Here is a 57,671-nt window from a genome sequence, read left to right as displayed (position 1 = left end):
CCGCCGCGGCGCCGGGTTTTTCGCCGCTGGCCGGCAGCGTCCTGTCCGTCACACTCGGCTGGCGTGCCATCTTCATCCTGGTGGGGCTGGCCGCCGTGGTACTGGCCTTTTTCTACGTGCGCGACCTCGGAGAAACCCATCCCGCCGATCGCCGGGCGCCGCACTCGGCCAAGAGCGTGGTGCTCGCCTATGGCAGATTGGCGCTGGATAAGCGCTTCATCCTCCCAGCCCTTTCAATGAGCCTGCTGATGAGCGGCCTGTTCGCCTCCTTCGCGGCGGCGCCCGCCATCCTGATGCAAGGTATCGGCCTGACCTCGTTGCAGACCGGCCTGTATTTTGCCGCGACGGTATTCGTCGTGTTCGCAGCCGGCATGGCGGCCCCGCGCCTGGCGCATCGTTATGGCGCGCGGATCATCACGCTCGCGGGCATTGCCTGCGCCATGATCGGCGGCGGCCTGCTTCTGGTGGGTCCAGCCGCACCTGGTCTTGGGTGGTATGCCCTCTCGATGATCACCTTCCTGTGGGGCATGGGCCTGGCCAATCCGCTCGGCACGGCAATCACCATGGGCCCTTTCGGCAAAGAAGCCGGGATGGCCTCCGCGCTGCTGGGGTTTCTCTCCATGGGTGCGGCTGCGCTGACCACCTGGCTGGCCTCCGTCTTGAGCTTCGCGCCGGTCACGACGCTGGGTGGGATTCAGACGACGGCCTGCCTGGTGGCGCTGGTGTTGTTTCTCTTGCGGGGGTAGAAGAATGAATCGTCCTAAACCCTGGACGTCGCAATGAACCGTGTGATGACCGCCACCACCTCGGCGCCCCGTTCAAGATAGGGCACATGCCCGCAGTCCTCGATGAACTCGCCGCGTGCATCGGGGAGTTGCTGGAGCAGGTTATCCAGGGTCGCCGGCAGGAACACCACAGGCCGAACCCCAGCAGACCACCATTTCAATGGCATGACAGTTATCCCTTCTGAAATTGAATGGGCCGCAGGACAGAACTTATAAATACCCAGCTGCGCTATCTCGCAGTTGTGCGCGCACGAGCTTCTTGTTAAAAGCACGCGCGGTTACATACGCGCAGGGATAGCTCTTCGCCTCGTCGACATTCAAAAGTGAATGAAAGATTAATATTCCCTCAGCAGTTGACAGCCCCAGGGCTCGCTGATAATTTCGCCGCACTGCCCATTATTCCCGCAGTGCTTAGCCAAGACTGGGATGTCTAAAAATGTACTATCACCTTTCTGCTATCAGTTCCTCCCACAGCTATCCCGACAGCTGTTCCCGGGCCATTCTGGCCATCTTCAAAAGCAATACCTGGCGTCGCTAATCTAGCGAAGACCGGAGCCTGTCTGCTGCCTGCCAGCAACGTCCTGATCTTTCCCCTCTGAAATCGAAGGCGCTCGCGCCTTGTGCCCTGCGCAACCATTGGCTGCAATCCATTGCAAGCTTTTTAGTGCGTGCGACATGAACAGCGTCCGCCCCGTCTATTCAGAATATCCGTCAACACGTATTTAAAGTGCCTGCGCGCTTTATATTCCCGTGGTGCTCTCTTAATCGAGCGCCTGAATCGTTACACCTTGAATATGGTATTAACCGTGAATAAAAATCTAATTGGCGTGAATGTTCTTCGCCGCGAAGAACGTCGACCTACGGATGCACTTCGCATATATGAAAATGCACTGGAACAACTGGGTCGTGAGTCTGTTTTCATTCTTGAATCACTGTCCGGCCCAAGCCGTGATCGCCGGGCGACGATCGTCGGGCTCGAACCGCTTTTCGAAGTGTGTATCAATGAGGGCCAGGCCCAACTGCGAGGCTGCGCCGCCCTGTGTGAACATTTGTCCGCCAGCCTGCGGCAAGCGGGCATGCAGGTCGACCAGGAACACAAGATCCATCTGCCCGACAGCGAGGCGGCGTGGAACCTTCTCCGGGCTATCCAGGCAACGTTCCAGCCTGCGTCCAATGCCCCTTCCAGCCTGGCCTTCTTCGGCTATTTCGCCTACGACTGCGTTCGCCTGATCGAGCGACTTCCCGATCTGGCCAAACAGACCTACGACTACCCGCTCATTGCCCTGTCGGTCTATCAGACCCTGGTTTATTTCCACAGCAATGGCATCGTCGAAACCCTGATCAACAACCACGATCTCTGGTCGCCCCGTACGTTGGAGGACTACCCCTTCCTGAGCACACCCCCGGCAGCCGAGGCGCTGGCTCCGCTACCCTACCCCGAGGCCTTCGAGGAAGAGCGCACGGTGACCCCGGAGCAATTCGTCGAGCGTGTCGAAGTGGCGATGGAGCACATCCGCGCCGGCGACGTCTACCAGATCCAGCTCGGCCATGAGATTCGCATCCGCTCGCAGGTTTCGCCGTTCGATGTGTACCAGAACCTGCGCCTGCGCAACCCTTCCCCCTACATGTACCTGGCCCACGTAGGCGGCATCGACCTGATCGGCGCCAGCCCCGAGCTGTTCGTCAGGATCAAGGACGACTTGATCGAGATGCGCCCGATCGCCGGCACCGTGGGCAAGAAGCCTGGCGTCGATCCGACTCAGTTGGTCCTGGAGCTGACCCGCTCCGAGAAGGAGCGCGCCGAACACCTGATGCTCATCGACCTGTGTCGCAACGATATCGGTCGCGTGTGCCAAGCCGGCTCCCTGGAGGTCGATGAGTTCATGCTGGTGGAAGAGTACTCGCACCTCTACCACATGGTGTCGAACGTTCGCGGCTTGCTGCGCCCGGGCCTGGATGCCTACGACGTGATCAAGGCCTCGTTCCCCGCGGGCACCATGTCCGGCGCACCCAAGGTCAGCGCGATGGAGCTGATCGAGGGGATGGAAAGCAACCGCCGGGGCATTTATGCCGGGGCCCTTGGCCTGGTCGGTTTCGATGGCAGCGTCAACACCGCATTGTGCATTCGCTCGACGGTCTTCGACGAGGGCACGTACCACTTGCGTGCATCCGCCGGAGTGGTAGCCGATTCGGTGCCAGCGCTTGAGTGGAAAGAGACGCTGTACAAGATGGGTTCCGTCTATCGGGCAGTGACCGGCCAGGAGATCGCACTGTGAAAGTATTCTTGATCGACGCCTATGACAGCTTCGTCTTCATCATCAGCCAGTACCTGGAACAACTGGGGCTGGAAACCCACGTCGAGCGTCACGACGTACCGGATCTCATCCAGCGCATTGAAGCGTTCTCGCCGGATTTCTGCGTGCTGGGCCCTGGGCCTGGGCATCCGGCGGATGTGGGCTACATCGAAGTGATCAAGCACTTTCAGGGGCGCCTGCCGCTGTTGGGTGTGTGCCTGGGTCACCAGGCCATCGGCCTGGCCTTCGGTGCCCAGGTTTGCCGGGCCCCACACGTGATGCACGGCAAGGTGAGCACGATCGAGAACGACGGCAGGGGCGTCTATGACCACACCCAGGCACATGCGATTCGGGCGACCCGTTACCACTCGTTGATGATCAGCGAGCAGCCGTTACCCGACTGCCTGGAGATCACGTCCAGATCCACGGACGACGGCTATGTCATGGGCGTACGCCATCGCCACCTGCCGGTGGAGGGCGTGCAGTTCCACCCTGAAAGCATCCTCACCGAAAACGGCCTGGACCTGTTCCGCAGTTTCATCCGGTGTCACGTGCACAAGTGATCCACCCGGAAGGGGCATGCGCCCCTTCTTTCCCCGTGCTGCGACTGCTTCATTCCTGCTACAACTAGAGCGATCCGTTTATGGACAAACACCACTCCCCCGCCTGCGTCAGCCACATCCCTACCTGTTCCGAACGCACGATCGACTTCCACCTGCTCAATGCCAGACGCAAGCTGGATTCGGTAAGCCGCCAGCAGGCCGTCGGTGCTGCGGTGGCCTGTGGGCTGGTCATGCCGACCGTTATCTCGCCGACTTACCGGTGCCAGAAATGAGCACAAAAGTGGTTTCTACGACAGTCCATCCTCAGGGATAACCTGATGGCATATTCAAGTCAGCAATGGCAAGCTCCCGACCTGCCGCGCAGGCCCGTGTACAGCCGCGCAGCACGTTCATTCCCGAAGCCTGCAGCCCTTGACCTCGGGTATCCTTCACCTGTTATTCAACTGAAACAAGGATGTCGGCATGAAAATCTCTCTTGGTCTCGTCGCCCTGGCCGGGTGTCTGTCCACCTTTACTGTTTCGGCCGCTGGCCCGAGCCATAGCGACTTGTTCAAGGCCCTGGCGCAGTGCCAGGCCAATGCGCAGCAGGTGGGCGAGTTCAACGACCTGGTTGACGCCGAGCAACTGACGCTCTCCAAGGATGAAGCGCACAGCCCGTGGGGCGGTGGCGCCTGGCAAGCCACCCCGGCGTTGACGGTGCACGGCGTGTCGTCGACCACTCTGGTGATGACCGACCGCTTCAGCTTCTTTCTCCAGGCCAAAAGCAGCAGCCCGAAGGCCGATGCAGAAAAGCTCGCCAGCACCCTGAAATTGAAAAAGACCCTGGATACCGACGGCTACGTTGACTATCAGCGCAGCCTCGGTAACGGCGCTAGCCTGCGAGTGGTCTCCACGGAAGACAAGGACAGCGATCTCTACGTGGGTTGCAGCTATGAGCAGGATGCTTCCTGAGATCCGGTGATACCCTCTCCCCCGGAAATACAGAAAGGCAGAATCATCAATGCCCGGACATTGGACCGCTCGGGTGTTTTACATCGCGTTTTTTTTGCCTGACCGAACCTGGACTGGCAAGGCGGCTTGGTTCAGACACTCCGGACGTACGCAGCAACCGGCTGATTTCCTGCGCGCTGACCGCCTTGCTGAAAAAATGCCCCTGAATTTCATCGCAGCCGTTTTCACGCAGGAAGGTTTGCTGCTCCTCGGTTTCGACACCTTCGGCAATGACCTTGAGGTTCAGCTTGTGCCCCAACGAAATCACGGCGGTGGCGATGGCTTTGTCGTTCTCGTTGTTGGGTAGATCACGCACGAAAGACTGGTCGATCTTGAGCCTCGCGATCGGGAAGCTTTTCAATGCGGCGAGGCTGGAATAGCCGGTGCCGAAGTCGTCGATCGAAAGGCTGATCCCCATGGCTTGCAGGGCCTTCATTTTGCTGATGGCTTGCTGAAGGTCTTGCATGATCAGGCTTTCGGTCAGCTCCAGCTCAAAGTACATCGGGTCCAGCCCGGTTTCCTGCAAGGCATGCATGATCCGGTCGATCAGGTCCCTTTCGATGAACTGGCGAGCCGAGATGTTCACCGACATGGTGATCGGCGGCCAGCCGGCATCCTGCCACGCCTTGTTCTGTCTGCAGGCGGTATGAATCACCCAGTCGCCGATGGGCACGATCAGCCCGGTCTCTTCGGCCTGGGGAATGAATTTGATGGGAGAGACCATGCCGAGTTCGGGATGCTGCCAGCGAATCAATGCCTCCACGCCGATGATCTGACCTGACCGTAAATCCACTTGTGGCTGGTACAACAGCAGGAACTCGTCATTGTTGAGTGCGCTTCGCAGCCCGTCTTGCATGGCGAGCTTGCCCTGGACCTTGTTATTCATCTCGCTCGTATAGAACTGGAAGCTGTTGCGCCCCAGCTCCTTGGCCCGGTACATGGCGGCGTCCGCATTGCTGAGCAACGTGTCGGTGTCGGTGCCATCGGTAGGGTACGTGGCCAACCCCATGCTGCAGGTGACGTGGAGCGTATGGCCGCTGAGTTGAATCGGCCGCAGGATGGCTTCCTGGATTTTGTGCAGGACGGGCGTCACGCCGTCCAGGTCCGAGGGCTGGTCGAACAGGATGATCACAAACTCGTCGCCGCCCAGTCGCACCACGGTGTCGGTACGCCGTACACACCCCAGCATGCGCTGGGCGACGGTTTTCAGCAGTTCGTCCCCGGCACTGTGCCCAAGGCTGTCATTCACCAGTTTGAATTTGTCCAGGTCGAGAAACACCACTGTCACCAGCCGGTTGTAGCGCTGGGCATAGAGCATCGCCTGCTTGAGGCGGTCTTCAAGCAGCGTACGATTCGGCAGCCCGGTCAGGGCGTCATGGTCGCCCATAAAGCGAATGCGCTTTTCGGTCTGTTGGCGTTCTATCGCAATGCCGGCGAGCGGTGTGGCCATGTCGATCAGTTTCGTCTCGGCCGCGCTGGGGCTGCGCACGGTGTTGGCATACAAGGCAAACGTACCCAAGACCTTTCGCTCATGGGACAGGATCGGTGTCGACCAGCAGGCGCGAAACCCATAGGGCGCAACGAGTGAACGGTACGCTTCCCATAGCGGATCCAGCTCGATGTCCGTGACGATGACCGGCTCTCGTCGATACGCCGAGGTACCACATGAACCGACGTTCGGACCGATCTCAATTCCGTCGATGAGCTGGCAATAGGCTTTCGGCAAACTGGGTGCAGCACCGTGCAGCAGATGCTTGCCCTCCTCATCCAGCAGCAGGATGGAGACCTTCATGCCCTCCAGTTGGGACTCGACCAGGTGCGCCAGGCTATCGAGCACTTCTGCAAGCTCGGTGCTCCTGGCGATCAGTTCCAGGACATGACCTTGTCCGGCACGGACGATGGCTTCTTGCTCCAATCGGTTGTTTTGCACGGCGAGCCGTTCTGTGGCGATACTTAATTGAACCGTTCTTTTCTCCAGCTGAAGCCGGTCTTCGAGAAATTGGTTCACCGCGCGCGCCATGTTGCCGATCTCGTCCTTCCCATGGTCGGCCATCATCAAATGCGTTTTGTCCGTGTGTTCCTGACGCAATTGCCGGCTTATTTCATTCAGGCGCACGAGCACATGACGGCCCATGAACACCCGGGTCACGAACCAGGCGAACACCAGGCTGGCGCCCAACATGATCAGCACCCATTGCTGGCTGCGATTCGAGGCCTCGACCAGGCGCTGCACGGCTTCGCGATAGTCTTCGGTGTAGGCGTTCGATTGCGTACGGGCCACCGAAACCAGGACCTCGGCCTCGTTCTTGAGTTGCTCATTGAAGCGCTGCAAGACGTTGTGTTGATTGATGAGCGTCTGGCGCAAGGAGAAGAGATCCGACGTCTGCACATCAACATCGGATAACGTGTCAGCGGTACGTGGCAGGCGCTCATATCGGGCCCGCAGCCGTTGCACGGCCTCACTGTCAACCGCCTGCGGCAGATCGAAAAGCAGCACCGCCAGCTCCAGGCTGGCCCGGGTCTGGGTCGCCGTCAATCGGGCGGTGCGATCCTCCAGGGCCTGCGCGAAGGTGACCTCGGTTTGCAGCAGGCTTTCTCGCAGCTGCGCAACGATGTTGGCGGTATTGCGGAACATCTGACTCGACTGATGCATGTCGAGTATCGCCACGCCACTGTTCGCGGCAGTCAGTTGCTGCACCCGTTGATCGAGGGCTTCAAGCTGTTCGACGGTTGCCGCATAGCTTGAACGCAGGATGTCCGGGGAACGGGTTGTCAGAAGCTGGTCAGTCTGGCGCTCGATCAACAAGGTGCGCTGCACCATGTCTTGCCCATTTTGCATGCGGACCAGTCGTTCATCCGTCAGCTGGCGAGTGGCGCTATTAGAGGTGCGCAACGCGTAGACCGCCGTGGCGGCGCCTGCCAGGATCAGCAGCGCCAACGTCAGGAACGCCAGAGTGAATTGTGCGCGCAGCGATTGTGGCAATAGCTGGCGTCCAAACCGGGAAGTCATATCCAACGTCAGGGATTCCATTGGTGGCGATAGATGTCTCGATAGCCATTGTCAGGATCGTACTGGAATTTTTTCCCGCCATCGAAGGCGATATTGTCGGCATTGACCAAGTGAATCGGCGCGACGAAGCCGCTCACTGGCTGACCTGCAAACAGCCGGTTCAATTCATCCATCACTTGCCAGCCATGCTGGTTGAGCGGCTCGGCCACAGTAACGGTCTGGTAGGTTTTTGCCTGTATGCGCAAGAAAGCCGAAGCGCTGCCGTCACCGGCAGACAGCAGGTTGATGCCGTCACTGGGTATGGCGGCGCTGGTCAGCGAGGCAATCGAGTAGTCGAAATAGATGTCGTTGATGGCCAGCGTGTGGGTCCAGCGTTTGCCATAGCGCTGAAGCAGCTCCTTGGTGATCGCCGGCATCTTCTCGCCACTTTCGGAAATCGCCACATCGCGCACCTCCAGCAACGTACATTCTCGACAGCCCCGAATGACGTCCTCCATGACCTTGGCTTTCGCCATGGCAATGCTGTACTTGGAGTCAGTCAGGATGACCACGCCGGCGCGTCCGCTTGACTGTGCCACTGCCGCCATGGCCGTGAGGCGCGCCACTTCAAGCGGGTCGGTCGTGACGTTCATCGCCACCGGTGTGCCATCAATCGGCCCCGGGCGTGCCCCAGCGTGCCAGCCAACCACCGGTACCTCCTTGTTGGCGAAGAGCAGCAGCTGCGCCTTGTTCTCAAGGGCATCGGAGCCACACAGGATAAGGCCGTCGGGCTTCGCTGCCAGGGCATCGGAAAAGGCCTTTGCGCGCCCGGCCGATGAGCCGGCGCCATCGTATATCTTCAGCGTCCAGCCCAACGCGCTGGCGGCCTCCCGGGCGCCCTGCGCGACACCGACAATGCCGCCGTTACGCAAATCTTCTGCGACAAGCGCGATGCTCTTGCCCCGCTGGGCTTGCGGGCCGGATACAGGGCCGCTCCAACGAACGGCACCGAGGGTGGCCTTGGAAACGATTTCCTGCGCTTGCATCACCGTGACCGTGGTGTTTTCGAGCCCCGCTGCGGTTGACAGGTCCTGGCTGTATGCAGAAGTTGCCATGAAAAGACAGGAAACCGTTATTGAAGCCATCCGGAGTAACGAGGATCTTGGAAACCCGGACCCAATCGAACAGGTTCGATCACCGCATGTGATGCCGTGTCTGGGGCCGGTGGCGCGATCAAAGTCAGGCATGACGTCCCTTTTTGCCAAGAATGCAGTGTTCCGAAAGGATAGTCGGTTCTGCTGCCATCAGGTTCTTTGTGGGTAAAGGGAATTTCCAGCGGGAGCGAGCCCGTTCCCACAGGTTTCGTTTCTTAACTGAGCGGCATTTTCCTTTATCCCACCCTTTTCCTTTTTAACGCCTGAATATCGGTGCCTGCAGGCTATCCCGAACGGCTCCTCAAAGCGTCCATTTCAGCCCGCATGACGCCAACTTATTGGCACAAAAAGCGATCAAATAAAAATAAATTAATACAGTGACAATTTCCCGACGCACGGTACCCATGTGCCATTGCTGGGGGTTCAAATCGAAGCTCATCATCCGCAGGCAACCCCCGCAAAACGTTCAGGCCGCCGACCTGGACTACAGGAAGTAATCAATCGCATCACTCAATGGAGCGACACCGAGATGATGACTGTCTATTTTGTTGTGATGACGATCTGCAGTGGCTTCGAAGGCTGTGTCGATGAACGACAACCAGGGCCAACCTTTGCTTCCAAGGCAATGTGCATGGAGACGGCCAGAGTCATGGCGCCGCGCAAAGGGGTGAAGTTCAAGTGTCGCAAAGAACGTACGTTGGTGGTCGAGACACCGCCAGCAGAAAATTACGGCAAAATTGTCTCCACCAAGACCGCAGGCCAGCCTTAGCAATATGTTTTTTTCGCCGGACGGGTCAGGCAGTGGAAGGTGCCGAGGCTTATCCTCAGAGCATTGGCAGAGGCCTCAGCCAGGTAAAGACGCATCAAGCATGTTCTTACGTGATACCTGCTAGCAGAAACCCTGATTGGTTTGGAGGACAACGTTGGTCTTATCTTGTTTCTAAAACATCACCACGGTGAATACCGCCTGCAAAAGCGCATTCGATGTTTAGAAAGATAAGACCAATGCCATCAACCCCAACCAGACGCGAGTGCCCTCATGATTAAAATGCTAGCTGCCGTACGCCGCAAACCCGGCATGACGCATGCTGAGTTCTTGAACTATATAGAACACCAGCATGGAGAAATCGCCCGGGCTAAACCTTTAGGCGTCAAACGATACGTGCAAAATCATGTCATCGACTCAGCTTTCGGCGTTGACTCTGATAACGCCTACACACAAACATTTCACCGGGACTCCGTCACGGAATTATTTTTTGATGACATGTCAGGTTTGATTCACACCTTCAGCGATCCCTATACCCAACAAACTGTTGGGCCTGATGCAAAAAACTTCGCCGACCTGTCAAAACAGGCCGCTCAGCTGATGGATGAAGTCGAGATTTCCAATGCCGGTGCCGCCCCCTCCAAATGGAAGGCGATCGTCTTCCTGAAGAAGAACCCAACCGTGCAACTGGAGGCCTTTTTCACCGCCTGGGATTCAGCTCACGACACGGTTGCCAATCAATACCCGGACTTCCAAAAGGTGCTACGTCGGCACACTCGCTCCAGATACCTTCCCGAGGGTGACCGAGTAACGTCCTATTTCGGGCCAGACATCGCGGTATACGAAGGCACTTCCAGCCTGTGGTTTGAAAATGAAGCCGATCTTTCTGTTTTTCGTCAGTATCAGCGAGCACTGTTCCAGCAGCTGTCTGACGAAGGAGTCGTGCTGGCGTCGGAATCTTTTTTCGTATACGTCAAGGAGGTCGTCATTTTCGATCTGGGCCAGTAAACATTTAATGAGTTAATTAACTGCATCAAGTCCACTGCCCCTCTTCGAACTGGATGCTGAAGTGATTCAAGGGCATCCAGCCGAAGGGACTGAATCACTCAGATAGGTTCAGCCAACGTAGCAGTGGACTCTCGCATGATCTGGGCATGCTCATCCTTGTCACCCGCACTTTTTTCTATCTCGCACAGCCGTGCAGAGTTCTCGACCACCAGTTGGCAACGCTCCCAACGCCGCGCTTCGAACCGGCTCAGGGCAGCCTGTAGATCGTTATCGGCGAACAGTTCCTCAGCAAGCACGATGGCACTCTCGATACCAATCCCGGCCCCGGAAGCCAGATGGGGCGTGGTGGCATGCACCGTGTCCCCGATCATCACGACGCGGCCCTTATGCCAAGGCAACGGCACCAACAAATTGGCCAGCGGACGGTAGTCGATATTGGCACCCGGTTCGAACAGTTGCGGCACAAGCGCTTGCAGGATCGGGGCGGGGAACTCACCCAGCAGACGCGCCATTTCGCCTGGCCAACTGGCCGGATCGATCCACTCGGAAAACTCGCGGTTTTCCATGAGGAACATGTACATATGCGTTTCAGAAATCGGATTGACGCCGACCTTGGTGCGCCCCAGCCAATGACTGGGCCGTACGATTTCCTGCGGACGCTTCAACACCGCGCGCCAGACACTCTGGTGAATGGGTTTTGGCGAGGGCGCCTCCGGGAAAAACTCCTTTCGCATCCGCGAATGCACACCGTCGGCGGCGATGACCAGGTCGTAGCGCCCGGAGGTGCCGTCAGTGAAAGACACTTCAACGCCATCGGCATGCTCGATGAGGCTGTCAAACGTTATGCCCAGGCGCACGTGGGTGCCCACTTCCCGCGTTTTGTCGGCAAAAATGCGAGCCAGCACCGGGCGCAGGATGCCGCCGCCGCAGGGAATCGGTTTGTCGCTGACCGGCGGTCGAAGCGCCAACTGCACGATCAGTTCGCCAACCGGTGAAAACACATCGAAATTGGTCGACAGATACCCTTCTGCGGCCACCCGTTCAAGAATCCCCACCGTATCAAGCGCTCGCAACGTCGGCCCACTGAGCGTAATACCGGCCCCCAGGGGACACCACAGAGGATCTATCTCGACCAGGTCCACTTCGACGCCCTCGCGGGCGAGCTGGATAGCCGCGGTCATACCGGAGAATCCGCCTCCGATCACCAGGACCTTTTTGACTGCTGCGATCATCACGCTCTCCTAATTATTCTTATTTCAATCGGGCTGACATTGCATGGCGCACCGACGGGCTCTGCAGCGCGATCGACTCAATGCCGCAGACTCATGAGGTTCCGACCGAAATGCCGGATCAACGACGAGACTATCGAATTGGCTATCAGCGCTGAAATCGCTTTCCACAATCCGAGGTATCGCTACAGGAGATGGGTTGCTGAACACCCGCAGTCCCCCTGTGGGAGCGAGCCTGCTCGCGATCGAGGAGAGTCAGTTGGCGGTGATGTTGGATGTGCCGACGCCTTCGCGAGCAAGCACGCTCCCACAGGCTTTTGTGTTGTTTCCAGGTGCGGTGAACACCCACAAACCCATGTGGAAGCGAGCTTGCTCGCGATAGCGGTTCACACGCTTTCCAGGCCATCCCAGCAGAGGTATTTCACCTCAAGGAACTCGTCGATCCCCAGGTGAGATCCCTCTCGCCCCAGACCGCTCTGCTTCACGCCGCCGAAAGGGGCGACTTCATTTGAAATCAAGCCGCAGTTGATACCCACCATGCCCGACTCGATGCGAGCCGCATTGCGCCAGATCCGGGCCGCGTCACGGCTGTACAGATACGCCGCCAAGCCAAACTCGCTGTCATTGGCCATGGCAATGGCTTCGTCATCACTGTCGAAGCGCACCAGTGGCATGACCGGGCCGAAGATCTCTTCGCGAGCGACCCGCATTTCATGAGTCACATCAGCCAACAAGGTGGGCTGGAAGAAACACCCACCCAGCGCATGAGGCTTGCCGCCGGACAGCAGTCGAGCACCTTGCGCCAGCGCATCATCAACAAGGGCCTGGGATTTTCGTACCGCTGCGTCATCGATCAACGGCCCGACCTGTACACCCGGCTCCAGGCCATTGCCCACCGTCAAGCGTGCCATGCGCTCGAGGATGCGCTCGGCCAGTGCGTCATAGATCCCTGCCTGCACCAGCACCCGGTTCGCGCCGATGCAGGACTGCCCGCCATTGCGAAACTTGGCCAACATCACCCCGTCGGCTGCCGCATCAAGATCAGCATCGTCGAAGACAATGAACGGCGCGTTGCCGCCCAGCTCCATGGAGCATTTCTTGACCGTCTGCGCCGCTTGCGCCAACAGCAACCGGCCCACTTCCGTGGACCCGGTGAAGGTGAGTTTGCGCACCAACGGGTTGGCCGTGAGTTCACCGGCAATGTCGCGGGTGTCACTCCCCGTGATCACACTGAACACACCAGCCGGCACACCCGCGCGCTGCGCAAGTTCAGCGAGGGCCAGGGCGGTCATGGGCGTCTGGCTGGCCGGTTTCACGACCATCGTGCAGCCCGCCGCCAGCGCCGGAGCGGCCTTGCGCGTGATCATGGCCGCGGGGAAATTCCACGGTGTGATCGCAGCGCAAACGCCGATGGGTTCGCGCAGTACCACAATGCGCTGCGTGTCCTTAACGCCGGGAATCAAATCACCACGCACCCGCGTGGCTTCTTCGGAAAACCAGCGCACAAACGACGCAGCGTAATCGACCTCGCCCCGCGCCTCCTCCAGCGGCTTGCCCTCCTCCAGGGTAATCAGCGTGGCGATATCCTCACGATGTTCCACCATCAACTCATACCAACGGCGCAACACCTCGCCCCGGCGTTTAGCCGTCAAGCGTCGCCATGGGCCAAAGGCCGCATGCGCTGCATCGATGGCGTGCCGGACTTCAGTTTCGCGGCAGCGTGGCAACTCGGCCAGCACCGCTTGATCCACCGGATTACGCAGCGTGTACCGACCGTGCGGCGTCTCGTTCAACCACTCGCCGGCGATGTAGGCACCGGTGCGCCACAGCGTCGGATCCTTAAGTAAATGCTTCACTTTGCAATCCTCTTAATCAGCAAGGGTGACGCCCGATCATGAACGCGCTATCCGGGTCCGACGTCACCGGCAGGCCCGCCGCAACCAGCCCTTGGCGCAAAGACTTCATGAGGCGATCCGGCACGCGCATCGCCGGGGCACGCAGCGGGCCGCCGTTGAAGCCGGCGAGCCAGTCCTGGTACTTCCACATCGTGCGATTGAGCACCCCGGTGCCGCCGGCATAGCTTTGCGCGGCGGCGCCATTGGCACTGCGTGCCGGGTTGACCTTCCAATACAGCTCCATCGCTTCTTCGAAGCGACCCGTGCGGGCCAGTTCGAAGGCTTTCGGGTAGTAGTCGCTCATCCAGGCGGTGTTGCTGGTGCCGGAAAACTGCAGTTTCATCAGGCTCATCAACGGGATTGCGTCAGCTTCGATCGGGCAACTGATCACCACCTGATCACGGAAGTGGTAGTACATCTCGCAAATGCCCGCTGGCAACGGAAACCCTTGCTCGGACTTGATGGCGGCGATATTCGGGCAATCGGCCAGAAGACGACGGACCAACTCCAACGACATACCCGCCGGATGCACGCGCTCAAAGCCCCAGAGCGGAATCGGGAAGAGCATGACAGCCAGGTCCGTGGCATCGCAGAACGACTTGGTGTAGTCGTAGATTTCCTGCTCGCTGATGGGCCAGAACTGCGGTGGATAGGAGAGCAGCACGATGTCGGCACCGGCATTCTCAGCGAGTTTCACCGCCTCAATGTTCTCGGCAAGCGTGCCAAAAGCCGCATGGAAGAACAGGATCAGGTCTTTCCCCGACTCACGCGCCCAGGCGGTGAATTGAGCGTTTTCCTGGGCAGAGATCGCCAGTTCACTGCACAGCAACGTGCTGCTGTAACCCAGTCCAACCGTATGCTCGATGTCGTGGCGTATGCCACGCTCATTGAGACGCTTCAGATCAGCACTGAAGCTTGGGATGGTGACAGCCGAGCAGCCCACCAGGTTTTCACGGGCCCAGGCGCGGGCATCAGCTTTCTTGTAAGTGGCCATGATGATTTTCCTTCGAACAGTGGAGGGGTTATTTCGAGACAGGGACAATGCTGGCAGGCAGCTCGATGCCGAGGCCTTGTTGCCTGGCGCGCTCGTACAACGCTTGTGCGATGACGACATCCTGCAGCGCCGAGCCAACCGATTTGTAGAGAACGATGTCGCTTTCTTTCTGGCGCGGATTGACGCGACCCGCGACCAGATCCGACAGCGCGACCAGTTTGTCGGCGACATAAACACCGGCACTGATCGCAGCAATGGCGTCGCCGGTATCGTGAAGTACCTCTTGCGGCATATCCGCGACGATGCAGACGGCTCGCTCCATCGTGACCGGGTCAACCTCCCGTTGCTCAGGCAAGGTGGAACCCAACGACACGACCGTCACGCCTGCGCAAAGCCATGCCCCTTGCAACACCGCAGACTCGTCACGACTGCGTGCGGCACAAATCACCACATCGCAGTCCTGCACGGCTTCTTGCGCAGTGTTCACCGCTTGGATATCCAGCCCCGGCCTGAAGCTTTCGGCAAACCGCTCACGGCTCGCGGGCGTTGGACTGAACACCCGGACACGGGCGACATCGCGCACGGCCTTGAGGCAGTCAAGCGCGCCACGCGCTTCAAACCCGGCACCAATCACGCCCACCCGCAGTGCTCGTTGAGGCGCCAGCAGATCAACCGCCAGCGCAGCGGTTGCAGCGGTGCGCAAGCCCGTCACCCGATTGCCGTCGATCAGGGCACTGAGCGCCATGGTTTGCTGGTCGAACAATGCAATCAGGTAGCTGGCGCAGCGCGCCCGCATGGACGCCGCGATCAACTTGCAGCCCATTTGGCCGCCAGCGGGAGGTACAGCAGTCAAACTGCGCAGCCAGATACCGTCGCCGCGGGCCATGGAGCGAGGCGGCACCATGGCATCCGTCGTGGGGCAGGCATACGCCTGCGCGAGCGCGGCAACGGCTGTGCTCCAGTCGGCGAGCGAGGCGACATCGGCGTCGCTGAGAAAAAGCGTCGGGGTAATGACTTGGGGCTCTTGGGCATGATGCATAGCGCTAACCTCGCAATCGGGTATCAATCATTGATTGACTGACACCCTACGAGGGGCGCCCCCCACCGGATACTGCTGGGGATCGAAAGCAGCTATCGCTCAAATCGATGGCATGGACAGATTGCAAATCAGCCGTCGCACTTCACGGGAAGCACGGGTCAAGGGGCGACGGGGCGACTCGACCAGCACGACAAAGCGCTCCAGCACGGGCTCGATAATGCGCGATGAAATCAGTCGTTGATCCAGCGAGCCCGGCAGCACAGAGGCAATCGCATAACCTCCGCCTGCCGCGACGACTTCGTACTGGAGCTGGACGGAGTCGGCTTCCACGGCAACGCACAACTCCACGCACTGTTCGGCGGCCAGATGATCGAGCCTGGCCCTTAACAGATGGGGACGCCCCGGGACTACCAGTGGCAATCCGGATAGCCGCTTTAACGCAATGTCTCGCTCGGCAAAGAGGGGATCGCTGGCTGGCCCTATCAAATGCAGCGCCAGCCTGGCCAGTAAATACGCCTCGCCGATACTGGCTTCGTTCTCGCGCAGGACCAGCGCCATATCCAGACGACCATCCTGCAACTGCTCTTCGAGTTGCGCACTCGCGCCCTCGATCAGGTGCAATCTCACACCCGGCATCTGTGCTTGTACCGCCGCGAAAAGCGTACCGGCAAACCGCCGGACCGCCGAAGGCAGCATCCCTACGACCACCTCCCCCACCGGTTTTCCACGCCGGGTACGAATGTCATCGGCCAGGCCTTCGGCGTCCGCGAGAAGACTCGATACGCAAGGTAGCAACTGCTCTCCAAACTCAGTCAGGAGCACCCCACGGCCGGTACGATGAAACAGCCGCTCGCCACATTGCGATTCGAGCTGAGCAATGTTTCGACTGACCATGGACTGCGGCATATCCAGTAAAACAGCCGCTTTACTGAGACTTCCAGCCGCCGCGACCCGCACAAACAATGTCCAGCGAGGATCGACAATCGTCAAAGCAGCGTCCGCAGTCACGCTCATTCCTCGAAAATCGCTACGGCACGGACGAAACCGGCCGAAGCGTGCCTGATCTTGTAGGGGAAACAGGACACCTGGAAACCATGGGCTGGCAGGCACTCCAGGTTGGCCAGTTTCTCCATTTGGCCGTAGCCGATGTCACGTCCGGCCTTGTGCCCTTCCCAGATGATCGAGGCGTCGCCCGTGGCGGCGAAGCGTTCGCGCGTGTACTTGAACGGCGCGTCCCAGCTCCAGGCATCGGTACCAACCACGCGCACGCCGCGCTCGAGCAGATACAACGTGGCTTCGCGACCGATGCCAACCCCGGCATCCAGATACCCTGGCTGGCCAAACAGCGCCCCGGCGCGGGTGTTGACCAGGACAATGTCCAACGGCTGGAGGACGTGTTCGATGCGCGTCAGCTCAGCCTGCACTTCGGCGGCGCTGACCACATGACCATCCGGCAAATGACGAAAGTCCAGCTTCACGCCCGGTTGCAGGCACCAGTCCAGCGGCAGTTCGTCGATGCCGAAAGCCGGCTTGCCACCGTCCGTGGTCGAGGCGTAGTGCCAAGGGGCGTCCATATGCGTACCGCTGTGCGTCGTGATCTGCAGGCGCTCAGCCGCCCAGGACTCGTCGCCGGGCAGTTGCGCCTTGGACAGGCCGGGAAACATCGCGGCCATCTCCGGCCAGCCTTGCTGATGGTCCATATAGTCGATTTTCGGCAGCAACGGCGGTGGATCGGTGTAGGGGTTGTTATCCAGGGTAACGGACAGGTCCACCAGGCGGCGTTTAGTTGATTGCATTTTCGCTCACTCCAAGCGCCACCCGCCCACGCGCACGACGCGTCGGGGTAGCCGTGTTCAAGCTGTTACGAATCAAGGCGGCTGCCGAGCCGTCATGGCGAAAGCCAAGGGCGCGGGCCAGAGGGGTTTTCATCGCTGGGAAATTGCCGAACAACGCTTGCAGCCCAGCATCCGGAGCGAAGCTGATCAACCCGCGACGTTCCTGGCCATAGGCCGCGGCCAAGGCATCGATGACCTGGGCAATGGACAGGTGCAACAGCGGCAATTGCCAGACGCGTGACTCACCGAGCTCGGCAGCCGGCAGTTCGGCGGCCCGTAGCAGGTTATCCACGCAACACCGCACGGACATCCACCATGCCTGCGCCTGCGGTGAGACCGGGCAGCAATATGGCTGGCCGTCGGCGAAGGCGTGCAGCAGGTCGCTCATGAACGCCGAACGCAGTCCATTGGGTTCACGTGGACGCGCGACAATGCCGGGCAGGCGCACGGCACGACCGTCCACCTCGCCTCGTCGGGCAAGGTCGTTGAGCGCCATTTCCACCATCACCTTGTGCGCGCCGTAACTCAACTGCGGGCTCGGCACCGCACGCTCATCCATGCGGGCCGGCAGGTCGCCGCCGTACACCGCCACGCTGCTGGCATACACCAGCACCGGCCGGCCCGGCTGTTCGCGCAACTGGTCAAGCAATTCCAAGCTTGCCAACAGGTTGACCTGATAGCCCAGCCAATAGTGCTGCTCCGCCGCGCCACCCGGGACGCTGACCAAGTGAAAAACCACATCAATGCCATCGGCCAACGCGCGGCGCAATAACGCGGCGTCGGTCACACTGCCGCAATGCCGGCGCAGGCGCTTATCGTCAGCAAAGCCCACCAACTCTTTATCCAGCAGAATCAATGCACTGATCGTCCGGCCTTGTAACTCATTGGTTTCGAGCAATCGTTTCACCAGCGCCCGGCCGACAAAACCATTGGCCCCGGTAATCATCACGCGCATGGGAGGCCTCCACGCACGACACGCTGGTCTATCGCTCCGAAGACCGACTGCCCTTGTGAGTCGAAGACTTCCATGCGCACGCGATCACCGAAGCGCATGAAGGGTGTCTGTGGCGCGCCCTGCTCGATCATCTCCACGGCACGACGTTCGGCGATGCAGGCAGCGCCAACCGTGGGATCGGCATTGGAGACGGTGCCGGAACCGATCAGGCAGCCCGCCCTGAGGCGCCGGGTCAATGCCGCGTGGGCAATCAACTGATGAAAACCGAAATGCATGGCGCCGCCATGGGCATGGCCAAACCACTTGCCATTCCATTCAACCTTCAGCGGCAAGTGCACACGCCCATCGCGCCAGGCCTCGCCCAACTCGTCGGGGGTGATCGCCACCGGGGCAAAACTGGACGAGGATTTGGCCTGGATAAAGCCGAAGCCGGTCTTCATTTCACGGGGGGCGAGCGCACGCAGGCTGACATCGTTGACTTGCACGATGAGTCGAATATGGTCGACGGCGTCTTGCGCCGAGCAGCCCATAGGGACCTCATCGACCAACACCGCGAATTCACCTTCGAAATCGATACCATGGGTTTCACTGGGCAGCACGATGTCGTCGTGGGCCCCCAGGAAGTCATCGCCACAGCCTTGATACATCAGGGGCGTGTGTTCAACGCCTTCGATCGGGTCAAGCCCGAAAGCCTTCTGCATCCGCTCGCCATGACTGAGGAAAGACGAGGCATCCAGCCACTGCCAGGCGCGCGGCAAGGGTGCGGCGGCTTGCTGCGGATCAAAGGCGAAGGCACCGCTCAGCGCGCCTTCATTCAAGGCGTCATACCGGGCGCGCAAATCGGTTTCGACGCTCGGCCATTGCTCAATGGCATCCTGCAGCGTCGCGGCAATATCGCTGGCATCCACCGCCCAGGCCAGGTCGCGGGACACCACCAGCAGGCAACCGTCACGGTTGTGATTCTTGAGGGTACTGAGCTTCATGCCTGTTCTCCTTGCAGCCCGGGTGCGAAGCGGCCATCGAGCAGCACGAAGAGCATGCGGGCCATCTGCTCGGTGCGATTGCTCCAGGCGTGGTTGGTGCCGCGCTGCACGACGATGTCACCGCGTTTGAGATACACCTCTTCGCCATCGAGCACCAGCCAGACCTCCCCCTCCGTGACCACGCCGTAATCGAGGGTTTCGGTGCGGTGCATCAGCTTGTGCTTGGAGTCAGCCTGCCCCGTGCCGGCATGGGCCTGGCCTATTTCGGCGAAGGCCGCCGCCGCATCCTCGGCGCTGACCTGGTTCTGCACGCTGTCAGGCGGAATATCCACCACGCGGATGACACTGCCCAGCGGTGCCGGGCTCAACTGAAGCGGTTTGCAGGTGGGGTCGTCGCCGTTATCCAGCGCGGCCGGGCTGGCGCCACTGTTCCAGATCTCATGGAAGACCGTGCCGGGTACGGCCTTGAGCGCGAAGCTGTTGGGCGTCGGGCCGCTGAGCGCGACCACCGCCTGGCCCTGGGCATCGTGCCCGGTGACCACGCGTTTGAAACCAGGAAGTTGTTGCATGTTCGACTCCTCAATCAGTTGGCGAAGCGCGGCAGCGGGTAAAAATGGATGCATGGAAAAAACCTTAAAGATCGAGCACCAGCCGCGCGCTCCTGGCACGCGAGCAACACGGCGTGAACTGGTCGTTGCGGGCTCGCTCGGCATCGGTCAAAAACATGTCTCGGTGGTCCGGCTCGCCTTCCAGCACGCGCGTGAGGCAGGTGCCACAGATGCCCTGCTCGCAGGACAACGGAATATCGATCCCCGCCTCCAGCAGCACCTGGGCAACGCTGAGCGCGGCCGGCACCTGGAGACACTGTCCCGTGCTGGCCAGTTGCACCTCGAAGCTGCCCGGCTCGCCCGTCGGGACAGCGGCGGTAAAGTACTCACGGTGCAATTGAGCCTCGTCCCAGCCCTGCTCGCGCGCCGTGCCGAGCACGTGCTCCATGAAGCCAGTAGGGCCACAGACGTACAGGTGGCGGTCACTCGCCAGCGCGGACAAGACCCGAGCGCTGTCCAGACGCTGAGCATCCTCACCATCGTCCACATGAACGTGCACGCAATGGGCAAACGCCGAATGGCGGATGTACTCGATAAAGGCCATGCGCCCGGCCGAGCGACCGCAATAGTGCAGCTCGAAAGGCGCGCCGATCCGCGCCAGGCGCTCGGCCATGCAGAGGATCGGCGTAATGCCGATACCGCCTGCGAACAGCACGCTGTACCCGGCCGCATGCTCCAGCGGGAACAGGTTGCGTGGTTCGCTGATGCGCAGCCGACTACCTTCGTGCACGTGTTCGTGCATGGCCTGCGAACCGCCGCGAGACGCCGGGTCGAGCAACACGCCCAGCAGGTAGCGGTGGCGTTCTTCGGGGTGATTGCACAGCGAGTACTGGCGCACCAGGCCATTGGGCAGGTGCACGTCGATATGCGAGCCGGCGCTGAAAGCAGGCAGGATGGAATGCTCGGCCGGGGCCAGTTCAAAGCTGTAGATACCTTCGGCTTCGAGGCGTTTGCGGGTCACGATGACATCGATCATCACTGGCTACCCATCGGCTGTTCAGCGGCGATCAACCGACGCAGAACACGTCGGCAACGCACAGCCCCAGCATCGACTGGCAGCAGCACCGGGTTAAGGCCAAGCAGCTCAACCTCGCCAATCTGACGCTGTTGAGCCTCGACCATGGGCTTGTCTTCACCGGCAAAAATACCGATCAACATGTCCTGGACGAAGGCATTCAGCTGGGCATTGTCCTGCTCGAAACTGCGCGTGTTGGCAAAGAAGTAATGGGTATTGGTCGCGTCCTGCGGTGTCATCAGATGCAGGTTCCACGTGACGGGCCCCTCTTCCCTGGGGCGCCCTGGAGGCGTGGCACCACTGCCCAGCAGCATCAGGCCAGGTGCATGCCAGATGACCTCGGCCCAGACGTCTGCCCGGCTCGGATCTTCCAGGTGAGCGCCAAAAGCCGGTGGCGGCACATCATCAGGCGCCCACCAACTGATGCGCACGCGATCGTTGGGCAGCTCCTCGATAGTGGCGCGCGTGCGGGATAACGCTCCGCCACCGAGCGTATCGGGGTGCAGGAAATCAACGTGGCTCAAGTCCATGATGTTGTCGGCCAGCAGCTCGTAGTGCGCGCGCGTAGGCAAATACCCATGGCCCTTGGCATCGGTTGGCGCCTGCTCGAAGAAGGAAAAATCAGGGATCAGCGCATCGTTGGCCAGGTTCGGATCGCCAGGCCAGACCCAGATCGCACCATGGCGCTCAGCGACCGCGAACGCGCGGACACAGGCGGCCTTGGGGATACTCCCATCGCCATGGGGGTTGTGCGTACATTGACCGCTGCCATCGAAACGCAGGCCGTGGTACGGGCACTGGACGCTATCGCCGACAATCTTGCCCATGTGCAGCGGGGCAAAACGGTGCGGGCAACGATCGACGAGCGCCTGGATCGCCCCCTGGCTATTGCGAAAGAACACGATGGGTTGCTCGACGATGGTTCTGCCCAGCATGCCTCCTTGCGCCAGCTCGTCTGCCCATCCAGCGATGTACCAGGTGTTGAGCAAATAACTCATGATGTTCTCCTCGTTTTTCTTATTTTGATGACACGTCGAATGGACAGATCAGCGATCAGCGTCTGCGGCAACCGCAGCGGGAAAAGCTGACCTGCGGCCACGCAACCGAATGCAGGCCAGGGCCACCAACAGTTGAACACCCGCGACAATTCCCAGTGCGGCAGGCAAAGCGCTGATCATTCCCCCGGTGATCGCCAGCACCACCAGCGGGCTGGCGAACTCACCGGCAAAGAACATCGCCGTGAAGCCGCCGGCGGCGCGGCCGCGCTGCTGGAAGTCGACCAGGCTCATGATCCAGGTAAGCAGGGTCGGCATCATCAGGCCGATGCCCAGGCCGTTGATCAGTACCGCGATCACCACCAGCCCATGACTGTCGGCCACCGCCAGCAGCCCGCCACCGATACCGGCCGCGACGAAAGCCAGGAGCATCTGCCGGTGCGCAGGGACACCACGCAACAGACGGAAACTCAGGGCGCCGACCAGAACGCCAAACTGACTGGCGCCCATGGTCATACCGATCTGCTGCGAGCCTTCGACATGCAGCAGGTTGAGCAGGTAACCGACTTGTACCGGCACGATGAACAGGCTCAAGCCCGCCAGGAATGCCAGGGCATACAACGGCGCCAAGGGGCGCCAGGGGAATGCCCTGCCCGCCGCGGTTGTCGCGGTGACGACCTGCGCCCGCGGCTCCCACAGCAACCAGACCATCAGCGGCAGAAACACCAGCCCCAGCCCATACAAGGCAAACGGCGTGCGCCAGCCGTGTTCGCCGAGCACGCCACCGACGGCAATGAAAATCGCCGCCGACAACGAGGTCGCAACCATTTGCAGGGCGAACATGCGTTCACGCCGCGCGCCGCTGTAGTAGTCGCCCATCATCGTGGTGCAACAGGTCATGATCGCCGCTTCGGCCACCCCGATGCCGGCGCGGCTGATCACGATGACCTCTAGCGACTCCAGCCATAGCGGCAGCACGCCACAGACGGTGTAGAGAAACATCGCACCGATCAGCAACGGCTTGCGCCCAAGCCGGTCGGCGATGATCCCGGCCACGGGTGCCAACAGTGCAATCATCAACGCCGGTAGCGTCAGGGCAATGGGCACCAGCACGGCCACACCCGGCGTGTCGGCGAAGTGCTCCTGCATACGCGGCAGGATGGGAGCCAGCAGCACCGCACCGAGCACCGGCAGGCAACTGCCGAGTAGCAGCAACAACGACTGTGGCAAACCTGCCTGGCGTTCAACGCTCATCACGCACCTCCGGTGGTTGGGTCGCGCAGAACGCCATGCCGAAGGCACTCAGGCCGGCGATAAGGTCAAGCCATAAAGACTGCTGGAACAGCGACACACGAGGCATGGGAAAGTCCTTTCTTGTTGTTATGACGCGACGGGATTGGCGGCTGTTGTCGTTTGATCGTGTCCCGAAGTCAGGCGCAGCGAGTGCTTCACGCAGACCCCCTCCTCGGCTACGGCCGGCATCAGCGGCAGGCTCGTCGAGTGGTTGGGGCCGGCCTCGGCCTGCCCCGTGCTGACACGTTTGCTCGGCAACAGGAAGTGAGCCAGGGCCGGCAACAGAACCAGCGCACCGACCATGTTCCAGACGAACATGAAGGCCAGCAGCACGCCCATGTCAGCCTGGAACTTGATTGGCGAAAACATCCAGGTGGCCACGCCGATCGCCAGGGTCACACCGGTCAGCATCACCACCTTGCCGGTGGACAGCAGTGCCCGGTAATACGCCTGCGACAGGCTGGTGCCCTGGCGCATATGACCGAGCAGGATGCTCATCACATACAGCGCGTAGTCGACGCCGATGCCCACGCCGAGGGCGATCACCGGCAGGGTCGCGACCTTGACGCCGATGTTCAGCCAGACCATCAGCGCCTCACAGAGGATCGACGTGAGCATCAGCGGAATCACCGCACAAATCGTGGCGCGCCAGGAACGGAACGTGATCAGGCACAGCAGGATCACGGCGCCATAGACCCAGAACAGCATTTCGCGGTTAGCCTGCTTGACGACAATGTTGGTCGCCGCCTCGATCCCGGCATTGCCAGCGGCCAGGAGGAACTGGACCTCGTCGGTATTGTTCGCCGCGGCGAATTGTTCGACGTGCTCCACCAGGCGGGTGAGGGTTTGCGCCTTGTGGTCGGAGAGGTAGACGTACAGCGTCAGCAGGCTGCAGTCTTCGTTGTACAGCCCGCGCGGCGCCCCGGCGGTGACCATGTTGAGCATCGCCTGGTTGTTCTGCAGCTCATACCACTTCGGGCTGCCTTCGCTGAGGCCCACCAGCATCCGGCGGTTCAGCAGCGCCAGCGAATTGGTCGAATCAACCCCTGGCAAGGTGCGCAACTGCCAGTCGAGGGCATCGACCTTGCGCAGGATGTCGTAGCGCGAACAGGCGCTGGCTGGCGTCTTGATCATGACCGCGAACAGATCGCTGCTGGCGCCGTAATGACGGGTCAGGAACGCGTCATCCTGGTTGTAGCGCGAGTCGGCCCGCAGCTCGGGCGCGCCAGCGTCCAGATCCCCAACCTTCAATTGCAGGCTGACGATGAAACCGAGCGTCGCCAGCGCCAGGCTCAGGGCGATGCACAACGCCGCCCAGCGCCGCTGGGTGAACAGGTCGAGAAAGCGCCAGAACCCGTGGCGACTCTGACCGGCCTGTTCAGCGTGCTCGCTTTTCAGGCTCAGTCGCGCGGCGCGGCGGCTGACGCCCACATAGGAGAGCAAAACCGGCAGCAGGATCAAATTGGTGAAGATCAACACCGCTACACCGATACTGGCGATCATCGCCAGGTCCTGGATCACCTGGATCTTGATGATCATCAGCACCGCAAAGCCGACCGCATCACACAGCAGCGCGGTGAGACCGGCGAGAAACAGACGGCGGAAGGTGAAGCGCGCGGCGACCACCCGGTGCATGCCGCGCCCGATGTCCTGCATGATGCCGTTCATCTTCTGGGCGCCATGGCTCATGCCAATGGCAAACACCAGGAACGGCACCAGCACCGAATAGGGGTCCAGCTGATAGCCCAACAGCGGCAGTAGGCCGAGCTGCCAGACCACCGCCACCAGCGAGCAGAACACCACCAGCAAGGTGCTGCGGATGCAGCGGGTGTACCAGTAGAGCACCACGGCGGTGATCAGGATCGCCACGGCAAAGAACACCAGGATCTGCCGCAGGCCGGCGATCAGGTCACCGACTTTCTTGGCGAAACCGGTGATACGAATGTCGATGCTGTCGCTCTGGTACTGGCTGCGCAGCGATTCCAGTTGTTGCGACAGCCGGGTGTAGTCCAACGGCTGGCCATCGGGGGTGCGCTGCAGCAGCGGTACCTGGATGATGCTCGAGGCCTGGTCGAACGCCACCAACTGGCCGATTTCGTTGGACAGTTGCACATTGCGCCGCAATGCCGCCAGGCTCGCGGCGCCGCCATCATAGTTATCCGGAATGACCGGCCCACCGTCCAGGCCCGCTTCGGTCACCGCCACCCAGCGCGTGGCCGGTGTCCAGAGCGACTTCATGTACGCGCGGTCGACACCGGGCAGCAGATAGATCTTGTCGCTCAATGCCTGCAGCGTCTTGAGGTAGGCGCTGTCGTAGATGTCGCCCCGCTTGTTGACCACCGCGATGCGCACCGAGTTACCCAGCCCGCTCAGTTCCTTCTGGTGCTCAAGGTAGTTAGCGATATAGGGCTGATGGGTGGGAATCATTTTTTCGAAACTGGCGTTGAGCTCGACACGACTGGACTGCCAACCCAGCACCAGCGTGGTCGCCAGGCACAGCAGCAACACCCACAGGCGATGGTTGAACAGGGCTCGCTCGAGCACCGAACCGGAACGCGGATCAAAGTCTTCGAACGCATTCGCGGGGGACTGGGAAAAATTACCAGGGGACGTCATAACCTCACTCCGAAGCGGCAGTGGATGGCTGCGCAAGACGCTGCAGCCCGGTGAAACCGGCAACGATCAAGCTGCCATCGGCGGCCTCGATCACACTTGAAACAGGTTTGCCCAAGGGCTTGCCCAGTGGCTGCAGCGCCGCCCCGGTCTGCTCAGCGCTGAGAAACAGCGCGCCGCCCTGGTTGACCAGCAGCACTTGGCCGCCGGCCAGGCGGGTGGCGTCGTTGAAAGAAATCGGCATAGGGACAGACAGGTGCTGGAAGCTTGCGCCACCGTCATTGGATATGAAGGCATTGCCCCTCAGGCCACCCACCAACAGGGCGCCATCGGCGCGGCTCTGCAAGGTGAAGAAACTGCCTTCATAGGGACTTTCCAACTGACTGAACGACACCGCGTCGTCATCCGAGCGCGCCAGGTAACCCTGCTCGCCAGCCAGGAACCAGCGCGGTCCCTGATGACTGATGGCGTACAAGTGCATCCCGTTCGGGTTGGCGATGTGCCCCATCAGCGACTGCCACGTGGCGCCGCCGTCCGCGGTCCACAGCGCCAGGCCGTAGGCACCGACGATCAGCCCGTGTTGGGCGTCGATGAATTCGAGTGCCAGGAAGGGTTTGTCAGCGCCATCGGCAACGAGACGCTCGGCATTTTGTACACGTACCAATGCGTCATCCGGGTTGGCTGCCGTGGCTTGGTCAGCCTTGGCTGCATCCAGTTCAAGCTGTGCCGCACGCGCGCCGTCGAGTTGCAGCGTCCAGTGCTCACCGCCATCACGCGTGGCCAATACCACGCCAGCGTGACCCACTGCCCAACCCTTTTGTGCATCGACAAACTGCACCGCCGTCAAGCTGACCGAAACCGGTACCGAGGCCTGGCGCCAGCTTTGTCCATTGTCGTCGGAGAGCAGCACCATGCCGCGCTCGCCCACCGCCACCAGACGTGTGCCGGCCCGCGCCAGATCGATCAATACGCTCTTCTGCGCCGCCGGCACCGGCATGGCCGGGGTGCTCAACGGTGCGCCCACGGTAGTCGGTCCTGCCAGGCACTCGCTCGTGGCGAAGGGCAAATACAGGGCCAAGAGCACAGCGCTCGCCTGACTGATTCTGTTCATAACCTAACCTCGGAAAAACACTCGCACCCCAAGGGCAGACCGACAGGCCTGCCCTTCACGCTCAGCTCAGACTCAACGCACGCCGCGACCGGCCATCGCCGCTGGCGAGAACTCCGAGGCCTTGTAGCGATCGACCGCGTGATACTGATCCGGCAATCCGGCGTAGACGTTCTGGATAAACCACGCCCCCGAAGTCAGGTCATAAAAACCGGCAGACAGTTGCACCAGGCCTGGCAGGTCGGGCAATACGGAAGGCAGGGACCAGAGGGTCTTGGCCAGTTGACCGCTGGCGTCCCAACGGTCGCCGAGCAGGGCTTGCCAGGTGTCTTCGTCGAGGTAGTAACGGCCTTTGGGCAACTGGTGACGCTTACCGGCGGCCAATGTCGACTCGACTACCCAGACGCGGTGCAACTCCCAACGCACGTAGTCAGGGTTCAGATGGTGCTTGGCGAACAGGTCTTGCGGCTGGGCAGCGGTCTGCACCTTGTTGGTGTTGTAGGGAACGTACATTTCCTGCTTGCCCACCAGTTTCCAGTCGAACCGGTCCGTACGGCCCTGCCACACGAACAGTTCGTCGAAGGACATGACCCCGGCGGTGGACGGCGTCGGTGTATCGCAGCAGGCGTTGGGCAACGTGCGCACCCGGCGCTGACCGGCCAGATAGACATGGGCCTGGGATTTTTCGCCGTTGATGTTCTCACGCCCCAGGATCTGTTCGCCGGCACGAATCGCCGGGCCGGAATTGACAAAGTGCACCTGCCAGTAGTCGCCCGAGTAGTTTTCAGGGCCGCCTTCCTCGAAGTAGTAGGGCATCTCCTGGGTCAACAGGCCGTCGCTGGTCATCACCTGGTTGCCGTCGGCCGTCATCAAATAGTGGCGAAAATGCGCCGCCACCGAGGTGCCGCGCCAGTTCAGCAGGTGGTTCCAGATGGCTTCGGTACCGTTCTGTGGAATCGGAAACGGGATCCCGCCATAGGCCCCGTCGGGGATCAGGCCGGCGCTGCTGTCGACCAGTTTGGCGCGGGTCGCGTTCTTGAGCGTGTTGCCATAGACCCACTGCGGCGCGGCGGCTGTGCGCCGGGTCGGATAGACATCGATGCGATAGGTGTCCGGGAAACGCTTGAACAGCTCCTTGGTGCCGTCGCTGAGCTTGTCGGCGTACTTGGCCAGGTTCTGGGCGGTGATGCTGTACAAGGGTTTGTCCGCGGCAAACGGATCGCCACGTTTGCCGCCCGGAACATAGCCTGGATCGACCTTGGTGTAGCCACCGTCCCAGGCCGGAATGCTGCCGTCGGCATTACCCGCCTTCTCGGCACCGAAGGGTGTCAGGGTCTTGCCCAGCGCGGCCGCTTGTTCAGCGCTGGCGGCCAGGGTCATCGGCGCGGTGGCGGCCAGCAGGGTTAAGCACAAGGCCTTTAGAGTGAACTGAATGGTCATGCGCAAATCCTCTTAGAACGTGGTCTTGACGGAGAAAGCCAGGTAGTCCCGGTCCTTCAACGACTGCTTGTAATTGAACTGATTGGCGGCGTTGAGGCTGGTGTCCTCGGGACCGTAGAAGTGGGTGTAGGTCAGCCCCACGGTCACTTGGTCCAGGTAGGTGGCGGAGACGCCGATGTTCATGTCCCCTCCTCTATCGGGGCCGAACCCGCTGATCACCGCCGACTTGCCCATGGGGAAGTAGCTGATACCCACCGGCACGCTGATATCGACACCAGGGAAAAACTGGCGATAGGTGGGCGTGTACACCAGCTTCAAGCCCAGGCCGTCATCGGTGGCGTTAGGATCGAGGGCGGCGCGATTCTTGGTCACGGCCAGCAAGCGGTTCCAGGCGATCTCCCCGACCAGGCTGGCCTCATTGGCGACGAAGGAAGGGCCCAGCGATGCCAGGACATTGAGGTTGACGTGGGCCGTCCGGCCGACGGCGTACAAGGCGTCATCATTGTTGTCCGCCTCGACGCCCGGCAGGACGGTCTGGGCGTTGGACACCAACGGCATGTTCCAGCGCATGGACGCCTCGCCGGCAAAGCTGTACTCATCCACGGAGGTGGCGAAACTGGCGCCAAGGACACGGATATCCTCCGGGTAGACCCAGGAATATTCGCCGACTTGCCCGGTACTGAAGTTCGGCCCGGTAGCATTCGGCTTCAAGTACAACGTGGGCGTTTTCTCGTGATACTGCAGCGCGTACAGGCCGTAATCCGTCGTCCCAGTGTTGTACTTGAGCTGCAGGCCGCCCTGGCCGGAGCTCCTGGCTTTCTTGTCCTTGCCATGGAAAAACGCGGCCGGGCTGTTGGCATTACCGCCAAGGAAATCCGGGAATGGCCCGCCAGTGATCAGCCGTTCATTGCCTTCACCGATGGTATCGCTGGTGGAGAAATAGCTGCCGGCGCCCGGCAAGCGGGTGGCCTCCCACTCCAACTGGTAAAAGGCGCCCAATGACACATCGTCGGTCAGTTGGTAGGCGGTCGAGAGCTGATTGACCGGCCGGGTGATTTCCTTGAACTGGGTATTGGGTACCGATTGCGCCTTGACCACGTCCACCGGCGCCATGGCCCCGGCAATGCCGTTGCCGCCGAAGAACAGGCTTTCACCCCAGATCAGGCCGTGGCGCCCCGCGCGAACCGACAAGGCACGGTCGGCCAGCTCACCGTTCCAGTAGACGAAGGCATCGAGCAGTTCGCCGTCACCGCCATGCAGATGACGGGTGTCGCTGGTGAATTCGTCGAAACCCACCGAACGTTGGTTGGCACTGGCCGCATCATTATTGTCGTTGCGGTCCTGGTAGACCGTGTCATACCAGGCAGCACCGCTCAGGCGGGCACCGAAGTTGTGATAACCGATGTCCAGTTCGGAAAGAATATCCAGGCGATTGGAGATCAGCCCCTTGCCGAAGTTGTGATCGCCGTCATTCTGGTTCAACGCCGTCTGCCCTTCGCTGAGCTTGCTGCTGGGGTCCTTCAGGCGCCAGGCCGCGCTGTACTTCAGCGTGTTGTCCCAGCGCAAGCTGAGATCGGGGTTGCCGGTATCGATCTGAAAGGCCTGGGCAGCCGAAGCGCCAAGCCCCAGACTGGCCGCAAGGGTCAGGGTGAAGGGGACGCGCCGCGACGCAGCGATCTTGCGAGTAGCCATCGAAGTAACCCTCTTTATTGTTGTTGTATGTCAGCTCTTCTGGTGAAACGGCGCCCGCAGTCGAGCCGGGCCCAGCCTGCACAGGCATGAAGCATCCATGGGAGAGCGAATTCGGTTTTGCCGGCGCCTCAGATAGGCTGTGCCGTGACCTCGAGCATTCGCCTGACCAGGCCGATCCGGTCGAAGCTGCTGTCGTGGGCCATTTCCTTGTCACCGGCCAGCACCGAGCTTTCGCTGATGAATTTGCAGCGTTCATAACGGCGCGCCATAAAGCGTTCGAGCTGCTGTTCGACGCTGCCGCCGGCGACCAGCTCTTCGCCTAGCACGACGGCATCTTCAATGGCCATGCCGGCGCCCTGGCCCAGATGCGGCGTCGTGGCGTGTACCGCGTCGCCAATCAACACGACACGGCCGCGGTACCAAGGCTCACTGACGAACACCACCTCCAGCGGCTTGTAGACCACCCGTTCGCTGTCGCTGATCTGCTCGCGCAGTTCGCCGATCAGCCCGGTGAAACCGCTCAGGCGCTGGCGCATCTGGGTCGCCAGCGTGGCGGTATCCATCCTCGGGTTGGCGGGCTCGTGGGAGGTCACGAACAGGTACATCTGGTCGCAACCCAGCGGCACCAGCCCGGCATTACCGGCAGGTCCCTGGAAGGTGGCCAGATGATCGATTCCAGCGGCGCGCGGGAAGTTGTAGCGCCACACCGCTTGGCCGGTGAAGCGCGGTGGGTACTGCTCGCCGAACAGCAAGCCGCGCATTGTTGAGTACAGGCCATCGGCGCCCACGACCAGGTCGTAACGACCCCGACTGCCACCGGTGAACAGCACATCAACGCCCTCGCCCACCTGCTCCAGCGTCTCGACGCTCAAGCCCAGGCGAATCGAAGCGCCCAAGGCAATGGTGGTTTCGCTGAGGACTTGATGCAGGGCCAGGCGCGAGATGCCGACGTTGGCTGGATACTCGGGACCCGCCAGGCGCTGACCGGGTATTCGCGCCAGCTGTTCACCGGCCGTGGTATTGATGGTCACATCCTCGAACGCGTAGGCGGCGTCGAGGTAGCCGTCCAACACACCCAACTTGGCCATCTCGCGCACGACGTTACTCTGCTGGATGATGCCAACGCCGTAGACTGTCCATTGCGTCTTGAGCTCGACAAGATCGACTTCAATGTCCTTGCGACGCAAAGCGATTGCGGCGCATAGACCACCGATACCGCCACCGACAATAAGCACTTTTTTCACTGAGTTCATGCTTGTCTCACTCTTATTCTTGTTATTCACGCTAGTGTTCTGTCGGAGCGATCCCAGGCTTCACTAACGGCTACTTCTGCACGCATTCGCTACCGCGTTGTGTTCACTTTCTCGGCAAAGCAGGCGTTTGACTAATCGCATGTAGGGATACGATGTATCAGCAACCGCGATACGTTAACTAAGGTCCACACGCGTCCAACTGACCCGCTTCGAGCACCAGCCAATCGGCCTCCGTATGCCATTGCAGAGCACTCAGGCGCTCCCCCAGGCACGGTCCGTAGACGCACAGGCCACTGTCCGGAAGGAACCGGGCACCGTGGGCGTAACAGACAATCTGGCTACCATCGGCGCTGAGAAAACGGTCCTTGCGGTACTCCAGCCGCACCGCCAGGTGCGGGCAACTGTTGCGATAGACCCGCACCTCGCCGCCATGGCGCAGGGCGAACACGCTGTCCTTCCCCGTGCCCAGGGGATCGAACCCGCGGGCCTGCCCTTCGACCACGTCATCCAGGTGACAAAGAAGAATGGCGTCGTGACTCATGGACGACATCCGCACTCAGGCCTGCTTGGGCGGCGGGCCGCTGGGGAACCATTTTTCCCGGGAAGTGAACAGGAACAATTGCGAGTTATCCGCCGACAATGGCGCCTGCCGCGCTTGCCAGGCGTCATCGTGCTTGTCCATGTCTGCGTCGTATTCGATGTGGCAGCCCAGCGGGCTGTTGAAATACCAGAACCAATTGGAGCCAAAGAGGTGACGGCCCGGTCCCCAGAAGCTGGTCCAGCCGTGCTGCTCGAAGCGACGCCCGGCCAACAGCACTTCCGTGCCGCTGCCCATGTGAAAGGTGAAGTGCTCGCACCCCTTCATATGCGGTGGCGTCTGGATCATGAACAAACAGTGATGGTCATCGGAACCGGCGGGACGCATGAACGGACCCGCGCCAACAAAGGTGTCGGTGGTCACGAAGCCCAGGCGTTTGTAAAAGGCCTCGGCCTTGGCCGCATCCGGCACGAAATACACCACGTGGGACAGGGTCCGCGGCAGGGCCTGCATATCGGGGCTGATGCCCGGTTGGTTGACCGGGCGCTGGGGGGCATGGCCCGGCGCATTGGTCAGGTCCGCCGGCGCGCTGTACGCACGCCGCACATTGATCTGGAAACCAATGGCAAAGCCCATGTCGTCCACACTGTGCACGGAACCATCGGCACCGCGGGTCACCAGGCGATCGCGCCCCAGTTCATCGGCGATGGCCTCAAGATCAGTTGCGCTGGCCACGCCATAAACGGTTTCACGAATCGAAGGCGCAGGCCCTATGGCCGCCGGCAGACTGGCATCGTCCGCACGACGGATAATCACGGCAGTGCCGTCGAGGGCTTCAAAACGACCGCCCTCGCTGTCGACATCGACAGGCAGCAGACCGTAGTCACGCAGGCAATGAGTACAGGCTTGAATGTCGTCGACGCCAAAAATCAAGGCATCAAGGCCAATGATGTTCATTGAGTTACCACTCCATTGTAATTATTCAGCGCAGGCCAGCACCCCGCTTACGGGAGCCGTGCCAGGCGGAGCGCTGCCGAGGCTGGTCTTGGAGTCGATAAAGCCTCACGGCCAACCGACTGTGGGCCGATACTGAAGGGGCAAAAACGCACTGACTAATCGCTTGTCGGGATGCGACCTATCGGCAAATGCGATACCTGGCTGCACAGCGCCAAGTGCTGTGAAAAATCGAACAGGCATCGCTCGACTCGCCCACTCATGGGACTTGACGCCGCGATAGGAAGGTCGGAAGGTATTTACAAAATAAATACAAGAATCGAGACCGCCATGCGTTTTAACCACTTGGATCTCAATCTCCTGGTGGCGCTTGATGTGTTACTGGAAGAGCAGAACATCACCCGCGCCGCCGAACGCCTGCACATGACCCAATCCGCCACCAGCGGCGTACTGGGCAGGCTGCGCCTCTACTTCGAAGATGAACTGCTGGCGCAGGTCGGGCGCAAGATGCAGCCCACGCCCTATGCCCGTGAACTGGCGGCGCCCGTGCGCCAGGTACTGCTGACGATCCAGTCCTCGATCACCGCCAAACCGGTGTTCGACCCCGCCACCAGCAAGCGCCATTTTCGCCTGATCACTTCGGACTATCTGATCAGCGTCCTGTTTGCCCGGGTGATCCAGAAGATCTCCCTGGAGGCCCCGCATATCACCTTCGAACTGCTTGGCCCCGGCGACACGTCCACCGAGCTGCTGATGCGCGGCGAGGCCGACATGATGATCGTGCCTGAGCGCTATCTCATCGAAGGCCACCCATCGCAGTTGCTGTTCGAAGAAGAGCATGTATGCGTGGTGTGGGACGGCAACACCCAAGTGGGCGACAGCATCACCCTCGATCAGTACATCGAGATGGGCCATGTCTCGGTGATTTTTGGCCGCAACCGGCAACTGAGCGTCGAAGAATGGCTGATGAGCCAGTACGGTTTCACGCGTCGCATGGAAGTGGTGACCCACGACTTCAACACCTTGCCGCAGTTGATCGTCGGCACCCAACGCGTCGCCACCATGCTCCAGCGCATGGCCAGGCTCTACGCCAACTACCTGCCGCTGCGCATCCTGCAACCACCGGTGAAAATCCCGGTGATGCGTGAGTTCATGCTCTGGCACCGGACCATGGAGGGGGATCCGATGCACCGTTGGCTGCGGGCGAAAATCAGTCAGATCATCAACGAGCTGGAGCAGTAGTAGCGGCCATTACTAGCAGGCGAGGTCAGGTACGAAAGTGCCCGACAGCCGCCTTGAGCTCGCCGCCAACCTGTTGCAAGTCGGCCGTCGAGACTTGCAGTTGCAGGCTTTCCCTGGCACTGCCCTCGGCCACTTCGCGCACCCGTGTCATGCTCTGGCTGACTTGCTCGGCCACCACACTCTGCTGCTCGGCCGCCGCGGCAATCTGCTGGTTCATCTGCTCGATGCGGGACACCGCCCGGGTAATCCGCGCCAGTGCCTGGGAGGCTTGTGCGGCAAGCACCACCGTTTCATCGCTCAGCACATGGCTGCCTTGCAAGCGCTCGGCGGCTTGTTGGGCAACACTGCTCAGACGAACGATCAACCCTTCGATTTCCGTGGTCGAGCGCTGTGTGCGTCGTGCCAGGCCACGCACTTCATCGGCGACCACAGCGAAGCCACGACCATGCTCACCCGCCCGCGCGGCCTCGATGGCGGCGTTGAGCGCCAGCAGGTTGGTCTGCTCGGCCACCGCCTTGATGACATCGAGCACACCACCAATCGCCGCGCTCTCCACCAGCAAGGACCGCATGGCCTCGGCACAACCTCTCATTTCCACAGCCAGGTGGTCGATCTTGCCACCCGCCTGGCGCACCAGTTCATCGCCCTCACGCGCTTGTTGGTCGGCATGCGCCACCGCTTCGCTGGCCTCACCCGCGTTGCGGGCGACCTCCTGCGCCGTGGTGGCCATCTGTTGCATGGCGGTGGCGGCCAGTTCGGTTTCCTGGCGTTGATGTTCGACACCACGGCTGTTGCTCAAGGTCACTTCGGCCAAGCTGCCGGCCATGCCGTTAAGCGAGCCGACACCTCGGTCGATACGCCCGACCAATCCCCGCAGACTGCCCAGCATGTTGCCCACGGTGCCCAACAATTGACCCAATTCATCACGACGACCACTGTCTGACGGCGGATCACTCAGGTCCCCCGCCGCCACGCGCAGGACCAACTGCACAGCCTGGCGCAACGGTTGCACAATCAACTGACGGATCAGCAGGCTGGCGCCAATACCCAAGGCGAGTGCCAGAACAGTGATCAAACCCAATTGGCGATCGGCATTGCGATTATCGTCCAGGACCGCATGCCTTTGCTGCTCATCGGCCTGGGCCAGCAGCTTGCTTACCTGCTCGGTCTGCGCGTTCATCGCCGCACTGCTTTGTGCACTTTGCCCACGGCTGTCGACGAACTCGACGAAGGCCTTGCGGTAGTCACCCAAGGCCGTGTTCGCCTCCTGCAGCGACTCGCCTTGCTGCTCGCCAAGATCAAGCGCCTGCATGGCGGCCAGCAGATCACTCATGCTCATTTCCCAGTCGCTGCGGTAACGCTCCTCGCCATCGAGCGAGTAGTACAGCTCGCTGTCACGCAGTTTGGCGAGTTTGTCCCGCAACGCGGCCGTCTGCTCAAGTCGCACCATCTGATCGCTGTCCGGCGGTGTCCCCTGCCCCAACCGGGCGTTGAGCGCATCCAGTTGATCGAGAAACAGCAGGGTAAAACTGTCGCCAGCCGTCTGCGCCAGTGCCTGCATGCGCAGGCGCGCTTCCCGGGCTCGACGCAACGAATCGGCATAGCCGAGAAACTGCTCCAGATACGTGCTAGCGGCCATGCGTACTGCACTATTGGCGGGCTCAGCATCGAGTTGCCGGTTCAGTGTGCCGATCGCCTCGCGGACCTGGTCCAGGCGCTGTGGAGCAAGGTCCAGGGCGAATGCTTTCTCGGCGATACGCGCGCGCAGGATCAGTGCTTGGATCGACGACTCCTGACGCGATTGTTCACCGCGCTGCTGCAACACTCCCAGGGAACGAAAAGCAGTGACCGCCACCGCCAACGTCACCAGCAGCACCAGACCGAAACCCAGCGACAGCTTGGCCCCCACCGATAGATTGCCAAACACACGGCTCAGTACGGGCATGTCAAACTCCTCGCACGGTCGTGGAAAAACAGCCTGCCCTTGGCGACCAGGCTGATCGCTGTGCCGGGTTTGGACTCACTCATCTGCCGATACCTTATTCTTGTTGTTGTGCGCGCCCGGGACTCCGACCAATAGCGCGGTGTAGCCGCAACTCTAATGAGTCGTACCTCGACGACACCAATCGCATCCTGCGTTATGAGCAATCGCAAAGTACGATGATAGGTATCCGGATTTGCGGCTTGAACGGTGAGAAGAAAACCCTTAGGCCATGGCGCCCATACGCTCTATCAGCGTTCGCAATACCTCCCATCCCGACTCGCGATTGGCCAAACCATTGGCCTCCTCTTAGCCTGCTTCGAACCGTCAGGCCTGGCCATCCCCGCGTCGGACCTGACCGCCTGCCTTTGCTCGCACAAGGACAATAACAATCATGTTCCGCTACTTCCCGACCAACTACGTGTGGAATCTTTCCGTCGACCTGGCCATTGAAATGGGCGCCCGCATCGGCGAAATCGAAGAGATGTGCGCGCCGTTGCAAGAGGCCGCCAAACAACCGGACGCCGCCGGTAGCAAGGCCTTCCGTGAGACCTGGGCGAACATGGCCGACAAGCTGTGCGGCCTGGCTGAAGAAGACGAAGGCAAGGGTCGAATGTTGTCTGCCGGTGAAAAATACAACCGCGCCGCGACCTACTACCTGAGCTGCGAACGCCTGCAGGCCCATGGTGCTCCTGGCCGCACGGAGCTGTACCAGCGCTTTTTGCACACCTTCCAACGCGGTATCGAACTGGCACGAGAGAACTGCGAGCGCGTTGAAATCCCTTACGAAGGCAAACACATTTCCGGCCTGCTGGTCCGTGCCGAAGGCGTCAGCGGCCCAGCGCCGATTCTGGTGCAGGTCAATGGACTGGATTCCACCAAAGAAATGAAATACCGCGTCGGCCTGCCCGCCTGGCTGGCCAAACGGGGCGTGTCGTCGTTGATCATCGACCAGCCCGGCACAGGCGAAGCACTGCGCCTGCATCACCTGACGGCGCGTTTCGACAGTGAGCATTGGGCCAGCCGCGTGGTGGACTGGCTGGAAACCCGCGACGATGTCGACGCCAAACGCATTGGCCTGGAAGGTGTGTCACTGGGCGGCTATTACTGCCCGCGCGCAGTCGCCTTTGAGCCGCGCTTCGCTTGCGGCGTGGTGTGGGGTGCTAACCATGACTGGCGTGATGTGCAGAAGCGTCGCCTGGAAAAGGAAGGTAGTTTCCCGGTTCCCCATTACTGGTCGCATGTGGCCTGGGTCTGGGGCGCCAAAGACACCGATGAGTTCATGGCCATCGCCGAGAACGTCCACCTGGACGGCATACTCGATCGCATCAAGGTGCCTTTCCTGGTCACTCACGGTGAAAAGGATTCGCAGATTCCACTGAAGTGGGCACACCGCACCTACGAACAGTTGGTCAACAGTCCAAAGCGCGAGCTGAAAGTCTTCACCGAACGTGAGGGCGGCGTGCAGCATTCGAGTTTCGATAACAGTATCAATGCCGGTCAGTACATTGCCGATTGGGTGGCTGAAGTGCTCGGTGGTCGTACTGCATGAGGGGGGTTGAACGTCCCGGCACGACTGTAATGCTGTTCACTTAGGAAAAACGGCGCTTCTTTCAGAAATGGGAAGCGCCGTTTTTTTGGGTTCGGTTTTACGGGTGGTTTTGTGTGTGTGTATATCCGTTGCTGCGGTAACGGCTGCTTAGGGTTTCGCCCTTACGGCGAGTCACTTTCGAAAAGCCCGGAAGCCGGCCCAGTCGAAAGTAACCAAAGCGCTCCTGCCCCACCACTTGGTGCCTCGCCTAGGCTCGGCATGCCTGCGTTCAGCCAGCGTGGTTAACGGGGCGCCGAGATCAACGTCCACCGCGAGGCGGCCTAACAGCCGACCTGGCTCTCCCGGTCGTACACCCGTTAGATCTGTGGGAGCAAAGCTTGCTCGCGATAGCGCTGGGTCAGTTTGCGGTGATGTTGAATATGCCGGCCTCATCGCGAGCTTGCTCGCGATAGCGGAGGCTCAGACACTTAGATGCTGGCATGTGTCCTGCTCTTGCTCTCGCTCTTGCTTTGGACTTTGATCTCAACGCCCCGTTAAACCACGCTGGCCGAACGCAGGCATTGCGCAGTGGACATCCCGGCATGGATGCCGGGATAGCCGCGCTGGGCCATGGATGGCCCTTCGCGGCGGCCCACGGAGCAATGCCGGAGTGAGGGTATGCCGAGCCTAGGCGAGGCACCAAGTGGTGGGGCAAAGCGCTTTTGGTTACTTTTGGCGCTCTTCCAAAAGTGACCCGCCGTAAGGGCGGAACCCTAAGCAGCCGTTACCGCAGAAACGGATATACACACCACTCTGAAGCGCGCCCATCGCATTGACGAGACCAACCGTCGATAGTTACTCCATCTCACCCATCCCCAAGCATCTGCCACAACGACGCCCCCACCCCAGTAATGCTCTCCCCGGCAATCAACCCCGCCGCCGCGGTAATGGCAAAGCGTTTCGTAAGGCTCGGCCAGCGACAGCTCACCAGCCATGTCAACAGCGCACCGAGGGCCATCATCAGGGACACCGAGGCCGGCAAGACGAAGGCCAGGCCCAAGGCCGCCGTGCTTGGCAGGTACCGGGCCCGATGCGCCGGCAGCAGGCTGTCGAGGACTCCCAACAACAAGCCGACCAGGCCACCGATGAAAATCGCCCAGCGAATGCTCGCTGACAATGAATCCAGGCCCAGGGTCAGGGTTTGCGCCACGGCCTTCCAGGTGGCGACTGCCGGGGCTGGCCACTCTTCAGTGAGCAGCATGGTTTGCGGGTCCGGGATCAGGGCCAGGTAAGCCAACACCCCGACGATGCTACCGACGAAAATCCCCAGGGTCTGGGCGATCAGTTGCTTGCGCGGCGTGGCGCCGATCGCCCGGCCGACCTTGAAGTCATTCATCAAGTCGGTGCACTGCCCTGCCGAACCACCGGCAGTGTTGGCGCTCATCAGGTTGATCGGCACCTGCCCCGGGGCGACGATGCCGAAGCTCAACTGGGACAATTGGCCGATGGCCCCGATCGGCGGAATGCCCGTGGCGCCGACCACTCGGGCGGCCACCGCCGCCAGGCAGATCGCCAAGGGAATGGTCAACAAGGCCATCCATGGGTTGATGCCGAACAACAGCACTTGCAGGCTCACCACCAGGATGATCGACAGTACAAAACCGGTGGCAGGCCCAGGCTTGGGTATCGTCCAGATCGCCCCACCGCCCGCCAGGGTGGACCGGTGCAATGCCCACAAGCGAATCGCCAACGAGGCCAGGGTCGAACAGACCATCAGGCTCACCCCCGGCCAGAGCAACCACTCCACCAGTGCCGCGAACTGCGGGCCGCTGCTGCCGTGCGGCAACTGCACCAAGCCTTGCGCCAGCAGCCACGGCGCCAACCCGCCCCACGCCAGCAAGGCACCGAGCAGCAAAGTCAGGCCCACGCGTATACCGATGATCCCGCCGAACCCCACTAACAACAGCGAAGGGTCAGCGGTAAACGTCAGGCGCTCCAGTTGGGCGCTCGGAGACCAGCGCGGGATGGTCCACATGAAGGTGTCGACCGCCTTGACCAACCCGGACAGCAACGCGGCGCTGAGCAACACCTTCAAGCGCGTCGCGGCTTCGTGGCCGTGGTTATAGATATGCAGCAGGGTTTCCAGGGTCGCCATGCCCTCGGGAAATTTCAGCGCCTTGTCATTGAGCAATGAGGGCCGCAGGTACCAGGCAATCCAAATCCCCAGGAAACTCACCGAAAAGACCCAGGCCACCATGGGAATGGCGTCCAACTGCTGGCCGGTCAGCAAGGTATAGGCCGGGATGGGCGCGACCAGCCCACCGGAAATGATCGACGCAGCGGCAGAGGCCACGGTCTGGTTGATGTTGCTTTCGTGCAGCGTCCAGGGCAGTCGCCCCACCGACCGACTCGCCAGGCCTTGCCAGATGCCATAACCGATCAGCAAGGCAATGATCGACATATTGAACGACCAACCGATCTTCAACCCGGCGTAGACATTGGAAGGTGTCAGCAGGATACCGAGGACGATTCCCGTGCTGACCGCACGCAGACTGAGCTCGCGTTCGACGGTGGTGGTCAAGGGGAATGTGGACGAGGTCGGATGCATGCGAAGTCCTTGTCGGCACTGGAGGGCAGCCGTCAGATTCAGACTGGCCCCATGTGGGAGCGAGCTTGCTCGCTCCCACAGGACCACTTAAAACGGCACTTCAATAAGTGAACGCAGTACTGGCGCAAGGTTCACCCGAGTCGTCCATCCATGGGCTGCGCTCGACTTATTTTCCCCCCTCGTAATTGACCATCCAGGCAATCCCGAAACGGTCTTCGAACATGGCAAAGCGTTCCGCCCAAAAGGTCTTCTCCAGGGGCATAAACACACTGCCACCCGCACTCAAGCCATTGAACAGCCGCTCGGCCTCCTCCGCGCTGTCGACATTGAGGGACACCGAAACGCCTTGTGGTTTGCTATATGGCTGGCCTGGCGGGCAATCGGAGGCCATCAGGCTGAAAGCGCCGACGGTCAGGCAAGTGTGCATGATCAGATTGGGATCCTTGGGCATCCCGGTCTCCTCGGGGGTCTCGGCAAAAGACATGGAAAACAGCTCGCCGCCCAGTACCTCCTCATACAAAGCGAAGGCTTGCTTGCAGTTACCGTTGAAGGTCAGGTAAGGAATGATTCTCATGGTGGGATCTCCTGTATCCGGCTTCACGATTGGCCGGACATCTGCGCCCGCAAGCGTTCTTCCTGCTCGCGCAATTCGGGGGTAAAGGACTCGCCGAACTCCTCGAACTCGAAGATCTGGCGGATCTCGATTTCACTGTCGCTGACCATCGGGTTCGGGCAGCGCTTGACCCAGTCGATGGCCTCCTGCAATGACTGGACCTTGAAAATCCAGAAACCGGCGATCAGCTCCTTGGTTTCAGCAAAGGGCCCGTCGACGACAGTCCGGTTCTTGCCGGAAAACTGCACGCGCACGCCCTCGGCACTGGGATGCAGGCCTTCACCGGCGAGCATCACCCCGGCCTTGACCAGTTCTTCGTTGTAGGCGCCCATAGCGGCCAGCAGTTCTTCGCTGGGCATTTCTCCGGCTTCCGACTCTGGACTGGCCTTGACGATCACCATAAATCGCATGCTTTTTTCTCCTGAGAATGGATGGATCAAGCCGTCCGTGTGGCGGCTCTACGGACTAATCGAATGGCAATGGTCGAAATCGACAGGTCGACACCATTATTTTTCGATAGACCGTTGGCGGCCTGGGAGACCCAGGCTCCCTGGCCGTGAAGCCACGTCCAGCGCTCAGGGATTCCACTGGAATCGATAGATGTCTCGATAACCATTGCTGGGGTCGTACAGGAGCTTTGTCCCGCCGTCCAAGGTGATATTGGCGGCATTGACCAAGTGAACCGGTGCCACGAAGCCGCTCACCGGCTGGCCTGCCATCAAGCGGTTCAATTCATCGATCACCTGCCAGCCATGCACGTTGAGCGGTTCGGCCACGGTGACGGTCTGGTAGTTTTTTTCCTGGATGCGCAGGAACGCCGAAGCGCTACCGTCCCCGGCCGACAACAGGCTGATGCCATCGCGGGGTATCGCGGCGCTGGCCAAGGTGGCCACCGCGTAGTCGAAATAGATATCGTTGATGGCCAGCGTATGGGTCCAGCGCTTGCCATGGCGCTGGAGCAGTTCCGTGGTGATCGCCGGCATTTTCTCGCGGCTTTCGGAGATCGCGACATCGCGCACCTCCAGCAACGAGCACTCCCGACAGGCCCGAATCACGTTTTCCATGGCCTTGGCTTTCGCCATGGCGATGCTGTACCTGGAGTCGGTCAGGATGACAACCCCGGCCTTTCCGTTCGACTGCGCCACTGCCGCCATGGCCGTGATGCGAGCCACTTCGAGCGGGTCGGTCGTGACGTTCATGGCCATCGGCGTCCCATCAATCGGCCCGGGCCGCTCCCCGGCGTGCCAGCCCACCACTGGCACGCCCTTGTCAGCGAAGACGGCCAGCGCCGCCTTGTTTTCAAGGGCATCGGCACCGCACAGAATGAGGCCATCGGGGTTCGCCGCCAGGGCATCGGCAAAGGCCTTTGCACGCCCATCCGGGGATCCGGCGCCATCGAAGACCCTCAGCGTCCAGCCCATCGCCTTGGCGGCCTCACGAGCGCCCTGGGCGACGCCGACAATGCCTCCATTGCGCATATCTTCTGCGACAATGGCGATGCTCTTGCCGCGCTGGGCGCGCGGGCCGGATTCGGGGCCGCTCCAGGGAACGGCGCCGAGAGTGGCCTTGGCAACCATTTCCTGTGCTTGAGTCACCGTAACCGTGGCGTCCGTCGTTGCCGGTAGATCCTGGCCGTATCCGGGCGTGGCCGTGAAGAGACAGAAAGCCGTCATTGAAATTATCTTGAGCAACCGGGACCTGGCCTTACAGGTTCGATCACCACATGTGATACCGGGTCGGGAGCCGATGGCGCGATCATAATGTGTCATGGCGTCTCTTTTTTTATGGATACAGAGTTCAGATTCAGTGTCCGCAAGGATAGTCGCTTCTGCCGTCATCGACCTGAAAGGGGAATAGTAAGTTTGTAACATCCTTCCAGCCCCGGTCCTCGCGAGAGATGAGGTGGCACTTGCTCCACTGTCTCAAGATATTCGAAAGCGTGCTCAGGTAGATCGTAGAGCAGACCGAAGCTGCAGCATGACCAGGCTCTTGGAACAGACACATAGCGGAGAATCAACTCCATTCAATGTAGCGGATGCTCCAGGGCTGCGAGTTACAACTACCTGTGCATCGTACCCGCAGGCAGCAGCGTCACGGAGTGAAGCCACTGATAGCCCAGACCGAGTTCAGCCGTGAACAAACCGCCAGGCTGATCGCCCTGATGATCGCGATCAGCCGAGCCACCGGCGTTGGGTATCGCTTCATACCTTGGGCATGGATTGACGAGGGTAAATCGTCACGGAGGCGCGTAGCTTATTGCCGCCGAAAACACACATTTTGTCGAATGCCTTGTGGCTGACGGGAAGATGCTGGCAGTCAAGTGCCTGACGGTGCTGACTATGATCAATGTCTGGATCATGCAGGTAGACGAAGTCCTCGTCGTAATCAGTGACAATGACCCAGTGCGGGGCTTTTGAGCGCGTCAGTCGGTAGCTGCTGATCAACACCAGGGGTTGACCGCCCTCCTTCAGTGCCTGAGCCAGGTCCAGTTGGTTGCTGCTCACCTGCTCCACATCACTCTGCGCAAGTTCGCTGCAGAACGCTTCGTGTACCAGGCGCATGACTTCTTTTTTATGTTCGTCGCGCACGCCGTCGAGAAATAGCGGACCTACAATACTCACTTGCAGGCGTACTCGAAACCCTCGACGCCAGGCCGCCAGTGCCAACCCTTGGGGACTGCAACCACCGTGCCCTGAAGTCATGAACACGGTGGTGGCTTCACGCCAGATTTGCAGTTCGTCCCTACGTCCGATTAAACGATCGGGTTGCAATGCCTTCATGGCCATCAAGAGGCAAGCCGGGCCGCAGGTAAACTCAGTGGTCTGTTGGTAGTAAGGTACTTGGAGCTCACGGTTTTCCCGATGCTGCACAACACGCTTTTCCAAGCGCAGTGCATGCAAATGGTCTTCGTAGTAGTCGTTTACCACGGCGAAGCGCCGGTACCCATTGCGCTCATAAAGACTGATGGCAACCGGATTATCCGGTCGGACTTCCAGTCGCAGGTAGGCGCAGTCGTTCGCGCGTGCGCACTCTTCCGCCTGATCCAGTAGCTGTTTCCCCAAGCCCAGGCCACGACTCTGGGTGGCGATGGCGATGGAGTACAGACGCGCCAGCGAGGTGCCGCGGTGGAACAAGACCAGGCAGTAGCCCATCAATTGGCCCTCGGCCTGCGCGACGATCAGGCTGGCATGGGCTCGGCCGATCATCCACTGGAAACTGCGCGGCGTGAGCCGGTCATGGGTAAAGCACTGGTTTTCCAATTCCAGCAGAGACTTCAGATCATCGTGTGTCGCCTTGCGAAATACCAGGTTCATATAGCCGCCGTAAAAGTTGCGTAACGAAACGAGACTTTTAAAAAGTATCGTGCTTAATAGATAAGGACTTGTTCTCCAACGGACCTTCTCATATGTCAGCGGTACAGGGTGATTTGCGTGAAGTATCAGAGCAAAATCGGCTAGCGGCAATATCAAACCTTACTTATTTATCGAGCGCACCCAGGCGGCAAAGCCAAGTCGTTATTATTGTTGAGCGAAAAGAAGACTGGGCGTCTTATTTCCCATCAGACGATGTGATGAGTGCCCAGGAATATCTCGAGCAACTCCTTGAAAGCGAGGCTGGCAAGCGTGTTCAGGTTATTAATCTGTGTCGGAGCTACAAGTACCTAGGACACGGATATTACTGTTCATTGCTGGCAGAAGCACGCGGCCATAAAGTTATTCCGTCTGTGCGGACCATCAGCGAGTTGACCCGAAAGTCACTGTACAGCCTCGCGCTGGATGACTTGGACAAGGCGCTGGACAAAGCACTGAACAACCACCTTTATAGTAATACCGAAGGATTCACGCTCACTCTTTACTTTGGTAAAACCAACCTTGAGCCCTTGCAGGAACTGGCCCGGCAAATTTTCGAAATATTCCCATGCCCGATCCTCCTGGTGGAGTTCCGTAAAAGCAATAGTTGGCATATCGAGGGGATAAAACCTGGTGTCTTGCAAAAGCTACGCGAAGACCAGGAGGATCAATTTGCCAACTCGCTGGACAGTTTCAGCCGCAAGATCTGGCGAGTACCGCGGTCACCCCGCGTGGCCCGTTACGACCTGGCCATATTGCATGACCCGCAGGAATCGCTGCCGCCTTCCAATGCCAAGGCACTGGAAAGTTTTATCAGGGTGGGCAAAGGCCTGGGCATTGATGTCGATCTGATCGAAAAGAAAGACTACTCACGAATAGCCGAGTATGACGCCCTGCTGATTCGCGAAACCACCAGCGTGGATAACCACACCTATCGCTTCGCCAAGAAGGCGGAAAGCGAAGGCCTGGTGGTGATGGACGATCCCACTTCAATCCTGCGCTGTACCAACAAGGTGTACCTGACTGATCTGCTCAAAAGCCATCAATTGGGTATGCCGGCAACCGAGATTCTCTACAAGGAGCGACCGGAAGACTTCGAGCGAGTCGGTGAACGCCTGGGCTTTCCATTAGTGCTGAAGATTCCCGATGGTTGTTTTTCCCGTGGCGTAATCAAGGTTGAAAGCCAACAGGCGCTGCTGGATGCCACCGCTGAGCTCTTCGAGCACTCGGTATTGCTACTGGCTCAGGAGTTCTTCTACACCGAGTACGACTGGCGCATCGGCGTACTCAATCGCAAACCGATATTCGCCTGCCAGTACTTCATGTCCAAAGGTCACTGGCAAATCTACAACCACAAGGCCAAGGGCCAGGACATTAATGGGGAATGCCGCACTTTGGCGGTTCACGAAGCACCGCGGGCGGTGGTGGAGCTGGCGGTGAAGACCGCAAACCTCATCGGAGATGGTTTGTACGGGGTCGACCTGAAACAGTCGGGGGATAAGGTGGTGGTCATCGAGGTTAACGACAACCCGAACATGGACGCGGGCATCGAAGACGCCTACTTGCAGGACGACCTGTATTCCCTGGTTCTGGAAGAGTTCATTCGCCGTCTTGAGCTGAAACGTCGCGGTCAGGCCTGGTGAATACTTGATCCGCTACACGACCTGCAAGACACTGACTTCCTCTGTCAACAACGCCATAGGTCAGACGTGATCAAGAGTTTCTTACTCGCCAATGGGGCGCTGGTACCGGTTGAACAGCTCAAGGCTGATGTGATGTTGTTCAGTAATCCCGATGCGGCAGAACGAGATCTGTTGCGCAGCGAGTTCAAACTGGACGATCACGCGCTGGCTTCGGCACTGGATCCGGACGAAGTCTCACGCATCGAATTCCATCCGGATAACCTGTTCTTGATCTGGAAGCGTCCGGAAAGTTACTCGGGCGGAGATAGCCTGGCCTTTGAGGTCTCATCGTTCGGCTTGCTCTTCTCTAAAACACGCTTGCTGATAATCGCGACTGACGACTCCCAGTTGAGTGGATTGGGGCAGCGGCACCCCTTGCACACAACGCAAGATGTGCTGCTGGATATACTGTTCAACAACCTCCACCACTACCTGGGCCACCTCAAGGTGATCAAGATGGTGGCTCGCGAGCTGCAGCAGAAATTCAACGCCTCGATGGAGAATCGACATCTGGTCCAGATGTTTAACCTCAGCGAAAGCCTGATCTACTACATCAATGCGATTCACAGCAATGGTGCGGTCCTGACTCGGCTGCGCAACCATGCGGAAAAAGAGCACTTCAGCGTCGAGGCGATTGCGCTTATCGACGATTTGATCATCGAAAACACCCAGTGCAACAAACAGGCGGAAATCTACTCCAGGGTGTTTGCCGGCTTGATCGACGCACGCGGCAATTTGATGAACAACACCATGAACAACCTGTTACGCAAACTGACGCTGATCAATGTGGTTTTCCTGCCTCTCAACCTGATCGCCAGCATTGGTGGCATGTCCGAGTTCAGCATGATGACCTCAGCCGTTCCCTGGTGGGTTGCCTATCCGCTTTTTCTCACGGGAATGGTAGTAGCCGGGGGCCTGATGGTCATCGCGCTCAAGCGTCTGACGCGTGGTTCATCCAGCATGAATGGCCCGCATTGAACGAGCCCCTCTGGATACTCGATGACTCTTTTACATCTCGACCTGTGTGCCCAGCTCTATCACCCGGTTCAACGGCAACTTGAAGTACTTCAGGTTGCTATTGGCGTTCTTCAGCAAAAACGCGAACAGGGTTTCTCGCCAACGGGCCATTCCGATGCGCTTGGTCGGGATCACCGTCTCCCGGCTGAGGAAATAGGTGGTGCGCATCGGACTGAAGTCCAGTTCAGCCAAGTGACAGAGACTCAAGGCCAAGGGGACATCGGGCTCCTCGATAAAGCCAAAGTGCAGACTGACCCGGAAGAACCCTTCTCCATAGGCTTCAACCTCAAACCGTCGGTCAGCACTCACACGAGGGCTGTCTTCGGACACCACTGTGAGCAATACCACTTGCTCATGCAAAACCTGGTTATGCAGCAGGTTGTGCAGCAATGCATGAGGAACAGCATCTGTCCTGGCCGTAAGAAACACCGCCGTACCTTGCACCCGATGGGGAGGCTGCGTACGGATACTGCCGATGAATAGCGGTAGAGGAAGTGCGGTTTCATCCAGCCGCTCAACAATAATCTTTCTGCCCCGCTTCCAGGTCGTCATCAAAATGAACAGGCTGATGCCGGCAATCACCGGGAACGCGCCACCCTGAAAGATTTTGGGTGCATTGGCCGCAAAATACAGACCGTCTACCAGCAAGAATCCGAGCAGCATTGGGACGGCCAGCCAGCGCGGCGTTTTCCACAGGAGCAGGACGACAGCCGAGGACAAGATTGTCGTGATCAACATGGTCCCCGTTACAGCGACGCCATAGGCTGCGGCCAACGCACTGGACGACTCGAAACCAATCACCAACAGCACGACACCCACCATCAACGCCCAGTTAACCGTACCGATATAGATCTGTCCCTGTTCCTGGCTGGATGTATGCTGGATAAACATGCGAGGGACGTAACCCAACTGGATGGCCTGGCGAGTCAGGGAAAAAGCACCGGAGATCACGGCTTGAGAGGCGATGATGGTGGCCAGTGTGGAGAGCGCGACCATCGGTAACAGTGCCCATTCAGGCGCCAGTAAATAGAACGGGTTGCGCACCGTCTCCGGGTTTCCCAGGATCAGGGCGCCTTGGCCAAAGTAATTGAGCACCAAGCCGGGCAACACGAGAATGAACCAGGCGCGAGCAATGGGCTTGCGGCCAAAGTGGCCCATGTCGGCATACAGTGCTTCAGCACCGGTCAATGCCAACACCACGGCGCCCAGAATGGCCACGCCAATCCCCGGATGCACCACAAAAAACTGCACTGCCCATGCAGGATTGAGCGCCTGCAGAACTTCCGGTCGTTGCAGGATGCCGTAAATGCCGAGCGCACCCAGCACCATGAACCACAGCACCATGACCGGGCCGAACAGGATGCCGATACGCGCCGTGCCATGTTTTTGAATCAGGAACAGCGCTACCAGGATGACCACGGACAGCGGAACGACCCACTGTTCGATTCCATCGAACGCAAGCTGCAGCCCTTCGACCGCCGAGAGCACCGAGATGGCCGGGGTGATCATGCTGTCCCCGTAAAACAGTGCCGCGCCGAAGAGCCCGAGCAATACCAGGACCCTGCTCATTTTGGGAAACGGTGCCGCAGCCCGACGTGCCAATGCGGTCAAGGCCATGATGCCCCCCTCGCCCTGGTTGTTGGCGCGAAGGATGAACAGCACGTACTTGATCGAGACGACCCAGATCAGTGACCAGAAGATCAACGACAGAATACCCAGTACACCGTCCTGGTTGGCCTGGACGCCGTAGTGACCGGCGAACACTTCTTTGAGTGTGTAAAGCGGGCTGGTGCCAATGTCCCCATAAACCACGCCCACCGCGGCGACGAGCAAGCCCACTCCTGATGTTTTGGCATGGGAATCTTCATGGGCGGAAATCGCTGCTTCGCTCAAGGGTTGCGTCTCTCAAATTACGGGGGGAAGTGTATGCCATCCTTGAGCAATACGATTTGCCAGGGCCATTGGAAATGCAAGGCGCTCGGACGATCTGAAAATCGCGGCCAGTATCGTTGTGGGTCAAAACACCTACCGTAAAAAAACCGTAAAAATTTTACATTCCTCATTCTGTCCGTCATCGTCAGGACTGCGCGTTAACGCTTCCCCATCACGGCAGATACGCGTTATCGAGCACGCTCTATACCAGCAGCCAGCGAGGGATCGTGGCAATTTTCAGAGCATTTACGACAGCATCCCGCTAAGAACGAAACGCATCAACCTTGAGCCCAAACCGGCTCATTTTGTTGTACAACCCACCCCGCGACACATTCAGCCGTTGAGCAGCCAGGCGGATGTTTCCGCGCGTGTCCTTGAGGGCAGCGATGATGGCATTCATCTCATGGGTACCAAGATCCGGCGCCATCCGCGGCTCAGGGGCACTTCCCCATGTCGATGGGCGCCCTCGCTGCCTGATATCCAGGGCAAGATCGCTCGGCTCGATCAGCTCGGTCATCGCCAGGTTGGTCGCCCGCTCAATGACGTTTTCCAGCTCACGGACATTGCCTGGCCAGTGATAGGCGCCAAGCATCTCCAGGGCCGCTGGCGAAAGGTCCTGCATCGACTTGCGCAGCGATCGGGCACATCGCGCGAGAAAATGCCGCGCCAGCAACGGCACATCTTCGCGACGCATCCGCAGTGGCGGCACCGTCAGGTTCAGCACGTTGAGCCGGTAGTAAAGGTCCTCACGAAAGGCGCCCTCGGCCACTGCCTGGCTCAGGTTGCGGTGGGTGGCGGCGATGATGCGCACGTTGACCCGCAGCGATTTTTTCGCCCCCACCCGTGTCACCTCGCCTTCCTGCAGGACACGCAGCAGGCTGACCTGTGCATCGAAGGACATGTCACCGATTTCATCGAGGAAGATCGTCCCGCCATCGGCCAACTCGAACTTGCCTGCCGACCCACCGCGTGCCGACCCGGTGAAAGCGCCTTCGACGTGTCCAAACAGTTCGCTCTGCACCAGGTCACGGGGAATGGCGCCGCAATTGACCGCCACAAAAGGCCCGCCACAACGGTCGCTGCCATTATGGATGGCCTGGGCGAACAACTCCTTGCCAGTGCCGCTCTCACCGAGGATCAGCGTGGTCGAATCACTGCGACTGGCAATCCGCGCCAGGTGCAGTGCATCCTCAATCGCCTGTGAACGGCCGAGGATGGTTTCGAAGGTGTAGCTGGCCTGGGTGCCAATGATCCGCCGGGTGATTTCCCGGATGCGTCGGTTCTCGCGCAACGACACAATCCGCCCGCCTTGCTCCAGCGGGCAGACCGACACCAGGCAGGCCAGATGGCTGCGGTCGGGCAGTTCAAAGGTGCAGTCCAGGTCGCGCACGCCGTCCCCGCCCGCGAGCAGGACTGCATCGGTCAATTCGCTCTTGCCCAGGCTCTTGAACGGACTGCCGAGCAGGTCATGGCCGACGCGGAACAACTGTCGGGCGTAATGGTTGAGCGCCTTGATGCAGCCCTGCTCATCCAAAACCACCAAGCCTTCGTTGAGCACCTCAAGGACCGTTTGCTGTTCTTCCAGCAAGGCTTGCAGCGCCATCTGCCTCGAGACCGCCTCGGCCGCAGCCTGGACGGTGCCCAGCGTATGGAAATGAAACCAGCCGGGCTCTGCCGTCAAGGTCAACATGCCCAGCGTCCGGCCTTGGGCATCGCGGATCGGCGCAGCGGCGCAATGCATGCGGCGCTGGCGCAGGCCAAGCCCGAAGTTCTCTTCGGCCAGCACATACACCAAACGGTCTTCGACGATTGCCAGCCCGGTGCAATTGGTGCCCTGTACCGACTCCAGCAATCGACTGCCGATGGGTGTGAGGTCCAGGCCACAGAAATACAACGTCGTGCCTTTGGCATCGGTCAGGTTGATATGACCCCTGGGGTTATAGGCGAGCAACCCGCGCATGACTTGCGCCGCTGCGGCGATCAACACCCGATTGGCTGCCAGTGTCGCGGTCAGGTCGGCAGGCGCGACAAAACGGTACTCACCGTCTTCCGGATCGAGACCGGCACTGACGCTGCGCAACCAGGACGTCCAAATCACCCGCCGGATCCCGACAGGCCGATCAGTATCTCCCCGCAAGCACGCTCGCCAGGCCTCATCCAGCGCAGTGCCTGGCCCTTCATTCAACGACGCGGGGCCCAGCGTGGTGAGGTAGTCACGGTCTTCGGCGCTCAACGCTGCAGGTTGCTCATTCATTATTCGGCCACATGTTCATATTTTCGACATGTCAGTATAGACATGTCATTCAAATGAACATCACTTCAAATGAATGCTAATAAAATATATTAAATATCAATCACTTAATTATTGGCACAGCGCTTGCTCCTGCCTGGACAGACGAGGACATTCTTACCGCCGAGTCGTAAAAACAATAAAGGGAGTCATGTTCATGAGCACATCCAAAACCCTTCGCCTTGGCCTCATCGGCGCCGGCCGCATGGGCAGTTTTCACGGCCTGACCGCCGCCAGGCACATCCCCGGCGCGTGCCTTGCCGCCATCGCCGACCCTACCCCCGGCCAAGCCGCACGCTTGGCGGCAGAACTGGACGTGCAGAAGGTCTATACCGACCCACAGCAATTGCTGGATGACCCGGACATCGACGCCGTGCTGATTGCCGCCCCGGCACGCAGCCATGCCGAATTGGTGATCAGTGCGGCCCGGGCCGGCAAAGGGGTGTTCTGTGAAAAACCGATGGCCATCACCCTGGACGAAGCTGACCGCGCCATCGCCGCCGCGGCCGATGCACGGGTGACGCTGCAAGTCGGCTTCAACCGTCGCTTTGCCAGAAGTTTCCGCACCGCTCACCTGGACGTGGTTGCTGGCCGGATCGGTACCCCACAACTGCTGCGCTCGCTGACCCGCGACCCGGCGCTGAACAACCCGGCCGCATCGCCACAATGGGTGATCTTCCTGGAAACCCTGATCCATGACTTCGATACCCTGCGCTACCTGAATCCAGGCGCCGAGGCGGTTGAGGTTTTTGTGATGGCCGATGCCCTGATCGCACCGGCCTACAAGGACAAAGGGTTTCTCGACACCGCGGTGGTCACGATCCGTTTCGATAACGGCGCCATCGCCACGGCCGAGGCCAATTTTCAAGCCGTGTATGGCTACGATGTCCGCGGCGAAGTGTTCGGCAGCGCTGGCATGCTGACCATGGGCAACGTCAACGACTCTGACTTGCTGCGGTACCTGGCCAATGGGGTCCAGGCCGACACCCAGCGCCTGGACACCGACCTGCTGCGTGATGCCTATGTGGCCGAGCTCAACCACTTCGTCAGTTGCGTGCGCAGCGGTGAAAAACCGCTGGCCAGCGGTGAAGATGCACGGGCGGCACTGGCCATCGCCCGCGCCTGTATCGAATCCTTCCAACAGGGCAAAACAGTGCGTGTGCAAGGAGCTCAGTCATGAGTTTCACACCGTTCAAACTGGCGATCAGTGCCGAGATGGTCTTTCTCGACCTGCCCTTCACCGAGCGGGTCAAACGCATCCATGCGCTGGGCTTCAGCGTCGAGATATGGAACTGGACGACCAAAGACATCCAGGCCCTTGTAGCGACCGGCGCGGATTTCACCTCCATGACCGGCTACATCTCGGGCAACCTGACCGATCCGGATGATATCCAGCTCCTGCTCGACAGCGCCCAGGAATCCTTGGCCGTCGCCGCTCAGTTGGGCTGCCCCAGCTTGAACCTGCATGGCACCGGCCTGGGTGACCAGGGCTTGCCGGTCAAACCCGTGGCCCAGACCACTGGTCGCATGTGGTTGAACGCCTGCAAGACGCTGGAAAAAATCGCCCGCCTGGGCGAGGACGCGGGTCGGGTTTTCCTGCTGGAGAACCTCAACACCGAAGTCGACCACCCGGGCACGCCGTTCGCCCGTGCCGACGACACCCTGGCGCTGATCGAGGCCGTGGGCAGCCCGCACCTGAAGATGAACCTGGACCTCTATCACGCACAAATCGGCGAAGGCAACCTGATCGAACTGATCCAGCGCGCCGGCAGCGCCATCGGCGAAATCCAGGTCGCCGACGTCCCGGGGCGCATGGAGCCCGGTACCGGTGAAATCCATTATCCCGCCATTGCCAGGGCCTTGTTCGGCATGGGATACAGCGGTGTCGTCGGCCTCGAAGGCTGGGCCAGCGGTGACAGCGAGGTCGCGCTTGAACGTTTCAGGCAGGCCTTCACGCTTGATGGATAAAGCCCGCGCCGAATTCAACACGTGCGGCAGATTTTCATCTCTTGATGACGTACAACCCATAACAACAAAAGGAAAACCATCATGCGTCGTTGCACACTGCTTTTCGCCACCCTGCTCTTGTTCTTCAGCCAATGGGCCGCCGCCGACTACCGCATCGGCGTCAGCATCGCCAGGGTCGACGACAACTTCATGACCTACGTGCGTAACGGCCTGGACGAGGCCGCGAAAAAGGAAAACGTGCAGATTCAGTTCGAGGACGCCCAAGGCGATGTGGTGCGCCAACTCAACCAGGTCCAGGGCTTTATCAACCAGAAAGTCGATGCGGTCATTGTCCTGCCGGTGGACACCTCCGCCACGGCCAATATCACCCGCGCCGCGGTCGAAGCGAAGACGCCGCTGGTCTACGTCAACCGCCACCCGGACGAGCGCACCTTGCCCAAAGGCGTGGTCACGGTCGCGTCCAATGACATCGAGGCCGGACAGCTGCAAATGCGCTACCTGGCCGAAAAGCTCGGCGGCAAGGGCAACCTCGCGATCATCATGGGCGACCTGGCGCAAAACGCCACCCACGACCGCACCGAAGGCGTCAAACAGGTGCTCAAGGATTATCCCGGGATCAAGATTGTCGAACAGCAAAGCGCCGAGTGGCAGCGCAACAAAGGGATGGACCTGACCAGTAACTGGCTATTGGCGGGCAGTCGTTTCGACGCCATCGTCGCCAACAACGACGAAATGGCCATCGGTGCGGCCATGGCCTTGCAACAGGCCGGCAAAGCCAAGGGCGAGATCGCGATTGTCGGCATCGACGGTTTGCCTGACGGCCTGGCGGCGATCAAGCGTGGGATGCTGGTCGCCTCGGTGTTCCAGGACCCCAAGGCCCAGGCGACCAGCGCGGTACAGGCCGCGCTCAAGATGATCAAGGGAGAGCCGGTGGAAACGGACGTCTGGGTGCCCTTTCAGTTGATCAAGCCTGAGCAATTGGCGGTGTTTGAACAACATTACAAGTAGCGACACGCTCGTCACTTCGCCGCGGTCCCGGCAAGGGATCAGCGGCGATTTGCACACTCAAATTCTATTTTTATTGAGCAACGCAGCGCGTTACATGAAACGCGCCTGGTCACTGCCCCAGCCGGGCCCAGAACGCTTCGGCAGACTGACTGAGCGGCGCCGATGGACGGGTCAGATGAATTTCCAGCGGTATATCCCAGCTTTCGTCGAGCGCCCTGACTAAGCGCCCATCCAGCATTTCCTGCTCGGTGAGGCTCTTGGGCAGCCAGGCCACGCCTTTGCTTTCCAGGGCCATGGACATCAGCACCGCGGCAAGGTGGCTGCTGAAAAGTGGCTTGAGGTGCAGGTAATCTTCTTTGCCACGCAGCCTGTGGGCGACGATACGCCCCAGTCCAGACTCATGGGTGTAAGCCAGGTATGGCAATGCCGCAGGCGAGGTGCCGAAGTTGGCAGAAGCACTCGCCAGAGGAACGAGAACGTCTTCACCCACCTTTTTGCCGATGAACTGATCTGGGGCGAGCAAAGGTGGAACATCGGGATGGCGATGGCAGAGCAGAAACTGAACCTGGCCATGTATCAGCATCTGCTCACAGACAGCCATGCTATCGGAGTGCAGTTGCACAGCCTCAATGGGCGCACCGCTCTCCGAGCTTCGAAGCCACCTGGGAAAAAATGTAAACGACAGGGAATGCGTTGCCGCAAATTGAAGCGACCTGGCAGCCATTCCAGCGACCTCTTGAGCCTCGTTGCGCATTCTGTACAAGCGCCTGGCAGCCTCCTGGGCACTGGGCAAAATTTGCCTCCCGGCTTCAGTCAGCGTCGCGCCTTGAGGCGTTCGAACGAACAATTGCACCCCCATCCAGCTCTCCAGCGAGCGCACTCTGCGACTGAATGCCGGCTGGGTAACGTGCCGCGCTTCAGCCGCCCGAACGAAGCTGCCGTACTCCGCAAGCGCTGAAAAGTCCTCAAGCCAAACGAGTTCCAAGGGCCATGCCTCCTGTGCATAGGGTGCGGCATTAATAGCATTGGGCGGGTGACATCGCAAAGCCTAACGTGGGGCCACAAACAACAAGAGGACCCCGCCATGCGTATCGTAGACATTCGTGAAAAAACTGTTTCCATTGCCTCCCCAATCGCTAACGCCTACATCGATTTTTCGAAAATGACGTGCTCGGTTGTCGCTGTCATCACAGATGTGATTCGCGACGGAAAGCCCGTCATCGGCTACGGTTTCAACTCCAATGGCCGCTATGGCCAGGGCGCACTGATGCGTGATCGTTTCCTGGCGCGTATCACGGAAGCGGATCCAGACACGCTCATCGACCATGCCAACAACAACCTGGACCCGTTCGCCATCTGGAAAACCTTGATGACCAACGAAAAGCCAGGCGGCCATGGCGAGCGCTCGGTTGCGGTGGGCACCATCGACATGGCCGTATGGGACGCCGTCGCCAAGATTGAAGGCAAACCGCTGTATCGCCTGCTGGCCGACCGTTACCGTAACGGCGTGGCCGATGACAAGGTCTGGGTCTATGCAGCGGGCGGCTACTACTACCCAGGCAAAGACCAGACCAAGCTCAAGGCGGAAATGCAGAGCTATCTGGATCGTGGCTACGACGTCGTCAAGATGAAGATCGGTGCGGTGCCGCTGGACGAAGATATCCGTCGCATCGAAGCGGTGCTTGAAGTGGTTGGCGATGGTCGTCGGCTAGCCGTCGATGCCAACGGTCGTTTCGATCTGCAGACCGGTATTGCGTACGCCGAGGCCATCAAGCCGTACAACCTCTTCTGGTACGAAGAGGTCGGCGATCCACTGGATTACGCACTCCAGGCCGAGCTCGCCAATCACTATGAACTGCCCATGGCCACCGGGGAAAACCTGTTCTCCCACCAGGACGCCCGCAACCTGCTGCGCCACGGCGGCATGCGCCCCGATCGCGACTATCTCCAGTTCGACTGCGCGCTGTCCTACGGGCTCGTGGAGTACATGCGCACCCTCAAGGTGATGGAAGAAATGGGTTGGTCTTCCCGTCGCGTAGTTCCGCATGGTGGTCACCAGATGTCCCTGAACATCGCAGCAGGTCTGCACCTTGGCGGTAACGAATCGTACCCCGATGTGTTCCAGCCTTTCGGTGGCTTCGCTGACGGGATCCAGGTGGAAAACGGCTATGTCGGCCTGCCGGATATTCCAGGTGTCGGCTTCGAAGCCAAATCCGCTTTGTATGCCGTCATGCGTGAATTGGGCGAAAGCTGATCACCCTCGATCTGCGGTCTCTGTCAAAGAGGCCGCAGCACCCGGTGTCCCCTCTCGACGCCAAGCCACAGCCCATCACAAAAATAAAATGAGGTGCTTCCGTGGAAATCTCCAAATCCCGCTGGTATGGCCAGCTGTATGTGCAAGTACTCATCGGCATCGTGATCGGTGCAGCAATCGGTTACTTCGTGCCTGATATCGGTGCCAAGCTCCAACCCTTTGCCGATGGTTTCATCAAACTGATCAAAATGCTGTTGGCGCCGATTATTTTCGGTACGGTCGTCGTCGGTATCGCCAAGATGGGCAGTATCAAGGAGGTCGGACGGATTGGCGTAAAAGCGCTGATCTACTTCGAGATTCTTTCCACCATCGCCCTGGTCGTCGGCCTTATCGTGGTCAACATCGTCAAGCCTGGCGTCGGTATGAACATCAACGCTAGCGCGCTGGATGGCGGTGCCATCAGCAAATACAGCCAAGTTGCCAGTGAGCAAGGTGGCGCCATTGAGTTCTTTCTCAATATCATCCCGCAAACCTTCATCGGCGCCTTCTCCAATGGCGTCATGCTCCAGGTCATCCTGCTTTCGGTCTTGATGGGTGTTGCCCTGGTTCAAATGGGCGAAACCAGCAAGCCGCTGATCAACACCCTTGATCTGTTCCTGCAAGGCCTGTTCAAGATCGTTGCAATGGTCATGCGCCTGGCGCCACTTGGTGCCGGTGCCGGCATGGCGTTCACGATCGGCAAATACGGAATCGGTACCTTGCTGTCGCTCGGCCAGTTGCTGGTCGCGCTCTACCTCACGACCTTGATTTTCATCGTGGTCGTGCTGGGTGCGGTTGCTCGCTGGTCGGGCATGCCGCTGATGCAGTTTCTGCGTTATTTCAAAGATGAAATTCTCATCACCCTTGGCACCTGCTCAACCGAAGCCGTGCTGCCGCGAATGATGGTGAAGCTTGAAAAGCTTGGCTGCAAAAAATCCGTCGTGGGCATGGTGTTGCCAACCGGGTACACCTTCAATGCGGACGGCACCTGCATCTATCTCACCATGGCCGCGATCTTTATCGCCCAGGCGACCAATACGCCACTGACTTTTGTGGATCAGATGATTCTGCTGGGCGTATTCCTGCTGACCTCAAAAGGCTCGGCTGGCGTGGCGGGCGCGGGCTTCGTAACGCTGGCTGCCACGCTGACAACCATTCACTCCATCCC

The 57,671-nt window shown here is 60.0% G+C and carries 47 protein-coding genes and 2 pseudogenes (1 of these 49 running past the window's edge); 16 read left to right on the top strand and 33 right to left on the bottom strand.

Annotation, left to right across the window (positions count from 1 at the left end):
* Nucleotides 1-746: the 3' portion of a multidrug effflux MFS transporter gene (locus tag CFII68_RS25200; RefSeq protein ID WP_018600421.1), read on the top strand. 469 nt of this gene lie to the left of the window's left edge; the window shows 746 of its 1,215 coding nt (coding positions 470-1,215); its start codon lies beyond the left edge, outside the window; it ends in the stop codon at nucleotides 744-746.
* A 14-nt stretch (nucleotides 747-760) separates the two neighbouring features.
* On the opposite strand, the gene CFII68_RS25205 is transcribed toward CFII68_RS25200, so the two are convergent.
* Nucleotides 761-952, bottom strand: coding sequence for an alpha/beta fold hydrolase (locus tag CFII68_RS25205; protein WP_018600419.1), 192 nt, complete (start codon nucleotides 950-952; stop codon nucleotides 761-763).
* A 639-nt stretch (nucleotides 953-1,591) separates the two neighbouring features.
* Here CFII68_RS25205 and CFII68_RS25210 point away from each other — a divergent pair.
* The 4 genes and pseudogenes from CFII68_RS25210 to CFII68_RS25225 all read left to right on the top strand — a co-directional run bounded on the left by CFII68_RS25210 (nucleotide 1,592) and on the right by CFII68_RS25225 (nucleotide 4,593).
* A complete protein-coding gene (locus tag CFII68_RS25210; protein WP_050585378.1) occupies nucleotides 1,592-3,061 on the top strand; it encodes an anthranilate synthase component I family protein in 1,470 nt (489 codons plus the stop codon).
* Nucleotides 3,058-3,642, top strand: coding sequence for an aminodeoxychorismate/anthranilate synthase component II (locus CFII68_RS25215; RefSeq protein WP_018600413.1), 585 nt, complete (start codon nucleotides 3,058-3,060; stop codon nucleotides 3,640-3,642). The genes CFII68_RS25210 and CFII68_RS25215 overlap by 4 nt, the downstream gene beginning before the upstream one ends.
* Nucleotides 3,643-3,749: 107 nt before the next feature.
* Nucleotides 3,750-3,914, top strand: a pseudogene (locus tag CFII68_RS25220) (LuxR family transcriptional regulator); the annotation flags it as partial.
* Between the two features lie 190 nt (nucleotides 3,915-4,104).
* Nucleotides 4,105-4,593, top strand: a complete 489-nt coding sequence (locus tag CFII68_RS25225) for a hypothetical protein (protein ID WP_018600409.1) — start codon at nucleotides 4,105-4,107, stop codon at nucleotides 4,591-4,593.
* Nucleotides 4,594-4,639: 46 nt separating this feature from the next.
* Here the strand turns inward: CFII68_RS25225 and CFII68_RS25230 are convergent, their stop codons facing one another.
* Complete coding sequence (locus tag CFII68_RS25230; protein WP_018600407.1) at nucleotides 4,640-7,663, bottom strand: EAL domain-containing protein; 3,024 nt, start codon at nucleotides 7,661-7,663, stop codon at nucleotides 4,640-4,642.
* Entirely contained in the window at nucleotides 7,651-8,670 is a 1,020-nt protein-coding gene (locus CFII68_RS25235; protein WP_033062334.1) for a substrate-binding domain-containing protein, read from the bottom strand. Before CFII68_RS25235 ends, CFII68_RS25230 begins: the two co-directional genes overlap by 13 nt.
* A 634-nt stretch (nucleotides 8,671-9,304) precedes the next feature.
* Here CFII68_RS25235 and CFII68_RS25240 point away from each other — a divergent pair.
* Together CFII68_RS25240 and CFII68_RS25245 are read left to right on the top strand one after the other, a co-directional pair.
* The gene (locus CFII68_RS25240; protein WP_018600403.1) at nucleotides 9,305-9,544 is read left to right on the top strand and encodes a hypothetical protein; all 240 of its coding nucleotides are present in this window, start codon (nucleotides 9,305-9,307) and stop codon (nucleotides 9,542-9,544) included.
* Between the two features lie 270 nt (nucleotides 9,545-9,814).
* Complete coding sequence (locus tag CFII68_RS25245; protein ID WP_018600401.1) at nucleotides 9,815-10,549, top strand: EthD domain-containing protein; 735 nt, start codon at nucleotides 9,815-9,817, stop codon at nucleotides 10,547-10,549.
* 98 nt (nucleotides 10,550-10,647) lie between these two features.
* On the opposite strand, the gene CFII68_RS25250 is transcribed toward CFII68_RS25245, so the two are convergent.
* From CFII68_RS25250 to CFII68_RS25340, 20 genes are all read right to left on the bottom strand, one after another.
* Nucleotides 10,648-11,781, bottom strand: a complete 1,134-nt coding sequence (locus CFII68_RS25250; RefSeq protein WP_018600399.1) for an FAD-dependent oxidoreductase — start codon at nucleotides 11,779-11,781, stop codon at nucleotides 10,648-10,650.
* A gap of 252 nt (nucleotides 11,782-12,033) precedes the next feature.
* Nucleotides 12,034-12,168, bottom strand: coding sequence for a hypothetical protein (locus CFII68_RS27805; protein WP_256211695.1), 135 nt, complete (start codon nucleotides 12,166-12,168; stop codon nucleotides 12,034-12,036).
* A complete protein-coding gene (locus tag CFII68_RS25255) occupies nucleotides 12,165-13,634 on the bottom strand; it encodes an NAD-dependent succinate-semialdehyde dehydrogenase (protein WP_018600397.1) in 1,470 nt (489 codons plus the stop codon). The genes CFII68_RS27805 and CFII68_RS25255 overlap by 4 nt, the downstream gene beginning before the upstream one ends.
* Before the next feature lie 16 nt (nucleotides 13,635-13,650).
* Nucleotides 13,651-14,667, bottom strand: coding sequence for a dihydrodipicolinate synthase family protein (locus tag CFII68_RS25260; RefSeq protein WP_018600395.1), 1,017 nt, complete (start codon nucleotides 14,665-14,667; stop codon nucleotides 13,651-13,653).
* A gap of 28 nt (nucleotides 14,668-14,695) precedes the next feature.
* Nucleotides 14,696-15,706, bottom strand: a complete 1,011-nt coding sequence (locus CFII68_RS25265; RefSeq protein WP_018600393.1) for an ornithine cyclodeaminase family protein — start codon at nucleotides 15,704-15,706, stop codon at nucleotides 14,696-14,698.
* A gap of 99 nt (nucleotides 15,707-15,805) precedes the next feature.
* Entirely contained in the window at nucleotides 15,806-16,720 is a 915-nt protein-coding gene (locus tag CFII68_RS25270; protein ID WP_018600391.1) for a LysR family transcriptional regulator, read from the bottom strand.
* Nucleotides 16,717-17,502, bottom strand: coding sequence for a cyclase family protein (locus CFII68_RS25275; RefSeq protein ID WP_018600389.1), 786 nt, complete (start codon nucleotides 17,500-17,502; stop codon nucleotides 16,717-16,719). The genes CFII68_RS25270 and CFII68_RS25275 overlap by 4 nt, the downstream gene beginning before the upstream one ends.
* Complete coding sequence (locus tag CFII68_RS25280; RefSeq protein WP_018600387.1) at nucleotides 17,489-18,496, bottom strand: NAD-dependent epimerase/dehydratase family protein; 1,008 nt, start codon at nucleotides 18,494-18,496, stop codon at nucleotides 17,489-17,491. The genes CFII68_RS25275 and CFII68_RS25280 overlap by 14 nt, the downstream gene beginning before the upstream one ends.
* On the bottom strand, nucleotides 18,487-19,479 hold the full coding sequence (locus tag CFII68_RS25285) for a fumarylacetoacetate hydrolase family protein (RefSeq protein WP_018600385.1): 993 nt from the start codon (nucleotides 19,477-19,479) through the stop codon (nucleotides 18,487-18,489). The genes CFII68_RS25280 and CFII68_RS25285 overlap by 10 nt, the downstream gene beginning before the upstream one ends.
* Nucleotides 19,476-20,048 carry a cupin domain-containing protein gene (locus CFII68_RS25290; protein ID WP_018600383.1) on the bottom strand — a complete coding sequence of 191 codons (573 nt, stop codon included), beginning with the start codon at nucleotides 20,046-20,048 and terminating at the stop codon, nucleotides 19,476-19,478. Before CFII68_RS25290 ends, CFII68_RS25285 begins: the two co-directional genes overlap by 4 nt.
* 64 nt (nucleotides 20,049-20,112) lie before the next feature.
* Complete coding sequence (locus CFII68_RS25295) at nucleotides 20,113-21,063, bottom strand: PDR/VanB family oxidoreductase (protein WP_018600381.1); 951 nt, start codon at nucleotides 21,061-21,063, stop codon at nucleotides 20,113-20,115.
* Complete coding sequence (locus CFII68_RS25300; protein ID WP_018600379.1) at nucleotides 21,063-22,100, bottom strand: aromatic ring-hydroxylating dioxygenase subunit alpha; 1,038 nt, start codon at nucleotides 22,098-22,100, stop codon at nucleotides 21,063-21,065. Before CFII68_RS25300 ends, CFII68_RS25295 begins: the two co-directional genes overlap by 1 nt.
* Before the next feature lie 48 nt (nucleotides 22,101-22,148).
* A complete protein-coding gene (locus CFII68_RS25305) occupies nucleotides 22,149-23,351 on the bottom strand; it encodes an MFS transporter (protein WP_018600378.1) in 1,203 nt (400 codons plus the stop codon).
* Nucleotides 23,352-23,477: 126 nt separating this feature from the next.
* On the bottom strand, nucleotides 23,478-26,006 hold the full coding sequence (locus CFII68_RS25310) for an RND family transporter (protein WP_018600373.1): 2,529 nt from the start codon (nucleotides 26,004-26,006) through the stop codon (nucleotides 23,478-23,480).
* A gap of 4 nt (nucleotides 26,007-26,010) precedes the next feature.
* Entirely contained in the window at nucleotides 26,011-27,114 is a 1,104-nt protein-coding gene (locus CFII68_RS25315; protein ID WP_018600371.1) for a YCF48-related protein, read from the bottom strand.
* A 72-nt stretch (nucleotides 27,115-27,186) separates the two neighbouring features.
* Nucleotides 27,187-28,551: a DUF1329 domain-containing protein gene (locus tag CFII68_RS25320; protein ID WP_018600369.1), complete on the bottom strand. Its 1,365-nt coding sequence runs from the start codon at nucleotides 28,549-28,551 to the stop codon at nucleotides 27,187-27,189.
* A gap of 12 nt (nucleotides 28,552-28,563) precedes the next feature.
* On the bottom strand, nucleotides 28,564-30,243 hold the full coding sequence (locus CFII68_RS25325) for a DUF1302 domain-containing protein (RefSeq protein ID WP_018600367.1): 1,680 nt from the start codon (nucleotides 30,241-30,243) through the stop codon (nucleotides 28,564-28,566).
* Between the two features lie 128 nt (nucleotides 30,244-30,371).
* Nucleotides 30,372-31,496 (bottom strand): FAD-dependent oxidoreductase, encoded by a 1,125-nt coding sequence (locus tag CFII68_RS25330; RefSeq protein WP_018600365.1) that lies wholly within the window; start codon nucleotides 31,494-31,496, stop codon nucleotides 30,372-30,374.
* A 178-nt stretch (nucleotides 31,497-31,674) separates the two neighbouring features.
* Nucleotides 31,675-32,037, bottom strand: coding sequence for a Rieske 2Fe-2S domain-containing protein (locus CFII68_RS25335; RefSeq protein ID WP_018600363.1), 363 nt, complete (start codon nucleotides 32,035-32,037; stop codon nucleotides 31,675-31,677).
* A 15-nt stretch (nucleotides 32,038-32,052) separates the two neighbouring features.
* Nucleotides 32,053-32,991: a VOC family protein gene (locus tag CFII68_RS25340; RefSeq protein WP_018600362.1), complete on the bottom strand. Its 939-nt coding sequence runs from the start codon at nucleotides 32,989-32,991 to the stop codon at nucleotides 32,053-32,055.
* Between the two features lie 327 nt (nucleotides 32,992-33,318).
* Here CFII68_RS25340 and CFII68_RS25345 point away from each other — a divergent pair, with 327 nt between their 5' ends.
* Nucleotides 33,319-34,230 (top strand): LysR family transcriptional regulator, encoded by a 912-nt coding sequence (locus CFII68_RS25345; RefSeq protein ID WP_018600359.1) that lies wholly within the window; start codon nucleotides 33,319-33,321, stop codon nucleotides 34,228-34,230.
* Nucleotides 34,231-34,255: 25 nt separating this feature from the next.
* Here CFII68_RS25345 and CFII68_RS28100 read toward each other — a convergent pair whose 3' ends face one another.
* Nucleotides 34,256-35,056, bottom strand: coding sequence for a methyl-accepting chemotaxis protein (locus CFII68_RS28100; RefSeq protein WP_371103351.1), 801 nt, complete (start codon nucleotides 35,054-35,056; stop codon nucleotides 34,256-34,258).
* Between the two features lie 57 nt (nucleotides 35,057-35,113).
* Nucleotides 35,114-35,410 (bottom strand): annotated as a pseudogene (locus CFII68_RS28095) (HAMP domain-containing protein); the annotation flags it as partial.
* A 1,195-nt stretch (nucleotides 35,411-36,605) separates the two neighbouring features.
* Here CFII68_RS28095 and CFII68_RS25355 point away from each other — a divergent pair.
* Complete coding sequence (locus tag CFII68_RS25355) at nucleotides 36,606-37,763, top strand: S9 family peptidase (protein ID WP_018600356.1); 1,158 nt, start codon at nucleotides 36,606-36,608, stop codon at nucleotides 37,761-37,763.
* Between the two features lie 844 nt (nucleotides 37,764-38,607).
* Here the strand turns inward: CFII68_RS25355 and CFII68_RS25360 are convergent.
* The 5 genes from CFII68_RS25360 to CFII68_RS25380 form a co-directional block, all read right to left on the bottom strand.
* Nucleotides 38,608-40,350 (bottom strand): OPT family oligopeptide transporter, encoded by a 1,743-nt coding sequence (locus CFII68_RS25360; protein WP_018600354.1) that lies wholly within the window; start codon nucleotides 40,348-40,350, stop codon nucleotides 38,608-38,610.
* Nucleotides 40,351-40,516: 166 nt separating this feature from the next.
* A complete protein-coding gene (locus tag CFII68_RS25365; RefSeq protein WP_018600352.1) occupies nucleotides 40,517-40,924 on the bottom strand; it encodes a VOC family protein in 408 nt (135 codons plus the stop codon).
* Nucleotides 40,925-40,947: 23 nt separating this feature from the next.
* Nucleotides 40,948-41,373 (bottom strand): YciI family protein, encoded by a 426-nt coding sequence (locus CFII68_RS25370; protein ID WP_018600350.1) that lies wholly within the window; start codon nucleotides 41,371-41,373, stop codon nucleotides 40,948-40,950.
* Nucleotides 41,374-41,538: 165 nt separating this feature from the next.
* Nucleotides 41,539-42,558, bottom strand: a complete 1,020-nt coding sequence (locus CFII68_RS25375; RefSeq protein ID WP_024618072.1) for a substrate-binding domain-containing protein — start codon at nucleotides 42,556-42,558, stop codon at nucleotides 41,539-41,541.
* Nucleotides 42,559-43,164: 606 nt separating this feature from the next.
* The gene (locus CFII68_RS25380) at nucleotides 43,165-44,277 is read right to left on the bottom strand and encodes a GNAT family N-acetyltransferase/peptidase C39 family protein (RefSeq protein ID WP_018600346.1); all 1,113 of its coding nucleotides are present in this window, start codon (nucleotides 44,275-44,277) and stop codon (nucleotides 43,165-43,167) included.
* A 92-nt stretch (nucleotides 44,278-44,369) separates the two neighbouring features.
* Here CFII68_RS25380 and CFII68_RS0125720 point away from each other — a divergent pair, with 92 nt between their 5' ends.
* Together CFII68_RS0125720 and CFII68_RS25385 are read left to right on the top strand one after the other, a co-directional pair.
* Nucleotides 44,370-45,956, top strand: coding sequence for a RimK family protein (locus CFII68_RS0125720; RefSeq protein WP_033062325.1), 1,587 nt, complete (start codon nucleotides 44,370-44,372; stop codon nucleotides 45,954-45,956).
* Between the two features lie 66 nt (nucleotides 45,957-46,022).
* On the top strand, nucleotides 46,023-46,973 hold the full coding sequence (locus tag CFII68_RS25385; protein WP_018600342.1) for a magnesium transporter CorA family protein: 951 nt from the start codon (nucleotides 46,023-46,025) through the stop codon (nucleotides 46,971-46,973).
* A 30-nt stretch (nucleotides 46,974-47,003) separates the two neighbouring features.
* On the opposite strand, the gene CFII68_RS25390 is transcribed toward CFII68_RS25385, so the two are convergent.
* Both CFII68_RS25390 and CFII68_RS25395 read right to left on the bottom strand, forming a co-directional pair.
* On the bottom strand, nucleotides 47,004-48,905 hold the full coding sequence (locus CFII68_RS25390) for a potassium transporter Kup (RefSeq protein WP_050585377.1): 1,902 nt from the start codon (nucleotides 48,903-48,905) through the stop codon (nucleotides 47,004-47,006).
* A 301-nt stretch (nucleotides 48,906-49,206) separates the two neighbouring features.
* Nucleotides 49,207-51,198 (bottom strand): sigma-54-dependent Fis family transcriptional regulator, encoded by a 1,992-nt coding sequence (locus CFII68_RS25395; RefSeq protein ID WP_033062323.1) that lies wholly within the window; start codon nucleotides 51,196-51,198, stop codon nucleotides 49,207-49,209.
* 193 nt (nucleotides 51,199-51,391) lie between these two features.
* On the opposite strand from CFII68_RS25395, the gene CFII68_RS25400 reads away from it, so the two are divergent.
* The 3 genes from CFII68_RS25400 (at nucleotide 51,392) to CFII68_RS25410 (ending at nucleotide 54,210) form a co-directional block, all read left to right on the top strand.
* Nucleotides 51,392-52,414, top strand: coding sequence for a Gfo/Idh/MocA family oxidoreductase (locus CFII68_RS25400; protein WP_018600335.1), 1,023 nt, complete (start codon nucleotides 51,392-51,394; stop codon nucleotides 52,412-52,414).
* Nucleotides 52,411-53,202, top strand: a complete 792-nt coding sequence (locus CFII68_RS25405; protein ID WP_018600333.1) for a TIM barrel protein — start codon at nucleotides 52,411-52,413, stop codon at nucleotides 53,200-53,202. Before CFII68_RS25400 ends, CFII68_RS25405 begins: the two co-directional genes overlap by 4 nt.
* Before the next feature lie 81 nt (nucleotides 53,203-53,283).
* Nucleotides 53,284-54,210: a sugar ABC transporter substrate-binding protein gene (locus tag CFII68_RS25410; RefSeq protein WP_018600331.1), complete on the top strand. Its 927-nt coding sequence runs from the start codon at nucleotides 53,284-53,286 to the stop codon at nucleotides 54,208-54,210.
* Between the two features lie 109 nt (nucleotides 54,211-54,319).
* On the opposite strand, the gene CFII68_RS25415 is transcribed toward CFII68_RS25410, so the two are convergent.
* Entirely contained in the window at nucleotides 54,320-55,195 is an 876-nt protein-coding gene (locus tag CFII68_RS25415) for a LysR family transcriptional regulator (protein WP_018600329.1), read from the bottom strand.
* A gap of 99 nt (nucleotides 55,196-55,294) precedes the next feature.
* Here CFII68_RS25415 and CFII68_RS25420 point away from each other — a divergent pair, with 99 nt between their 5' ends.
* Both CFII68_RS25420 and CFII68_RS25425 read left to right on the top strand, forming a co-directional pair.
* A complete protein-coding gene (locus CFII68_RS25420; protein ID WP_018600327.1) occupies nucleotides 55,295-56,464 on the top strand; it encodes a mandelate racemase/muconate lactonizing enzyme family protein in 1,170 nt (389 codons plus the stop codon).
* Nucleotides 56,465-56,565: 101 nt separating this feature from the next.
* Nucleotides 56,566-57,671, top strand: a 1,106-nt coding sequence (locus CFII68_RS25425; protein ID WP_018600325.1) for a cation:dicarboxylate symporter family transporter, incomplete at its 3' end; no start/stop codon positions are given.

This window comes from Pseudomonas sp. CFII68, from assembly GCF_000416195.1.
GTDB classification, from domain to species: domain Bacteria; phylum Pseudomonadota; class Gammaproteobacteria; order Pseudomonadales; family Pseudomonadaceae; genus Aquipseudomonas; species Aquipseudomonas kilonensis.
Note: the sequence above shows the minus strand (reverse complement) of the source record. Positions and strands in the feature narration are given on the sequence as shown.

Excerpts from the sequence above, each read along its gene's own strand:
- CFII68_RS25250 (WP_018600399.1), bottom strand. The coding sequence starts at position 11,781 with ATGATCGCAGCAGTCAAAAAGGTCCTGGTGATCGGAGGCGGATTCTCC.
- CFII68_RS25365 (WP_018600352.1), bottom strand. The coding sequence starts at position 40,924 with ATGAGAATCATTCCTTACCTGACCTTCAACGGTAACTGCAAGCAAGCC.
- CFII68_RS25265 (WP_018600393.1), bottom strand. The coding sequence starts at position 15,706 with ATGCATCATGCCCAAGAGCCCCAAGTCATTACCCCGACGCTTTTTCTC.
- CFII68_RS25400 (WP_018600335.1), top strand. The coding sequence starts at position 51,392 with ATGAGCACATCCAAAACCCTTCGCCTTGGCCTCATCGGCGCCGGCCGC.
- CFII68_RS25285 (WP_018600385.1), bottom strand. The coding sequence starts at position 19,479 with ATGAAGCTCAGTACCCTCAAGAATCACAACCGTGACGGTTGCCTGCTG.
- CFII68_RS25260 (WP_018600395.1), bottom strand. The coding sequence starts at position 14,667 with ATGGCCACTTACAAGAAAGCTGATGCCCGCGCCTGGGCCCGTGAAAAC.
- CFII68_RS25230 (WP_018600407.1), bottom strand. The coding sequence starts at position 7,663 with ATGGAATCCCTGACGTTGGATATGACTTCCCGGTTTGGACGCCAGCTA.
- CFII68_RS25325 (WP_018600367.1), bottom strand. The coding sequence starts at position 30,243 with ATGGCTACTCGCAAGATCGCTGCGTCGCGGCGCGTCCCCTTCACCCTG.
- CFII68_RS25340 (WP_018600362.1), bottom strand. The coding sequence starts at position 32,991 with ATGAACATCATTGGCCTTGATGCCTTGATTTTTGGCGTCGACGACATT.
- CFII68_RS25420 (WP_018600327.1), top strand. The coding sequence starts at position 55,295 with ATGCGTATCGTAGACATTCGTGAAAAAACTGTTTCCATTGCCTCCCCA.
- CFII68_RS25335 (WP_018600363.1), bottom strand. The coding sequence starts at position 32,037 with ATGAGTCACGACGCCATTCTTCTTTGTCACCTGGATGACGTGGTCGAA.
- CFII68_RS25345 (WP_018600359.1), top strand. The coding sequence starts at position 33,319 with ATGCGTTTTAACCACTTGGATCTCAATCTCCTGGTGGCGCTTGATGTG.
- CFII68_RS25270 (WP_018600391.1), bottom strand. The coding sequence starts at position 16,720 with ATGAGCGTGACTGCGGACGCTGCTTTGACGATTGTCGATCCTCGCTGG.
- CFII68_RS0125720 (WP_033062325.1), top strand. The coding sequence starts at position 44,370 with ATGTCAGCGGTACAGGGTGATTTGCGTGAAGTATCAGAGCAAAATCGG.
- CFII68_RS25290 (WP_018600383.1), bottom strand. The coding sequence starts at position 20,048 with ATGCAACAACTTCCTGGTTTCAAACGCGTGGTCACCGGGCACGATGCC.
- CFII68_RS25305 (WP_018600378.1), bottom strand. The coding sequence starts at position 23,351 with ATGAGCGTTGAACGCCAGGCAGGTTTGCCACAGTCGTTGTTGCTGCTA.
- CFII68_RS25275 (WP_018600389.1), bottom strand. The coding sequence starts at position 17,502 with ATGCAATCAACTAAACGCCGCCTGGTGGACCTGTCCGTTACCCTGGAT.
- CFII68_RS25245 (WP_018600401.1), top strand. The coding sequence starts at position 9,815 with ATGATTAAAATGCTAGCTGCCGTACGCCGCAAACCCGGCATGACGCAT.
- CFII68_RS28100 (WP_371103351.1), bottom strand. The coding sequence starts at position 35,056 with ATGGCCGGCAGCTTGGCCGAAGTGACCTTGAGCAACAGCCGTGGTGTC.
- CFII68_RS25300 (WP_018600379.1), bottom strand. The coding sequence starts at position 22,100 with ATGAGTTATTTGCTCAACACCTGGTACATCGCTGGATGGGCAGACGAG.
- CFII68_RS25280 (WP_018600387.1), bottom strand. The coding sequence starts at position 18,496 with ATGCGCGTGATGATTACCGGGGCCAATGGTTTTGTCGGCCGGGCGCTG.
- CFII68_RS25310 (WP_018600373.1), bottom strand. The coding sequence starts at position 26,006 with ATGACGTCCCCTGGTAATTTTTCCCAGTCCCCCGCGAATGCGTTCGAA.
- CFII68_RS25205 (WP_018600419.1), bottom strand. The coding sequence starts at position 952 with ATGCCATTGAAATGGTGGTCTGCTGGGGTTCGGCCTGTGGTGTTCCTG.
- CFII68_RS25295 (WP_018600381.1), bottom strand. The coding sequence starts at position 21,063 with ATGATCGATGTCATCGTGACCCGCAAACGCCTCGAAGCCGAAGGTATC.
- CFII68_RS25320 (WP_018600369.1), bottom strand. The coding sequence starts at position 28,551 with ATGACCATTCAGTTCACTCTAAAGGCCTTGTGCTTAACCCTGCTGGCC.
- CFII68_RS25395 (WP_033062323.1), bottom strand. The coding sequence starts at position 51,198 with ATGAATGAGCAACCTGCAGCGTTGAGCGCCGAAGACCGTGACTACCTC.
- CFII68_RS25225 (WP_018600409.1), top strand. The coding sequence starts at position 4,105 with ATGAAAATCTCTCTTGGTCTCGTCGCCCTGGCCGGGTGTCTGTCCACC.
- CFII68_RS25330 (WP_018600365.1), bottom strand. The coding sequence starts at position 31,496 with ATGAACTCAGTGAAAAAAGTGCTTATTGTCGGTGGCGGTATCGGTGGT.
- CFII68_RS25240 (WP_018600403.1), top strand. The coding sequence starts at position 9,305 with ATGATGACTGTCTATTTTGTTGTGATGACGATCTGCAGTGGCTTCGAA.
- CFII68_RS25360 (WP_018600354.1), bottom strand. The coding sequence starts at position 40,350 with ATGCATCCGACCTCGTCCACATTCCCCTTGACCACCACCGTCGAACGC.
- CFII68_RS25355 (WP_018600356.1), top strand. The coding sequence starts at position 36,606 with ATGTTCCGCTACTTCCCGACCAACTACGTGTGGAATCTTTCCGTCGAC.
- CFII68_RS25370 (WP_018600350.1), bottom strand. The coding sequence starts at position 41,373 with ATGCGATTTATGGTGATCGTCAAGGCCAGTCCAGAGTCGGAAGCCGGA.
- CFII68_RS25405 (WP_018600333.1), top strand. The coding sequence starts at position 52,411 with ATGAGTTTCACACCGTTCAAACTGGCGATCAGTGCCGAGATGGTCTTT.
- CFII68_RS25380 (WP_018600346.1), bottom strand. The coding sequence starts at position 44,277 with ATGAACCTGGTATTTCGCAAGGCGACACACGATGATCTGAAGTCTCTG.
- CFII68_RS25410 (WP_018600331.1), top strand. The coding sequence starts at position 53,284 with ATGCGTCGTTGCACACTGCTTTTCGCCACCCTGCTCTTGTTCTTCAGC.
- CFII68_RS25315 (WP_018600371.1), bottom strand. The coding sequence starts at position 27,114 with ATGAACAGAATCAGTCAGGCGAGCGCTGTGCTCTTGGCCCTGTATTTG.